The organism is Granulicatella balaenopterae (assembly GCF_900111135.1).
Classification (GTDB): domain Bacteria; phylum Bacillota; class Bacilli; order Lactobacillales; family Aerococcaceae; genus Granulicatella; species Granulicatella balaenopterae.
Map to the genome: position 1 here is coordinate 1 of NZ_FOGF01000009.1, position 57671 is coordinate 57671.

Here is a 57671-nt window from a genome sequence, read left to right on the forward strand (position 1 = left end):
TCATGTGGTGGAAGAAGTTGCCCAAGAAGAGGATGATGAATTGAAGGTTCCACTGATTAATTGGGTGTAGGGAATTGCTTGAATCGTTAGTTTTTGCAGTTTTGGGCAAAGCTTTTGCTTGAATCGCTAGTTTTTACAGTTTTAGGCAAGTTTTTTTCAGAATCGTTAGTTTTTGTAATTTTTGGCAAAGTTTTTGCTTGAATCGTTAATTTTTGCAGTTTTTGGCAAAGTTTTTGCTTGAATTGTTAGTTTTTACAGTTTTGGGCAAGTTTTTTTCAGAATCGTTAGTTTTTTGCAGTTTTGGGCAAGTTTTTGCTAGAATCGCTAGTTTTTACAGTTTTAGGCAAGTTTATGCTTGAATCGTTAGTTTTTGTAATTTTGGGCAAAGTATCTGTACGAATTATTGAGTTTTGCAGACTATTGCACTATTTCCGCACGAATCGATTATTTTTTGCATTTTTAGCCAAATAAAAAGCTCTCCCGACAGTTCATCGAGAAAGCTAGTGAATTTATTTATCAGTTGATATTGATTTTTTTGATGTGAATTTTTTTAGGAATGCGGGTACTTCATCGACTTGCATCACAACGACTGATACAACGACTAAGGCAGCACCTAAGATTTGTATGCCGGTAATGGTTTCTCCTAAAACGAAGAATGCTAAGATAGCTGCAAAGATTGGTTCAAAGGCTACTAAGATACTTGGTAATGTAGTACCGATAAATTCAGTTGATTTAATGTAGTATGAATTAGCGATATAAGTTGATAAGAAACCAATTGCTAATAAGTTTAAGATAACGTATGTTGGATCAGCTGCATGAATGATTGAGTAGTTCAAGTTCGGGATATCACTGAAAAATCCTAAGAAAATAGTCGCTGCCCAAAATCCATATAATAATAATGTATCATTTGAATATTTACCATTTGCAAAACGTGGAATAACTAATTGTGATGCGAAGGTAATCCCACTTAATAAACCTAGAATAACACCGAAAATATTTAAATTAGAATTTCCTGGTGCAAAAATATTAATAATTAGCATACAACCAAAGACACATGTTGAAATGGTAATGATTTTTTTCAAACCGACATAATCATTAAAGAATAATTTACCAAATAAGGTTACCCAAATTGGATTTGAAAACATTAAAACAGTTGCGACTGCGATAGGCAAACGTTCAACTGTTAAGCTAAAGAATGCAAAAGCAAAACCAAATCCGACAATTCCGTAAAAAGCACAGAATAATAATCCTTTCCAGTCTACTTTAAAAGCATTACGGTTTTTGATTCCTAAAGCAATCGTTGTAAAGATGGCTGCTTGTAAGCAACGTGTGAAAGCTACTTGAATCGATGATAAATGAGCACTATTTAAGTTTTGGCTGGTGATTCCCATGGTTGCCCAGAAGAATGTTGCGATTAGCACTAAACCAAGACCTTTCATAGTATTTTTGTTAGTATTTTGCATACTATCCACCTCTTTCTTAAGTTTTATTGTGGAGATTGTCAGTTTTTTTGAATGAATAAAATCTCCAACAGTATTTAGTAACTCTTTGGGGAAGGCGTTTAGCAGCGAGTCTGATAGGGCTCACAACCAAAAGTCTAGTACCGAGTAAAGCTTTATAATTCTAACAGTTTTAGAGGATTCTTTCAAGCATCTATTTGATAAATATAGTGATTTTTAGGGATATTAAATAGGATGTAGCCACAAAAAATACCAGCAAAACGAGTTCGCTGGTAGAAAGGATTATCGATAGTTTTCTAACTTGGGTGCCCATCCTAATCCTAGGGCTCCTTCACCTAAGTGTGTACCAATAACTGGTCCAAATTGCTCGATTTTAATCTCTAAAAGTGGGAATTCTTTTTGTAATGTTTCTTTCCATTTTAGGGCTTTTTCTGGGCAATTGGCATGAATGATTGAGGCTTCAAAGTTTTGGCCTTGGTCTGTTATAGTATCAGAAACAATGGTATCAATTCTTTTCATGGCTTTAGATTGTGTGCGTATTTTTTCATAGACAACGATTTCTTTATCGACAAAGGTTAAGACAGGTTTGATTTTTAGCATGGAACCAATCATAGCTGCCCCGGCTGATAATCGTCCGCCACGCTGTAAATTATTTAAGTCATCAACCACGAAATAATCATGGGTGTCATCTAATAATCGTTGACATAGTGGTAAGATTTCCTCAGGTGTGTAATCAAGGTCAGCTAGTTGTTTGGTTAGGCGTACGACTTGTGCTTGTGGTGCACAGCTGATTCCTGAGTCGATAGGGTAGATTGGGATAATATCTTTTAGTTCATCGGCAATCGTGCAAGCTGTTTGGTAAGAACCGCTAATCTTGCTTGATAAGTGAATGGAAATAATTGCGTCATAATCCTTCGCTAAATTTTCAAAAGTTTCTAAGACATAGCCAAAAGCAGGCTGTGAGCTTGTTGGGAAGATGTCTGAAGTTCTCATTTTATTGTAAAAATCTTGATATCCTAAGTCGATACATTCTAAGTAAGTCTCTTGTCCAAAAATGACAGACAATGGTAAGACATGAATATTTGAAGCTAGTACTTCTTCATTGGATAAGTAAGCTGTACTATCGGTTACAATAGCTATTTTCAACGTATTCAGCTCCTGTTCTATTTAATATAGTTTGACATGTGTTCTTCTTTGAGTGGATCAAATACATATGGAAATATTATAGCATATTATCCAATAAAAAAGTAATAGTCTTTTTTAAGCTAATTTTACTAAGAAATATTTTTTCTTACCACGACGGACAATTACAAAGCGTTCCTCGAATGAATTATCTGGTGTCCATACATATTCTAAGTCAGTAATTTTGTCGCCATTGACTGATATTGCGCCGTTTTTGATGTCTTCACGTGATTGGCGGCGGCTTGGTTCGATGCCTAAGTCGACTAACCATGTTGCTAGGTTTTGTTCTGCTTTAGCAGCTTTAAATGTTGGCATGTTTTTAAATCCTTGTTCAATTTCATCTGCTGATAAGCCTTTTACATCACCTGTGAATAGGGCTTGTGTAATTTTTAGGGCGTCATCTAATGCTTTTTGGCCGTGTACGAAACGTGTTACTTCTTCGGCTAAGCGTTTTTGGGCTGCACGTTTATGTGGTTCTTCGGCAACTTGTTTGGCTAGTTCTTCGATTTCTTCACGCTCTAGGAATGTGAAGTATTTGATGTATTTGATAACATCTTTATCGTCTTGGTTTACCCAGAATTGGTAGAACTCGTAAGGTGTTGTTTTTTCTGGATCTAACCATACCGCACCACCTGCTGATTTACCGAATTTTGTGCCGTCTGATTTTAGCATTAATGGAATGGTTAAGCCATATGCTTTTGCTTCTGTTCCAACTTGTTTACGGATTAATTCTAAACCTGACGTAATATTTCCCCATTGGTCAGCGCCGCCTATTTGTAATTGGACATCTTCGTTACGGAATAGGTGTAAGAAGTCCATTGATTGTAGGATTTGGTATGAGAATTCTGTAAAGCTGATTCCGACTTCTAGACGGCTTGCTACGATGTCTTTTGCTAACATTGTGTTGATGTTGAAGTTTTTACCGTAGTCACGTAAGAAGTCTAATAATGAGATATCTTTTGTCCAGTCGTAGTTGTTTACTAAACGAACGGCTGCAGTTGATTCGTCGTCTGTTAAGAATAAACGTTTCATTTGGGCTGTTAATTTTTCTACATTGTGTTGTACTTGTTCCATTGATTGTAAGACACGCTCAGATTGACGTCCGCTTGGGTCACCGATTGATCCTGTAGCTCCACCGATTAGGATAACTGGTTTGTGGCCAGCTAATTGGAAACGACGCATAATCATAAAGGGAATTAAGTGTCCGATATGCATACTATCACCAGTTGGGTCAACACCGCAGTATAATGAGATAGCTTTTTCTTCTGTTAATTTGCGCAAGCCTTCTTCATCAGTCATTTGGTTTACGGCTTCACGCCATTGTAAGTCATCAATAATATTCATTTGTTTATCTCCTTTGATTGTAGTTTTATTTTAAAATAGAAGGATTCAGTTTGCGTCATCGCAATAAAAAAGCCCTATGACACAATGCCATAGGGACGAAATTTCCGTGTTACCACCCAGTTTGGTATTCATGACAAATACCCACTCTTATTCTTTATCGCAGAAATACGCTGGTTATCCAGTAGCTCCAAAGTGTAATTCATAAGGGGGCGTGTCTATCTTTCAGCAACCGATAGCTCTCTTTATCACGAAAATCCCATTACTACTGCGCTTCTTCAAGGCTTTCTATTTGAATTAATGTACTATTAGTATAGGAAGAAATAGAGGGAAAGTCAACAGTAGAAGAACCCTTATTGAAATTTTTGTTTGGGGTATTGATTTATGGTAAAATGAATATTGTCTGCACAATGGGTAAAGATGAAGTTTTTGTTTTTGACTATAATATAGTGGGAATAAATCATTAAGATGGCGTCCAACGTTATATTGGTAACACTTTCCAACGTTATATTACAGTTCAGTTACAATAACGAGTCAATTTGGAAAAAGTCAACAAACTTTGGGCTAGCTGTGATAGTATAGAACCGTGGCAAAATAGAAATTAAAATAATATTAAATATATATAAACAACTAATTAATGGAGGTATTACAGTGAATAAGAAGTTTTTAACAGCAGTAACAGCAAGTACACTTGTTGCACTAGCAGCATTCACGCCAGCAATTAACGCTGAAGATTATGATCAACAAATTGATTCAGCTAACTCACAAATTGAAAATATTGCAAATAAAAAAGCATCTGTCTCAAGTGAAATTGATGCCTTAACTCAAAAAATTAATACAACAAAAGAACGTGTTATGGCAACATTACAACAACAACAAAATACATTAGAGTCTGTTAATCAATTACAATCAGAAATCTCTAAATTAGAAACAATTATTTCTGAGCGTCAAGAACGTTTAGAAGATCAAGCACGTGCAGTACAAGTGAATGGAGCACGTACGTATGTTGATTTCTTAGTAAATGCTGATTCATTTACTGATGTGATTAACCGTGTAGAAGTTGTTATGGATTTAGTTAATGCGAACCGTGATTTAATGAACCAACAAGCAGCTGATAAAGCAGCAGTTGAATCTAAAGAACAAGAACAACAAGCTAAATTATTAGAACAACAAAAAATGGCTTATGAATTAGAAACATTAAAAGAAGAATTAGATAATACAATGGCACAATATTCAGCAACTTTAGCTACTTTATCTGAAGAAGAACAACAAGCAATTGCTAATCGTGATGGTTTAGTTGCAGAAAAAGAAGCTTACGAAGCTCGCATTGCTGAAGAAAAACGTTTAGCAGAAGAAGCTCGTATTGCTGAAGAAAAACGTTTAGCAGAAGAAGCAGCGGCACAAAAAGCTGCCGAAGAAGAAGCACAAGCAAATCAAGCTGCAGAAGAAGCTCGTCAACAAGCTCAACAACCTGTTGCCAAAGAAACAACTTCTAATCAAGAAACAATTGTATCAACTAATACAAATAATACTCCTTCAGTTGACTTAAATAATACTGCTGATAAAGCATCAAGTGCTAATACATCAGTAAGCGAAGAAGCTCGTCAACAAGCTGAAGCATCTAAAAACTTAGCTCCATCAAATGCTGGTGGCGCAATTGCAATCGCACAACAATACATTGGTGTTCCTTATGTATGGGGCGGAACTACTCCATCAGGTTTTGACTGCTCTGGTTTAGTACAATATGTATACGCTCAAATGGGTATTAACTTACCTCGTGTAACATATAACCAAGAAAATGCAGGAACTCGTATTTCATTAAGTGAAGCACAACCAGGAGACTTATTATTCTGGGGAGCAGCTGGTGCAAGTTATCACGTAGCAATCTACGCTGGTAATGAAACATTTATCCACGCTCCAACATTTGGTCAAACAGTACAATTCAGTACATTCCAATACAACCGACCAAGCTTTGCAGTACGTCTATAATTTAGAACTGATACTCTCTAATCACTTTCGGGTGGTTGGGGAGTTTTTTTGTGGAAAGAGTATCGAGAGCAATCTCTTAATCTTTAGTTTCGTGTAGAAGTTGTATTGAAATAAGTCTACCCTAAGCCATCTGACGGGGTGGTAATTACAGATTCTTGTATTTATTTGATTTATATGATGGGGTATGATAGTATTTTAGGTAAATAAAAGGAGGAATTTCGTATGAAGTTATTACGAGTAACGGCACAAGGTTTACCGTTGTTTGATGATGCATTAGAAGTTGATTTTTTTGCAGAAGGACGTGTTTCTCAAGAAGATAATCATGAGATGGTGCATTTGTTTAAGAATGTGTATTTGAATAAAACAATTACTTTTACGGGTTTGAATGCTTCTGGTAAGACTCAAATTCTAAATGTTTTGTCATTTGTAATGTATTTGCTGCAAGCCAAATCAATCAATGTGTTACCTAAGATTAACTTTGGTGGGGATAACAATGTTTTGACCTTGCCATTAGGAGGAGAGGCTACTATTATTAGTTATTTGTTCAGTGAGGAAACTAATGAGATTCTAAAGTTAGTCACAACAATTGAACGGACTGCAGATAAAACATTGGATAGTAAGTTGAAATATGTCATTGTAGATGAAAAATTATTTACTAAGAGTGTTGGTAGTGTTAAGACTAAAAAGGATTTATTTAATTTTGAAGAAAAAGCACGTTTGAAAGCGGAACGTTGTGATGATATCTTTTTGAGTTTGAGTTGTGATGTTAGTTTGTTGAATACTTTCTATAAGCGTAAGGAATATAAGAATGTATTCTATAATGAAGTGTTAAGTTATACAGATTTTAATGTGTTATCGGGAATTGTAGATTTGCCGGAAGAATTAGTTCAATTTTTAGATCCGAGTATTGAGTATCTACATTTTGAAAAGAGTGGTACATCATTTAGACCGCTACTGAAATTTGTACATGATGATCAGGCTATTCGTTTAGATTCCTTATCAGATTTACAAAATATATTATCTTCTGGAACGATTAAAGGTTGCGGTATTTTTATGAATGCTTTATTAGTCTTGGAGCAAGGTGGCTATGTAATAATTGATGAATTAGAAAATCATTTCAATCGCGAAATTATTGCAACGCTCTTGAAATTCTTCTTGGATCGTCACGTTAATGTAAAAGGAGCGACTTTGATTTATTCAACGCATTATACGGAATTGTTAGATAATTTAGATCGTAATGATAGTATTTATATTGTGAGTAAGCATAAAGGTATTAAGATTGAAAAATTATCAAAGATATTAAAACGTAAAGATATGCGTAGAAGTGTGTATTTTATCAATGGTTTGTTAGATGATACTGCTCCATCTTATCAAATAGTTAACAGTTTGCAAGAGGTGTTTAAAGAACGTATAACTACAGTGGCAAGATGAGAGAGGTGGATTGAATAAAATGTATGCAATTATTTGCGAGGGTGCAGCAGAAGAAGCGATTTTGGATGTATTACTTGATAATAAATTGTTGAAATTGAGTAAAAAAGATTTATTAGAAAATAAAGTGCATAGGACAAGAAGTGCAAAGAATTTTTTTGATAAGCATATGAGATTATCATTTTCAGAAAAAGTATACATTTATAGAATTCTAGATTCAAAAAGGGAAAGTTTTACAATTCCCAAAAAAATAGAACGAGAATACCGAGGGAAATTTGAAGTGAAAAATGTTATCACTGCACCGGAAATCGAGATATTAGTTATAATATCAGAAGGTCAGTATAGTAAATATCAGAAATCGAAGTTGAAACCATCAGAATATTGTAAACAAATTCTGAAAATACAAAAGATAAAAGAATACAAATATGTGTATGAGTATTTTTCTGATATTTCAAGATTGTTAGATGCAATAACTAAATATAGGGAGCTAGTAAAAAAAGATAGCGAATATCAAATGTTATATGATTTATTAGATAATAAGTTTAAAAACTAACTAATCTTGGTTTTACAATAAATGATGTTGTTGAAGAAATTCTTCAATAGCATCATTTATTTTTTCTATACAAAAAAGCGCAAGAGCTGTATAACTCCTGCGCTTTTAGATATATAAATATATGAGAGGTTGATTATGCGTTTGTTAAGTCGATAACCATACGTCCTTTAATTTTTCCTTCTTCCATTTCTGTGAAGATGTCGTTGATGTCTTCCATTGGACGTAATTGGCAACGTGGTACAACTTTTCCGTCAGCACCGAATTGGAATGCTTCTGCTAAGTCTTCACGAGTACCTACTAATGAACCAACAACTTTGATTCCGTCTAATACTAAACGAGGAATGCTTAAGTCCATTGTATCAACTGGTAAACCTACAGCTACTACTGTTCCTCCTGCACGGATTGCGTTAACTGCATCATTGAAAGCTGCTTTACTTACAGCTGTTACTACTGCTGCGTGAGCTCCGCCACAGTTTTCTTGTACGAATTTACCTAAGTCTTCTTTTAATGGGTTAACAACAATGTCAGCACCTAATTCACGAGCGAATTCTAATTGACGTTCATTGATATCTACTGCGATTACTTTAGCGCCAAATGCATTTTTAGCGTATTGTAATGCTAAGTTACCTAATCCACCTAAACCAGAGATTACAATCCATTGTCCTGGACGTACACCTGATTCTTTGATTGCTTTATAAGTTGTCACACCAGCACATGTAATACTACTTGCTGCTTCTGATGATAATCCGTCTGGAACTTTAACAGCATAATCAGCAGTTACGATACATTGTTGTGCCATACCGCCATCTACAGTGTAACCAGCGTTTTTAACTGTACGACATAATGTTTCGCGTCCTGATACGCAATATTCACAGTGTCCACATCCTTCAAAGAACCATGCAACACTTGCGCGGTCTCCAACTTTTAATGAAGTTACGCCTTCAGCTACTTCACGTACAATACCGATACCTTCATGACCTAAAATACGACCTGTTTGATCGCCGTAGTCAGCGTTCTTAACGTGTAAGTCAGTATGACAAACCCCACAGCACACCATGTCTAATAATGCTTCACCAGTTTGTAATGGGCGTAATTCCTTTTCGACTACTTCTGCTTTATGATCTTTTGTTGCAACGATTGCTTTCATTGTTGAAAACCTCCTAAATTTTTTTAATTTATTTGTTTACGTCTTGATTATACATAGTCTTTGTGTAATAGTAAACAATTTTTAAACAAAAAAAGAAAAAAATCGTAATGAAAAGAGAAATTCCTATGAAAAAGTTGGAAAAACGACATAATTACGATTTACAAGGCAAATAACTGCTTGATAAATTGTTCACATCTAACTGGATAGCGTTATCATTGTTTTTAGAATAGAGTTAAGTTTTTTTAAAATTTTGCTGTGAAATAGTATTATTCTTAGAAAACTGTTAGAATCATTTTATAAAGTGAAGGGAATGGGGTGAGTGCGTGAAAATAATGGTGACGGCTTTTGATGCTTTTGGTGGTGAAAGTGTGAATCCAGCCTTAGAAGTTGTGAATTTATTACCAAATGAATTACTAGCGCATCGAATAGTGAAAGTGGTATTGCCAACTGTTTTTCAGAAATCAAGAACGGTATTAATGGAAGCGGTTCGTCGTGAAAATCCGGATGTTCTATTGTCGGTAGGGCAAGCTGGTGGGGTATCGGCGATTCGTGTGGAGCGTGTAGCAATTAATATAGATGATGCCAGAATGCCTGATAACGAGGGGCAAGAACCGATTGATTGTGTGATTGAGGAGAATGGCGCACCAGCTTATTTTAGTAATTTGCCGATTAAGCGAATGGTGAGTGACTTAGAGGCTAGGGGGATTCCAGCTCAAGTATCGAATTCGGCAGGGACTTTTGTGTGTAATCATGTGATGTATCAGGGATTATTTTTAGCGGATCAGGAGTTTCCAGAAATGTTGGCTGGTTTTGTACATCTGCCGTATTTACCAAAGCAAGTGGTGAGTCGTCCAACTCTTCCTTCGATGTCAAAAGAGTTGATGGTTGAGGCTTTAATGCAGCTATTAGTAACCATTATAGAAAATACTGGTCAAAAAGATGTGATATTATCGGGTGGTTCGCTTTTTTGATATAGAAATTTTTGGGATTTTTGGTACAATTTAGATGAGAGAAATTTTAAAGGGGTGGAAAATGTGTCGATTAGTGGAATTGGAATGGATGCGATTGAATTAAGTCGTGTGCGTGAAGTCTGGGAGCGTAATGGTCGTTTTTGTGAGCGGATTTTGACTGCTAATGAGTTAGAGATTTTCCATTCATTAAAAGGTGTTCGTCAGCTTGAATTTTTGGCGGGGCGTTTTGCGGCAAAAGAGGCGTATTCAAAGGCTTTTGGTACGGGGATTGGTGCTCGTTTATCTTTTTTGGATATTGAGGTATTGTGGGATGAACTGGGTAAGCCGATTGTAACAAAGGGACCTTTTAGGGGGCAGGTGCATCTGTCTTTATCGCATACGAAAGAGACGGCTTTTGCTTATATTATTTTTGAGGATGAATAATAGATAAAAATTAGAGAAAGAATGTGAAATTTATGAAACCTGCAGTACATAGAAATACAAAAATTACAGTAAATACAAAAGCGATTGAGCAAAATGTCTTAAATCGTGTGGCGTTATTAGAACCAAATCAAGAATTATTTGCGGTTGTTAAGGCGAATGGTTATGGTCATGGTGCAGTGGAGACGGCTTTAGCAGCTAAGGCTGGCGGGGCAACGGGTTTTTGTGTGGCTGTTTTGGATGAGGCGTTAGAATTGCGTGAGGCTGGTATTAGCGACCCGATTTTAGTATTGGGAATTTCTCGTAGTGAGGATGCGGTTATTTTTGCTGAGCAACAGATTTCGGCGACGATTAGTTCTGTTGATTGGTTATTAGAAGCAAGTAAGGTGATGATGGATTCTGGTAAGACCTTACCACCACTTCATGTGCATCTTGCTTTGGATACTGGTATGGGGCGTATTGGTGTTCGTAATAAGCGTGGCATTAGTTTAGTTGAGAAGTTTATTACTAGTCATCATGAGTATTTTGCGTTAGAGGGTGTCTTTACACATTTTGCGAAGGCAGATGATGAAGATACAGCACATGTAGAAGCTCAATTAGCGAAGTTTGAGGAATTGGTGGATAGTTTTAATGAGTTACCAAAATATGTTCACTGTTCGAATTCAGCTTGGGCTTTATGGCACCGTCCAGAATTATCATCAATTGTACGTTATGGCGTAGCGATGTATGGTATTAATCCATCAAATGGTGAGTTACCTTTACCGGTTGCGTTAGAACCAGCTCTATCTTTAACAACGGAAATGGTCTATGTGAAACAATTACATAAAGGCGATACAATTAGTTATGGGGCAACTTATGTCTGTCAAGAGTCTGAATGGATTGCGACATTACCGATTGGCTATGCGGATGGATGGTTGCGCTCGTACAATACATTAGAAGTCTTAGTGGATGGCAAGCGTTGTCCAGTGGCGGGTCGTATTTGTATGGATCAAATGATGATTCGTTTGCCAGAATATTATCCAGCAGGGACAAAGGTGACCTTAATTGGTAAGAGTGGCGAGGATCTGATTACAGCTGAGGAGGTTTCACATCATGGTGGTACAATTGGCTATGAAGTGGTCTGTTTATTGAGTGATCGTATTCCACGTGAATATGTTGCAGAATTTGCCACAGAAACACTGGATGATTTGGAAGAAGAGATTGAGATTGCGGGATAAAATAGTTATGAATAAGGATATAAGCTAATCGGTTTATTTGTATCAGGCAAAAATAAGGTATAGGTGGTTAAATAGTATGTATGAAAAGACAAAGACATTATTAGAAGAATATATTGAAGAAGAAGTTTTTCCGGGATATAGTGTGGCGTTTTTAAAAGGTGAGACTGTTGAAAAAGTGATTGCTGGTAAGATGACGCCTAATAGTGGGGTTACTTTGCATGATGGTATGTACTATGATTTGGCTTCAGTGACGAAAGCAGTTGTGACGGGAACGTTATTATTACAAATGATTGAATTAGGAGAATTAGATTTGGATACAGCTTTGGTGGAGTATTTTCCAGAAGCCAAAGAAAAAGAGGTTACCCTTCGTCATTTAGTAACACATACTTCTGGTTTGGCTGGGTTTATTCCTAATCGTGACCAATTGAATGCTGATGAATTGGTGCAGGCTTTATTACAATTGCCAAAGACTGATACTTTCTATCAAACAATGAAGTATACGGATACTGGTTTAGTCTTGGCAGGTAAAGTCATTGAAAAAGTAACCGGTCAACAGTTAGCAGATGTCTTTCAAGAGCGGGTCTTAGATATTTTAGGGATTACGGAGATGGAATATGGTCCAATCTTTAAGCATCAAAGTGTGCCAACTGAATATCTGGAAAGTGAGTCTATGTATCTATCTGGACGAGTGCATGATCCTAAAGCTAGTGTCTTAAAACGTAGCTGTGGTAGTGCGGGCTTATTTGCGACAATCGATGGTATGATTCAGTATATGGAGATGTTATTGCATAAAGGACTAGGTATGAATGGGGCACGTCTATTGAAGGAAGAATCAGTTGAAAAGTTAGTGTCTGATTGGACGCCGAGTCGTTGTGCTGGTCGTTCGTTGGTCTGGGATTTACAAGTGGTGGATGGTGAAGCATGGTTGCGTCATACTGGCTTTACTGGTACGGCGGTTGTGTGGAATCTAGCACATCAAGAAGGCTTTATTCTATTAACGAATCGTATTGCTCAAATGACGGATACACCACTATATAATCGTTATCGTGATTGTTTATTATACACGTATATTAAAGAAAGCCAAGCGCAAAGAAAGCTTTCGTAACTAACTGGGAAGATTTTATTGTGAGTACTTTTAGAAGGATACTTGTCGGCTACCTCGGATTGGGGTGGTCGTTTTTTTGTATGTTGGTTTGCGAGTTGGCGACGAATTTTCGTTGGGAAGGCTAAACTTTTTGGACGCTAAAAAATTAAAATGATTTCGCTTGCATTTTTTTGCCTGTGGTGGTAATATACTTTCTAAGCACGGGCTTTTAAAATCATCCAGAGAGGTGAAAAAGGCGCACAAATAGTACAAGTATACCTTAAGCCCTGTTGCCAAAATAACTAGGGCTTATTTTTTATGCCCGGAAAAGAGGGAAAGATGGAGTTACAAGTATCAAAAGTTGATTTACGTTTAGATGTGGAGGACAAACCACCGTTTCTGCAAGGATTATTATTGAGTTTACAGCATGTGTTTGCGATGTTTGGAGCGACCATTTTAGTGCCGTTGATTTTAGGCATGCCGGTGTCAGTTGCTTTATTTGCATCGGGGGTTGGGACGATTTTGTATATGATTTCTACTAAATTTCAAGTTCCGGTCTATTTAGGCTCATCATTCGCGTTTATTTCGGCGATGGCTTTTGCTAAGGAGCAAATGGGTGGTGATGTGAAGGCTGCTCAGACTGGGGTTGTCTTAGTTGGGTTGACGTATGTATTGGTGGCATTGTTAGTTCGTTTCGTGGGAACTGCTTGGATTAAAAAGATTTTGCCACCGATTGTGATTGGGCCGATGATTATGGTGATTGGTCTTGGGTTAGCTGGTTCTGCAGTGACAAATGCGGGCTTTGTGCAAGATGGCGATTGGCGTAATATGTTAGTTGCAACGGTGACGTTTTTAATTGCGGCTTATATTAATACGAAAGGACGTGGATTCTTTAAGTTAATTCCATTCTTATTTGCAATTATTGGGGGGTATATCTTAGCAGCAGTAATTGGCTTAGTTGATTTTACACCAGTTATTGAAGCGAAATGGTTTGCTTTGCCTGATTTTTATTTACCATTTAGTACGGATGGCGTGTTCAATACTTATGATTTATACTTTGGTCCTGAAACATGGGCGATTTTGCCGGTTGCAGTGGTGACGATTGCTGAACATATTGGGGATCACACAGTATTGAGTGAGATTTGTGGACGTGATTTCTTACAAAAACCAGGATTGCATCGTACTTTATTGGGGGATGGTGTAGCAACAGCAGTATCGGCTTTTATCGGTGGGCCAGCCAATACAACTTATGGTGAAAATACTGGGGTTGTTGGTATGACACGTATTGCTTCAGTATCTGTTATTAGAAATGCGGCTGTGATTGCGATCTGCTTGAGTTTCTTTAATAAGTTTACAGCTTTAATCTCAACGATTCCGACGCCGGTTCTTGGTGGTATGGCGATTTTATTATATGGGGTTATCGCAAGTAATGGTTTGAAGGTAATGATTGAGGAACAAGTGGATTTTCGTAAGGTGCGTAATTTAATTATTGCTAGTTCAATGTTAGTCTTAGGATTGGGTGGTGCAATGTTAGAATTAGGACCAGTAACTTTAACGGGGACTGCTTTATGTGCGATTACTGGAATTATCTTGAATGGAATTTTACCGCATGAAGCAAGCGATAATGAAAAAACAATGACTTTATAATAGATTGATGTATGAATAGGGATGACTTTTAGGGGTGGTCCTTATTTTTATGATGCAAAAAACCAGCCTGGCTCAATTAAGAGTGAGGCTGGTTTTTGTTTTGGGATTAGTTATTACGCACAATTTTTAGTTCGCAAATTTTGTTTACAAATTTAGGATTGCAAATTATTTTGCTAAGTGGTGCAATGTTTGTTTTAAGTCTTGTAATAGTTTTTCTAAGATATGAGTTGGACAAGCGATATTAATGCGTTCGAATAGTTCGCCGCCTTTTCCGAAGATATAGCCTTCATCAAAGAAGATATCAGCTTTTTGCAAGGTTTGTTCTAATTCTTTTGAAGTTAAGCCATAACAAGAGAAGTCAATCCATGGTAGGTATGTGCCTTCTAATTCGTACATTTTTAGTTCTGGCATTTCTGTTTTAATGAAGTCTTCTAATACTTTTTTATTAGTCCATAATAAGTTTAAGAAGCCTTCTAGCCATGCCTCGCCTTGTGTATAAGCGATTTCGGTGGCTTTCATGCCGACCATATTGATACCGTGGAAGCCATTTAATTCTTGGGTGTGAACGAACTTTTCACGTAAGTCTTTATTTGGAATAATGATGCCTGATGCTTGTAATCCGGCGATATTAAAGCTTTTACTTGGCGCTGTACAAACAATACAGTTTTGGCTAGTTGCTTCTGAAATAGTTGCGAAGACTGTTTGTTTATAGCTTGGTGCGATAATATCATAGTGAATTTCATCTGATAAGACGATAACATTGTGTTTTAAGGTTAGTTCACTAATTTTTGTTAGTTCTTCTTTTGTCCAGACACGTCCTACTGGGTTGTGTGGGTTACATAAGAACATTAATTTTACGTCATCTTGGGCTAATTTTTCTTCTAGGTCTTTAAAGTCAATCTCAAAGCGTGGGAAGTTATTGATTAAGTGTGATTCATGTAATGTACGTCCGCTAGCAATGATTGAGTCTGAGAATGGATAGTAGACTGGTGATAAGATTAATACCCCGTCTCCTGGTTGGGTGAAGCTATTGATTGCTGTATAGAATGCTGGGACAACACCTGGTGAAGTGACAATCCAATCAGCTTTAATGTCCCATGCATGGCGTTTTTTGTTCCAATTAATAGTAGCTTCTTTATAGGAATCAGTGATACGTGTATATCCTAGAACTGTTTGGCCGATGTATTCTTGTAGGCCTTTAACAATTTCTGGGCATGTTTTGATGTCGGCATCCGCTACTGAAAATGGTACGGTACCTGGTTTGGTATCTTGTTTGCATTCATTCATCAACATGTATTTATTTGATGAATCTTTTGTACGATCAACAAGGGTCGTAAAGTCATAGTTTTTTGTCATAAATAATTTCCTCCTATTTCAATCATGTACTTTTCATTCTAACATAGATTAATGAAGAATTCTGTGACTCTTAGGATAAGAATTTACTAAGAAATGGCTAGTTAGTTCTTAGTTTCAGATTTTTGTATTTTATGATAGGATGGAGTGGAAATGGAATAGAGGGGGATGAATAATGAAGTCAGCTGTAGATCTGTCATTAGTAGAAGAAATGTTGGCAAAGACGCGTGAAGAAGTCGAGAAGATGACACCTGTGAATGTGATGGTTGTTGGGAAGACAGGTGTTGGAAAAAGTACTTTGATTAATAGTATTTTTCGTGAGAATTTAGCGACGACTGGTGTAGGTAAGCCAGTAACAAAGCATCTGCAAAAGATTACTAAGGAAGGCGTTCCGATGTCTTTAGTGGATACTCGTGGTTTGGAATTAAGCCTTATTAGTCAAAAAGAGATAACGAATGAGATTTTAGAAACACTTGCCACTGAGAAGAAAAAAGGAGTACGTGATGAGATTCATGTTATCTATTACTGTATTCAAGCGATGACGGCTCGTATTGAGGATCCAGAAATTGAATTAATTACTAAATTGAGTCAACAAGCGCCGGTAATCATTGTTTTAACGCAATCTTTAGGGACGCAAGCTGAGGAATTTAAGCGTTATTTAAGGGGAATGCATTTGCCGGTGCAAGCGATTTTGAATGTGATGGCGCAACCGTATCCGATTTATGGGAAGGTGTCGGTGCCGGCATTTGGTTTGATGGATTTATTAGAAGTAACGTATGAAGTGGTTCCTCGTGAGGTGGGGGTGGCGTTAACGAATGTCCAACAAATTGATATTGAGCGTAAGGCGAAGAAAGCTCGTTTTTGGGCAACAAAATATATTGCTTCAACATTTGGTGTGGGGTTTGTGCCAGTACCGTTTTCTGATGCGGCGGTCTTAGTTCCGATGCAAGTAACGATGATGGCGCATATTACCTCGATTTTTGGGATGGAGATGGATAAATCAACCATGACAGCTTTAGTGAGTGTGGTTGGTGGTACGAGTGGCGCAACGGTTGCTGGTAAGTTCATTACATCAAACTTATTAAAGCTAGTACCTGGAATCGGGACAGTTGCTGGTGGTGTGATTAGTGGTGTGACAGCTTCCATGATTACGACGGCTTTAGCGATGAGTTATATTGAAGTCTTAGTGGTAATGGCTCGTAAAGAACAAAAAGGTCGTGAGGTGAATCCAAAAGAAATCACAAAATTATTAACAGTAAAATTAAGCCAACGAATCAAACAAGGTGGTAATCAATTAGTGAAGGAATTAATCGCCAATGCTACGGGAGATAATCTAACTATCGAACAAGAGAAGGAGATTAATTCTCAACAAGATTTTGACAATGGTAGCACTAGTACTACTTCATCAACACATATTCTTAAAAATTGGGCCAAGCAGTTATCCTATAAAGTAGGTGAATTAGCATTAGTGGTTAGCAAGAATACTTTAGAAGGGACTAATTATTTAGCACAAAAGACAACTGATACCCTAGAACGCTATCAACAAAAAGCTTTGCACCAAAATGCGGTTGAACAAGAAATTGCACGTCAAGAATCTTTAAACCAGGTAGATACATTATTAGTGCAAGGAAAAGTCATAAAAGATGGGGATAATGTGGATACTTCAGGGGAAATGATGGATAACACACGCTCATCAGATAATCTGAAAGCACAATCAAGTGAAAAAGTGGCGTCAAGCGTGGAACAGTCCCACCAATCAATAGTAGACCTTATAGATAACGAAAAAACGTTGGCGAACACGGAAGCGACGAATCAAGCAATTGGGGATAAAGAACAATCACCAAATGTTCCATCGTCAAAAGCTAAAAAAATCAGAATTGGTCAACGTGAAAAAATGACTAAAGAAACTAAAAAGACGACAGCTTCCTTAACAAGAAAGACAAAAGTAATCGAAAACCTTACTCGCTCTATCATTCAGAAACAACGGCAAAAGCGAAATTCCAAAAACTAAAAATCAATTAAATTATCATTAGACTAGCTGAAAAAAAGAGTTGATTTTGCTATATTTGTGGTAGAATCACCATTCATAAAATTTACTGGTATAAAAAAGAAAGGGTGTTAGATAAATGAAAACGGATATAAATGAAAGTATCTTAAAACTATTAGAAAAAGATAGCCGTTTAACAACAGAAGAAATTGCTACTCTATTAGCTTTGGAAGAGCAAGAAGTAAAAGAGCGCATTAAAGATTTAGAAGAACGCCGCGTGATTTGTGGGTATCATACTTTAGTTGATTGGGAGAAGACCGATGATGTGAATGTTTCAGCAATTATTGAATTACGTGTGAATCCGCAACGTGGTACTGGTTTTGACCGTATTGCTGAGAAAATCTACCAATTTCCTGAAGTTGATGCTTTGTATTTGATGTCTGGAGGGTATGATTTTATGGTGCAATTGAAAAAAGCGCCTATGCGTGAGATTGCAGCCTTTGTGTCTAATCGTTTGTCAGTCATTGATGAAGTACAATCAACCGCAACGCATGTGGTATTAAAACATTATAAAGACCATGGCACAATGTTTACTGGTCCGAAAGAAAATCGTCGAATGGTGGTAACGCCATGATGGAAGAGTTTTTAAGTGATAAGATCAAACGCATTAAACCGTCTGGTATTCGTAAGTTTTTTGAGATTGCTAATGAATTAGATGATGTCATCTCTTTAGGGGTTGGTGAACCGGATTTTGATACGCCATGGCATGTACGTGATGAGGGGATTTATTCTTTACAACAGGGTAAGACTTTCTATACGGCGAATGCTGGTTTGATGGAATTGCGTCAAGAAATTTGTCAGTATATTGAGCGTAAGCAAGAAGTTCACTATGACCCGAAATCAGAAGTTGTAGTAACAATTGGTGGTAGTGAGGCGATTGATATTGCTTTACGTGCGATGCTTAATCCTGGTGATGAAGTGATTTATACCGAGCCTTGTTATGTATCGTATTTACCTTGTATTGTTTTATCGGATGGTGTTCCGGTAGCGATTCCTTTGAAGGCTAGTAATCAGTTCCGTTTAACAGCGCAGGAATTAGAAGAGGCGATTACACCTAAGACGAAGGTTGTTATATTGTCGTTCCCCAATAATCCAACTGGGGCTGTGATGAGTCGCAAGGATTTAGAGGCGATTAGTGAAGTGATTAAGCGTCATAATTTAGTGGTGATTTCTGATGAGATTTATAGTGAATTGACGTACAGTGAAGAGCGCCATGTGAGTATTGTGGAAATTGATGGCATGCGTGAGCGTACAGTCTTGATTAATGGCTTTTCGAAGGCTTTTGCGATGACTGGTTGGCGTATGGGGTATGCATTAGCGCCTCACATTTTGATGCAACAAATGATTAAGATTCACCAATTTACGATTATGGCGGCACCAACAACGAGTCAATATGCGGGTATTGATGCTTTGCGTAATTGTGATGAGGATGTTAGCGAGATGCGTGAGAGTTACAATCAGCGTCGCCGTTATTTATTGAAAGAGATGGAGCGTTTAGGATTGCCATGTTTTGAACCATTTGGCGCTTTTTATATCTTCCCGAATATTTCTGAATTTGGGATGACGTCAGAAGAGTTTGCCTCACGTTTGATTCAAGAGGAGCGTGTGGCAGTTGTGCCAGGGAATGCTTTTGGTGATTGCGGGGAAGGTTTTGTGCGTATTTCTTATGCGTATTCATTAAGTAGTTTGAAGAAAGCTTTAGAGCGTTTAGAACGTTTTATTGTAAGGTTACGCCAGGAACAAGAAGATACCAAATAGCATCAATTAATGGAACTGTTTTTGGGGATATTGTATACTATAGGTAGTTATGACAGTAGCAATCATTGTTTTTTAGTAGTATCTTTGCAAGCTAATAAATGTTGAAAGTCATATTTTAGTGAGTGGTAGACTGTCTATCTTTTTTGAGGTGGATGGTCTATTTTTTATAGAAAGAGCGTGTTAGAAGAAAGAGCGTATTAAAAGTAAGCTCATGTATCAGAAATAGAATGTTAACAATAGAATAGTAGGAATGGAGGGGATTTTTAATGAAGATGATTTTTAAGGAGTTAAGTTTCTTCTTTAAAAGGCATAAGTGGCGTTATTTGATTGCGGTTATTAGTATGATTATTAGTAGCTTAGCAATGATGTTACCGGCTAGATTAATTGGCCGGATGATTGATACGATTGTGAGTGGCAGCCTGACGTATGAGAGATTAGGGCAATTAGTTATTTTATTTGTGGTGGCAATTGTGGCGACTTATCTTTTTGAAGTGACTTGGACGTATTTAATCTTTGTTGGCTCGTATCAGATTCAAGGAATTTATCAAAAGAAAATGATGCATAATTTTTTAACGAAACGTTCGGGATTTTATCATAAGTTTCGTACGGGGGATTTAGTGACGCGAGCTAGTGAGGATATTCGCACTTTAGGGATGACGACGGGATTTGGTTTTTATGCGATGGTCAATTCTTTTATGATGTTGGCGGTTATTCTATTGACTATGGCGGTGACGATTTCTTGGAGGTTGACCATTGTTGCGATGTTGCCGGCACCGATCTTAGGTTTTATTGTTGCGAAATTAGGTAGTAAAATAGATGTGGAATTTTCTAAATCACAAAAGGCGGTTTCTGATTTGAATAATGATGTCTTGGAAGTGATCGATGGAACATATGTGGTACGTGCTTATGGTCAAGAAGAGGCAGCGATTGCGCACTTTAAAGAAGATTCGCAAAAAGCAGCCATTCAAAATGTGCGTGTTGCTAAGTTAAATACGGCTTTTATGCCTATTTGTGGCTTAGCAATGATTATGAGTTTTGCTTTAGGCTTTATGTATGGTGGGATTTTAATTGAGCGTGGCGTGATTGCGGTTGGTGATATGGTGTCATTTCAAGTCTATATTGGAATGACAATTTGGCCGGTTGTCTTAACTGGGCAAGTGGTGACGGTGGTTCAACAAGGGAAAGCTTCGCTAAAACGAATTAAAGAAGTCTTAAAAGCTAGTGATGATTTAGAAGTAAGTGGTTCAAAAGTATTAGATACTGTACAAAATATGACTTTTAAAGATTTTAACTTTTCCTATCCTGGCTCTAATGATATAGCGTTAAAAGATATTAACTTAACGATTGTAGCAGGGCAAACAATAGGGGTTGTTGGTAAGACGGGTAGTGGTAAGACAACTTTTATTCGTCAATTTATCCATCAATATCCATATAATGGTGAAAAGTTCTTAATCAATGGAGAACTAGTAACGGAATATACAATGGATTCTTATTTACAACGAATGGCTTATGTACCGCAAGAGCATACATTATTCTCGCGTTCCATTCGAGAAAATTTATATTTAGGGAAAGATAAAGCAAGTGATAGTGAGTTATACCAAGCTTTGAACTTAGCAGCTTTTTCTGAAGGTGTCAAAGAGATGCCTAAACAATTAGACACTTTAGTTGGTGAAAAAGGTGTCAGCTTAAGTGGTGGGCAAAAGCAACGTCTTTCAATTGCTAGAGCGTTTTTACGTGATAGTGAGATTTTATTATTAGATGATGCTTTGTCGGCGGTTGATGCCAAGACCGAGCGTGAAATTATTGAACATATTGAGCGTGAGCGTCGTGGTCGCACGAATATTATTACGTCTCATCGTTTATCGTCAATTTGTTCGGCGGATATGATTATTGTATTGGATGGCGGTCAAATTGTTGATCGTGGTACACATGAAGAGTTGCTAAGTCATAAGGGTTGGTATTATGAACAATATCTTCGTCAAGAAATGGAGGGGAAATAAGATGCTACAAACTATTAAACGCTTATTATCTTATATTCGCTTCGATTTAAAACGATTTATGATTGGGATTCTCTTATTATTAGTAACAACAGCAACGGCTCTTTATTCGCCATTAGTTGCTAAACAGATGATTGATGAAGTGATTACACCAGCTAGTCAGACTGGTCAATTGAATCATGGTTTATTATTTTATTTTGTGGGTCTTTATATTTTAATGAATGCTGTGTCATTTTTATGTGGTTATTTAGGGCAATATACCTTAAATAAGATGGCTAATTATTTGGTGAAGATTATTCGTGATGAAGTCTTTAGTCATGTACAAAAATTACCAGTTAAGTATTTTGATAATTTACCTGCTGGGAAGATTGTCTCTAGGATTACCAATGATACGGAAGTGGTGAGGGCACAATTTTATAATAATACTTTGGCTGTAATTTTGAATAGTACGGTTTTAGTCATTGGGGCTTATATTGCAATTTATTTATTGAATCCGTATTTGGCATTAGGCTTATTATTTTTAATTCCTGTGATGATTGTTTGGCAATGGTTATATGCGAAGTTATCTAGCAAGTATTTAAAGGAATTACGTGAATTAGTCAGTGTAATGAATGGGAAATTAAATGAAACGATTCAAGGAATGGAAATTATTCAAACCTTCCAACAAGAGCGTCGTATGGATCAAGAATTTGCTGATACTTCCGATCAATGGGTTCGTGAAGGTGATAAGTTTGTTCGTTTGGATTCATTAGCAGCTTGGAGTTTCCTAGCTTTATTGCGTAATACGACGATGTTGGGTGTGGTTGTCTTTATTAGTTTGAAATTTTTAAATGGAAGTTCTATTTTAACGGCTGGGATGATTTATGCTTTTATGGATTATTTAGTGCGTTTATTTGAACCATTAAATGCTTTGGTGCAGATTTTATCTAGTTTCCAACAGTCAGTAGCAGCTGGTTCTAGGGTTTTTGAATTAATGGATGAACCTGCTTTGGAAGAAGTGGATCGTGAGTTTATGATGCAAGAGGCAAAAGTAGTGTTTAACAATGTGAATTTTGCTTATAAGGATGATATTTATGTCTTACATGATATTAATTTTGTGGCTAATCCTGGTGAGACGGTAGCTTTTGTGGGACATACTGGTTCTGGAAAGTCCTCTATTTTAAATTTATTATTTAGATTTTATGATCCAAATAGTGGTCAAATTATAATTGATGGGCAAGATACTAAAGATTATTCACGCATATCAGTCCGTCGCGATATGGCGATTGTCTTGCAAGATCCGTTCTTATTTACAGGGACATTAGCAAGTAATATCCGCTTAAACAACGACTCGATTACGGATGAAGAGATGATAAAGGCCTTAGAAAAAGTTGGAGCTACTCATTTACTAAAAAAACATGAATTAGGACTGCATATGCCAGTGACTGAGAAGGGAAAAGAATTTTCTTCTGGTGAGCGTCAATTAATTTCATTTGCGCGCGCTTTAGTGTATAATCCTAAATTGTTAATACTAGATGAAGCGACATCGCATGTTGACTCAGAAACAGAAGCCATTATTCAAAAAGCAATGGCAATTGTATCAGAAGGTCGTACAACCTTTATTATTGCACACCGTCTTTCAACGATTATGCATGCTGATCAAATTATTGTTCTAGATAAGGGACGAATTATGGAGCAAGGTACGCATCAAGAGTTGTTACAAAAAGATGGGACTTATGCAGTAATGTACAAAATGCAAGCAAACGCTAAATCAGAGGATTAATCTCAGATAAGAAAGTAGGAATGAGGATGAAGACTTTAGTAGTGATTAGTCATCCCACCCTTGCGGAATCATCACTGCAACAATTTTTAGTATCGGCTGTTGAGGCTAAGGATTCGGTGTGTGTACGTCATTTGGAAAGTGTCTTAAAAGATTCGCCGACTGGTCATTTTGATCGAACAAGTGAACGACAAGCAGTGAAACGAGCGGATCGCATTATTTTACAATTTCCAATGTATTGGTATAGTTCGCCAGCAGTGATGAAGCAGTGGATGGATGAAGTTTTAGATATAAAATGGGCTAAACAGATTGGCTCAAAAGAAGTCGGGATTGTGACGAATATGGGGATTAAGGAGCGCTCATACCAAGCTGGTGGACGAGAACAATTTACTTTGTCTGAATTATTGCGACCTTTCCAAGCGACGGTTAATGCTTTAGGGTGGCAGTATTTACATGCTTTTCCAATTTATCAATTTATTTATCTAACTGAAAAAGAAAAGCAATTATTATTAGTGGACTATCAACGTTACTTAACACAAGAGCATTTTGATTCTTTTAAGGAAACGGAAGACTGGTTTAAACAGGAATTACAATTTGTGAAAAAGAACCAAAATCAAGCCATCGATTACCAACAATTAGAAGAGTGGTTAGTCGCTTGTCAGGATGAACGTTTAGAGTTAGAGATGCATCTGGAAGGGTTTGGTGATTAAATGTTAGATAATGATTGGCAAGAAAGAATCGACTTAATGATTTCTGAAAGCCAGGATTATTGTGAAAAAGCTTACATAATATCGCTTAAAGAATTATTATTAGAAGAAATTAAGCGAATCGAACAAATGAAGGGTGAATTAGACGGTAGAATGTGGAGTCCTAAAACTTGGTAGTTAAAAGTTTAAAGGGAGTGGGATTTTTTGAAGAGAAAAAATCAGCTGAAATCCTTAAAAAAAACCAAAAAAATCTTAACTTTGTGAAACAAGATACTAGTATTTTTAGTGAATAGTGTATATAATGAGTAGGTGAACTCACAAGAAATTTCTAAATAATTATAAAGGTTAAAAGAAATAAACTAGTCGGAAGGAGAGATAGTATGAAAGAAGTTGAAATTCCAAAGGCAACAGCTAGAAGATTACCAATCTATCATCGTTACTTACGATTCTTACATGAAGCTGGTAAGCGTCGCATTTCATCAACAGAATTAAGTGAAGCTGTGAAAGTTGACAGCGCTACTATTCGTCGTGATTTTTCATATTTCGGTGCATTAGGTAAAAGAGGTTACGGTTATGATGTAGAATATTTATTAGAATTTTTCGGTAGAACTTTAAATCAAGACCGTTTAAAAAATGTTGCTTTAGTAGGTGTTGGGAATTTAGGGCAAGCATTATTGAATTATAATTTTTCACAAAGCAATAATGTGCGTATTAGTGCTGGTTTTGATGTATCAGAAGGAGTGGTTGGGCGCATTGTGAGTGGTGTGCCAGTATATGCTTTAGATGATATGGTCGAACAATTAAAAGTCCAACAAATCGAATTAGTTATTTTAACAGTACCGCAAGATAAAGCGCAAGATATTGCTGATATGTTAGTAGAAGCAAATGTAAAAGGGATTTTAAACTTTACCCCAATTCGCTTGTCAGTACCTAAAGAAGTTCGTGTACAAAATGTTGACTTAACGAATGAACTACAAACCTTAATTTATTTTTTAGATAATAATCGTTAAAAAAACTTCTGCTTTAGGGCTTATCCTAGGGCAGAAGCTTTTTTGTTTACTTAGTCGAATCGTGTTGTTTATCAGACTCTTGGTTTGTATCAGTGGTTTCTTGGGTTAAGTTTTGATAATGATCTTTAAATTTTTGGTAAGTTGTATACATGCGAATGCTTGTTGATAGACTATTTGTCGCAAACACACAACAAAAGAATGTTGAAAATCCCCAACCATAGAGTGGCAATAATTGAATTGCTAGAAAAATGAAGAAACATCCTAAACAGATTTGAAAGAGTAAATGTTTGAAAAATTGTTTTTTTGTCATTTGTACACCTCTTTTATATTTCATCTATTAATGATACTAGTTTCAATAGAATCTGGCAACTATTTTCGATGGAAGTTAATGATTTAAGTTTTTGGGGTAGGTTTAGTACTTGCAATTTTGACTAATTTTGATTATTATTATTTTGTGGTTAGCACTTATGATATTTGAGTGCTAAATAAAAAACAGCGGAGGGAAAAAGAATGTTAAAACCGTTAAAAGATCGTGTAGTAATTAAAATGGTAGAACAAGAAGAAAAAACAGCTGGAGGATTAATCTTACCAACAGTTGCGCAAGAAAAATTGCAATTCGCTGAAGTATTAGCAGTTAGCGAATTCACTGATAAAGATGATCGTCAAGTTGCAGTTGGTGATAAAGTCGTCTTTGAGAAATATTCTGGTACAGAAGTCAAATTAGATGGCCAAGAATATATCATTATTAAAGAAAAACATATTGTTGCAATTGTCGAATAATGAGTGATGAAAATCAGGAAGATTTATTCAAGATATAAAAAGAGTTTTAAAGGAAAATAAAAAAGAAAATTTTGAGGTGATTACATGGTAAAAGATATTAAATTTGCAGAAGATGCACGTGCAGCCATGCTTCGTGGTGTAGATGTATTAGCAGATACAGTTAAAGTAACAATTGGTCCAAAAGGTCGTAATGTGGTATTAGAAAAAGCTTTTGGTTCACCACTAATTACAAATGATGGGGTAACAATCGCAAAAGAAATCGAATTAGAAGACCGTTTTGAAAATATGGGTGCAAAATTAGTTGCTGAAGTAGCTTCAAAAACAAATGATATTGCAGGGGACGGTACAACTACAGCAACTGTCTTAACTCAAGCAATTGTTCGTGAAGGTCTAAAAAACGTGACTGCTGGTGCTAATCCTGTTGGCATTCGTCGTGGGATTGAATTAGCAACAAAAGCAGCAGTTGAAGAATTACACAATATCTCTCGTACAGTAGACTCTAAAGAAGCGATTGCTCAAGTAGCAGCGATTTCTTCAGGATCTATGGAAGTTGGTAATTTGATTGCTGAAGCGATGGAAAAAGTTGGTAATGATGGCGTTATTACAATTGAAGAATCAAAAGGTATCGAAACAGAATTAGATGTTGTTGAAGGAATGCAATTTGATCGTGGTTATTTATCACAATATATGGTAACGGATAATGATAAAATGATTGCTGAGATGGATAATCCATTTATCTTAATTACGGATAAAAAAGTATCTAATATTCAAGATATCTTACCTTTATTAGAACAAATCGTCCAACAAGGTCGCGCATTATTAATTATTGCTGATGATGTGGATGGTGAAGCTTTACCAACCTTAGTATTAAATAAATTACGTGGCACATTCAATGTGGTAGCTGTTAAAGCGCCTGGATTTGGTGACCGCCGTAAAGCGATGTTAGAAGATATTGCCGTATTAACAGGAGGTCAAGTAATTACTGAAGACTTAGGTTTAGAATTAAAAGATGCGACAATGGCACAATTAGGTACTGCAGGAAAAGTAGTAGTTACAAAAGATAGCACAACTATGGTAGAAGGTGCTGGAAATACGGAAGCTATTCAACAACGTGTAGCCTTTATTCGTTCACAAGTAGCTGATACAACAAGTGATTTTGATCGTGAAAAATTACAAGAACGCCTAGCAAAATTATCAGGTGGTGTAGCAGTTGTTAAAGTCGGTGCAGCTACTGAAACGGAATTAAAAGAGAAAAAATTACGTATTGAAGATGCTTTAAATGCAACTCGTGCGGCTGTTGAGGAAGGAATTGTGCCTGGTGGTGGTACAGCTTTAGTGAATGTTCAAGCAGTTGTTGAAGCTTTAGAATTAACAGGAGATGAAGCGACAGGAGCTCGTATTGTTGCTCGCTCATTAGAAGAACCATTACGTCAAATTGCTACAAATGCAGGTAAAGAAGGTTCTGTTGTAGTTGCACAATTAAAAGCCCAAGAACAAGGGATTGGTTATAATGCCGCAACTGATGAATGGGTAGATATGATTGAAGCAGGGATTGTTGATCCAACGAAAGTAAGTCGTTCAGCTTTACAAAACGCTTCATCTGTTTCAGCTTTAATCTTAACAACAGAAGCAGTCGTGGCTGATCACCCAGTTCCACAAGCACCAATTATGCCAAATATGGATCCAGGAATGGGTATGATGTAATTCGCTCACTATAAAAGAGAATCACATATCTTAACATTAAAATAAAGATAAAAATAAACCCTAAGGAAATTTCCTTAGGGTTTTTTGTGTATTATGAGTTAACTTGTGTTGTGTGGGCATTATTTTTCTTATAGAAATAATAACCTACATAACAAAAGAATAAACAACAAAGCATCGCAATACTTACATAGACGGGAGCTGCTAAAAGGCTACCGATAAATAAAGTTGCGGTTGCAGTAATAGCTAAAATTGGTGAAATGAATCCAGTAAAGACGTTTTTAATTTCACCTTTTTTATATAACTTAAGAACGACAACATATAAAATAACTAAGCATAAATTATTAAAGACAACTGGCACTTCGCTAATATCACTATTGGCTAAGACCTGATATTTTGTAAATAAATAATGAATGCCAATCCAAAAGATAACAGCTGCTAAAAAGCTATAGGCAGAAGCCGTTGATAATTGGTATTTTGGGTTTAATTTAGCAATTTTAGGAGAATGAATCCATTTTTTTGAGGCTAAAGCTTGAGGCATACGAATTCCCGCAATAAACATTCCATTTGCCACTCCTAATACTGAAATAATCACAATCACTAATAATAATTTACCAATTTTTTCACCGAAAATCATATTAATTGCATATTGTACAGCGCCATCACCAGTCGACATAATAAAGGATGGTCCTAAAATTTGGTTCATGCCATAAAAGAATAATAGATAGGTTAATAGAATAATAATTGGCCCTAAGATTAAAGCACGTACTAAATTCTTTTCAGGATTCTTAATTTCAGGTGCTAAGTTAACCACGATAACCCAACCTTCATAAGAAAAGGCAAGCGGTACTAAAGCCGATAACCATGACCAACCAACATCATGAACTGGTACAACAGTCACTTCTGGTGGAATAGCCGGAAAATCCTTTGTCCAAAAAATACCAATCACCGCAACTAATAATAATGGAATTAATTTAATAATGGATGAAAGATTTTGTAAATGACCGCCAATATTACGTGTATAAATATTAATCATAACCAATAGAATAGTATAGGCAATGGTTGTGAATAGTTGTTGTTCTAAACTAGCTTCCTTACCGATTAACATCCAAGTATAAATATTTGCCACCCAACTAACAATGGCAATAATTGCTGGTAAGTAGATAAAGGCCTGGAAAAATCCAATAGCAGCTGCTAGTGCGGGGTGAATATGTTCTGCATAATATCCCGAAACTCCCCCTGCTGAAGTCTGTCTAAGAGCTAGTTCTGAAAGACTAATACTACCAAAGACGATACAACTTGAGCCGATTAGTAAAATTAAAATACCCAGTGCTAAGCTCCCGCCGGTATACGTTAAGATATCATCAGCTTTAAAATAAATCCCAGATCCAATGACAACCCCGACAATCATCGTAATGGTTGTAAATAAATTATAGGTCTGTTTGTGTTCTGACATAAATAACCTCCCAATATAAAATAGGGTCAAAAAACCCTTGTACTGATTGATATATTATACATCAATATAAGGGAATAAAATAGTTATTTGATTTTATTTTTTAGGTTTATTTTTTTACTAAAATTGGATTTAGTCGTTTATACAGGATAAGTGCTAAGAAAATTTTGGCGATATCTGGTAAAACGAATGGTACTAAACCAATTTCTAAGACTTCCAAAAAGCTTAAAGCAGAGCCTTTTAATTGTAGGATGGTGTACCACAAATAACTTAAACCGATTAAATAGAGTAAGATTTCTGCTAAAATTATTTGTAATGGTAAAAATTTCTCTTTCATCAAAGCTAAAAACCAGGCTACTACAATAAATCCTAGTAAAAATCCACAAGTTGGGGTGACAAAGACGCTGGCACCATAAACAAATAAAGTCATCAGTAAAAAATTTAATACTTGGGATAAAGCGGCATAGACTGGTGGTAATAAAAGGCCAGCCAAAATCACAAAGACCGTCTGCAAAGTAAAGGGAACAGGGCCAATTGGGATACGAATAAAACTACTAATAAAAGTTAAACTGGCTAGTAAACTTGTTAAGACTAGCCAAAAAGTTGTTTTCTTTTCCATAAAGTCCTCCTAAATTTTAAGTATTAATGTTGGGGTAATTGTCTAATGGATACTTCGCCATATGATAGATGATGCAATCGACCAGTTGAAGCTTTAACTAATAGTCTTCCACGATTATCTATATCATAGGCAAAAGCATTGAACGCTTCTTTTCCTTGAATCACGCGGACAGGCTTATTTAGGATATTAGAGCGTTTGCGATATTCTTGGATAAAGCCAGTGTCTGGTAATTCATTAAAGGCCAATAACCATTGATTTAAAACAGCAACTGCCAGATCATTACGGGTACAGTGATTCATCTCATTAGGTGCAAAGACGGTTGTGGCAATCTCTGTTAATTCTTCTGGAAATCCTTCATCTGGTACAGATAAATTAATGCCAATCCCAATAATTAAGGCCTGTACTTGATTGGATTCGATATCAGTAATAGCTTCTGATAAGATGCCACAAACTTTTTTGTCACGCATATATAGATCATTGACCCATTTTATTTTAACAGATTCATTACTAATGGTTTCAATAGCTCGACTAGTTGAGACAGCGGTTTGAGCGGTAATTAAAGAGATACTTTCATAGGATAAATCTTTAGGACTTAGACAAATACTAATATAAAGTCCCGTCTTATTAGGGGAGTAGAATTTTCTGCCCAAACGACCACGCCCAGCTGTTTGTTCATCGGCAATAATAATCGCTGATTGACCAGGGTTTTGTTCGGCAAATTCTTTGGCACGACGATTAGTGGAGTCTATTGTTTGATAGGTTTCAATCTGCCAATCTTTAAACCCACGAATTAAGCGTTGTTTAATTTCTTTTTTATCTAGCATATCAGTTTTGCTGGATAGGCGATAACCTTGATTCGTTTGCGAGGAAATTAAATAGCCTTGTTCACGTAATTTTTGGATAGCTTTCCAAATGGCGGTGCGGCTAACACCTAATTGCCTAGCTAGTGTCTCGCCGGAAATCGGCTGATTAATTTGTTGTTGTAAGAGTAATAATACTTTATCGGTCGTATTCATAGTCATGTCCTTTCTAATTTGAACTTACTTATAACATAAGAATAAAGGCTTATTTATACATTGTCAACCAAAATAGGAGTTGAAAGATAACAATTACGCAAGTTTTTTTGCTTTGTTAACCATTAGTGTGATAAAATGTGAACAATCATAAAACAAGATGATGAAAGGAGATAAAAAATGAATATTAAGAGAAAAATAACGTTATTAGTCACGATGTTGCTATCGATTGTTTTTGTAACAATTGGTCAAGTCAATGCCGAAACGGCTGATGATCAATTTATAGTTGGGATGGAAGCGGGGTATCCGCCATTTAATTGGACGCAGAAAACGAATGCAAATGGTGCTGTTCCAATTGAAGGGACGGGAGATTATGCAGGAGGTTATGATGTAGAGATAGCCAAACGAATTGCTGAGGATTTGGATAAGGAGTTAGTAATTGTTAAAACGGAATGGGATGGTCTAACACCTGCTTTAGTATCAGGTAAGATTGATGCGATTATTGCTGGGATGAGTCCCACTGAAGAACGAAAACAGTCGATAGATTTTTCCACACCTTATTATCAATCGAATTATGTGATGATTGTTAAACGTGGTGGAGCTTTTGAAAATGCGACAACTCTAGCTGATTTTTCTAATGCTAAAGTGACAGCACAATTGAATACTTTTCATTATAGTTTAATTGATCAAATTCCTAATGTTAAAAAACAAGAAGCAATGGAGAGTTTCCCGTCAATGCGTGTGGCTTTACAATCAGGAACGATTGATGCTTATGTCTCAGAAATGCCGGAAGGTCTTAGTGTTGAGGCAGTTAATGATGATTTTAAAATGGTTGAATTAACTGATGGCTTCCAAGCAGAGGATTCAGATAGGAATATTGCTGTTGGTTTAAAAAAAGGTAATCCTTTAACGCCGGAAATTAATGCGGCTATTGATCGTATTACACCAGAAGAACGTTTAGCATTTATGGAAGCAGCTGTTAAAAATCAACCAGCGATTTCAGGTGTTGATGAAAGTAATACGCCTTGGGTTGTGAAAATCTTTAAAGAGAATTGGCGCATGTTTTTAAAAGGCGCTTGGGTAACATTATATATTTCGATTACAGGTACGGTAATTGGTACGGTAATTGGTTTGGGTGTGGGATTAGTTAAGACTATTCCAACTCCTAAAAAAGCCGCTAAACGAGTAGGCTTAAAAATTGCGAATATCTTAGTAACTTGTTATACAGAGTTCTTTCGTGGTACACCGATGATTGTACAAGCAATGGTTATTTATTATGGTTCGGCTTTAGCCTTTGGAATTGATATGAACCGTATTTTTGCTGCTATTTTTATTGTTTCGATTAATACCGGTGCTTATATGTCAGAAGTTGTGCGTGGGGGGATTATCTCGATTGATAAGGGACAATTTGAAGCTTGTCAAGCAATTGGGATGACGCATTTCCAAACAATGATGAATGTTGTCTTTCCGCAAGTGATTCGTAATATCTTGCCAGCCACTGGTAATGAATTTGTCATTAATATTAAAGATACCTCTGTTTTAAATGTTATTTCTGTTTCAGAATTATATTTTGCTACAAAAACTGTCGCAGGAAGCAACTTCCGTTATTTTGAAACATTCTTTATTACCTTAATTATTTACTTTATTATGACTACTACGGTAACGCAAATTTTACGTTATATTGAGCGTCGTTTAGAAGGTCCGAATGATTATGAAATGATTCACTCAGATCCATTGAATTCGAACTCGATGGCTGAGGTTAAAAAGAAAATTGATAGTAAGGAAGGTGCTACTCATGAGTAAATCAATTATTGACATTAAACATTTGAAAAAAAGTTTTGGCAATCATGAAGTGTTAAAAGACATTAATTTTACTGTAGCAGAAGGGGAAGTGGTGACAATTATTGGTTCATCAGGATCTGGTAAATCAACCATGTTACGTTGCATTAATTTATTAGAAGAACCAACTTCAGGTGATATTTTTTATCGTGGGGAAAATATTTTAGATGGTAGACATCAGATCAATCAGTATCGTACTCATGTAGGGATGGTATTCCAATCCTTTAACCTCTTTAATAATTTAAATGTTTTAGATAATTGTACAGTTGGGCCAATTAAAATTCTTAAAAAATCACGTCAAGAAGCTGAACAAACTGCTAAAGAATATTTAGAAATCGTGGGCATGGGGCAATACATTAATGCGATGCCAAAACAATTATCTGGGGGACAAAAGCAACGTGTGGCCATTGCACGTGCTTTATCAATGAAGCCGGATGTCTTATTATTTGATGAACCAACTTCAGCTTTAGATCCAGAAATGGTCAATGAAGTATTAGAAACTATGAAACATCTAGCCAAAACAGGTTTAACGATGATTGTTGTTACTCATGAAATGGAATTTGCTCGTGATGTTAGTGATCGTGTCATATTCATGGATCAAGGCTATATCAAAGAAATGGGTACTCCGGAAGAGCTTTTCCAGCATCCAAAAGAAGAACGTACCAAAGAATTCTTAACCCGTTTCTTAAATTCATAATAATTTATAGAAGTCTCACAACCAAATTTGTGGAAGTGAGGCTTTTTTATTTTTAAGGCAGGGATAGTGAAACGAATGGATATTTTGGCTACTAAAACTAATGGACATTTTGTGGTACAATAAAGTGGCAAAAGAAGGAAATGGAGAACAATTATGAACTATACAACACAAGTAACGAATGAAGAACAAACAAAAAATATTGCAGCGCATTTGGCAAAGTTTGCTAAGGCGGGGTATTTAGTGATTTTAGAAGGACAATTAGGTGCAGGTAAGACAACTTTTACGAAGGGATTTGCGCAAGGTTTAGGCATTCAAAAAGTAATTAAAAGTCCAACCTATACTTTGATTCGTGAATACAAACAAGGACGCTTACCGCTCTATCATATGGATATGTACCGCTTAGAAGAAGTTGGTGGTGGTGATTTAGGTTTAGAAGAATATGTCACAGGTGATGGTGTTGTGATGATGGAATGGGCAACTTTTGTGGAAGATGAATTGCCAGAAGAACGTTTAGTCGTGAAGTTAGATCGTGATGAAGAGAATATTTCAAACCGTACAATTACGTTAATACCGCATGGAAAAGAGTATATTAGTTGGCTAGCAGATTTCCAAAAAGATTTGGCGGGTGAAAAAAATGAGTGAATCATTTGAATTAGCATTAGCCGTTGCCGAAACAAAACACGCTAAGGACTTATTAGACTATGCTAAACAAATCGGGTTTGAGACGGAATTTTTGTCATTTGGACCAGAAGGAATTCCGTTAAGTGTTGAGCAAGAAGCGATTTATTTGGAGGCTGTTTTAGAAAGCGATAATCAATTAATGTTAGTAGCGCTAAATGGTGACCAGATTATTGGCCTAGCAAGTGTTGGCGCAAGTCAGAACCCTAAGTTAGCGCATGTCGGTGAGATTGGCGTTAGTGTCTTAAAAGAGTATTGGGGCTATGGGATTGGCTCGATTTTACTTGATGAGATGATTACTTGGGCATGGCAAACCAATTGTCTAACACGTCTAGAATTAGATGTCGTGGCTACTAATGAAAAAGCGATCCATTTATATAAAAAGTTCGGCTTTACAACTGAAGGAACGTTAAAACAAGGCATCAAATTACAGGCCGGTTATCAAGATTTGTATCGCATGGCTTTATTAAAAGAAGAAAAATAAATTAAAAGGGGAATAAATGATGAGAATTGGAATTATCGCCGCAATGGCAGAAGAGAAAAAATTATTAGAAGAACGCATGGAATTAACAAAAATCCATAAAATCGCTGGATGGGAATTCTTTGAAGGGAAATTAGCCAATCAAGAAGTTATCGTTGTTCAATCAGGAATTGGTAAAGTTATGTCAGCAATCGCTACTACTTTATTAATCGAAAAATTTGGTGCGGGGTTAATCATTAATACCGGTTCTGCAGGTGGCTTGGATAAATCATTACAAATCGGTGATGTGGTTGTCGCAAGCGAATTAGCGTATAGTGATGTCGATGTTACAGCATTTGGTTATGATTATGGTCAATTACCACAAATGCCAACTCGCTACAAAACACAAGACGATTTTATTGAACAAACGATTAAAGCTGCCGAAGAAACAGGCTTACGTGCCACAAAAGGTTTAATCGTAACAGCCGATTCATTTATTCATCGTAAAGACCAATTCGATGATATTATGAAACATTTCCCTGATGTATATGCAACAGAGATGGAAGGTGCAGCGATTGCTCAAGTTTGTCATACATTCGATGTACCATGCTTAGTTATTCGTGCAATGTCAGATATTCCAGAAAGCGGCACTTCAGCAGTAAGTTTTGACGAATTTATTATTGAAGCAGGAAAAAAGTCTGCGGAAATGGTTTGCCTATTACTAAAAAATATTAAATAATTAGATAAGTAGTTTTTGGGAGTAAGTCAAGCTTACTCAGACAAACTGTTTACTCAAATTAAAAAACCTTATCCAGAAAAATGGGTAAGGTTTTTTGCATCTATTTAGCTAAATCTCTGCCGAATCAACTTCATAGGGTTCAACGTGAATATCAATAAATAAGACGGAAGATTGTTGGTAAAATTCTTCTTCAATTTCTTCGGTTACAGCATGACTATCATAAACGGTTAAATTTGGATCCATTAAGACGGTTAGATCAATATAGACATTCGAGCCATAACGACGAGCTTTTAATTCGCCAATCGCTTTGACTTCAGGATGACTTAGGGCGATGGTTTCATATTCATGGATTTTATCTTCTTCAAAGCCATCTGTTAATTCAAAGGTACTTTCTTTAAAGATTTCAATAGCTGTTTTAATAATGATGATACCAACAACTAGAGCCATAAAATCATCGATCCATAAGATACCGCTACTAGCTGCTACAATCGCAATAGCTGTTGTGAAACTGGTTAAAGCATCACTTAAATTATCTTTCGAAGCTGCTTTTAAACCTAGTGAATTTAGGCGTTTGGCTAAGTTTTTATTATAGCGATAGACTAGTAACATCACAATTCCTGCACCGGCTGCCACAACCGCATTTAATAGAGAAGGTGTCGGAGTAGGAGCGCCAAGCCACATTCGTTGAATCACATTCTTCAGGACTTCAATACCCACATAGAACATAATGAAGCTAGTCATTAAGCTAGCAATCGTTTCAAATTTCCAGTGGCCATAGGGATGATCTTTGTCGACGGGTTTTTGGGCGATTTTTAGTCCGAATAATACTAAAATAGAAGAAATCACATCGGTAAAGTTATTTAATCCATCAGCGAATAGGGCGGTTGAATAGAATAGATAGCCGACTAATAATTTGGCAAAAGAAAGTAAAATATAGACGGCAATACTTGTCTTAGCGCCACGTTCGGCTTGTTTTAGTTGGTTACGTGCTTCCATTTGATCAGTCCTTTTTAAGTATGTTAATTTCTATTGTACACCTTGCTAGCTAGAAAAGAAAATATTATTTAAGCGCCAGAGTGAGTATAGGGGAAATGAATTGTAGCTAGTAAGCTCTCTACTCTATGTTAGATTATCTAACATAAAAAGTTAGCCAAAGATTGACACCACTCCTAAAACTGTCTAAAATAACAACAAAAGAACTAGAGAGGTGAGAGAGGTGAGTGAGAAAGAGTTACGTCGCAGTAGAGCAATTTTGCCAATTGGTGTTGTAATGGAATTGACGGATTTGACTGCTCGCCAGATTCGCTATTATGAAGAAAAAGATTTGGTGATGCCATTGCGCTCGACGACCAATCGCCGTTTATTTTCCTTAAATGATATTGATCGTTTATTAGAGATTAAAGATTTTTTGGAAGATGGTTTATCGATTGAGGCGATTAAAAGGCATTATCATCAGGAAAAAATTTCCAAACAATCATTTATGACTAGTTCTAAACAGGTAAGTGATGGCTCCTCTAAAGCTTTAACCGATGAGGATGTCCGTCGTATTTTTTATAATGAGATTATGCAGATTAGTCGCTTATCAGGCAATGAAAGACCATTTTAATGAAAGAAAGGAAGTAAGATAAATGAATAAAGAAATCACTCGAGAAGATATAATGAACGATGCCAAGGAACGTGATGTCCGTTACTTAAGATTAATGTTTACGGATATTGCCGGACGAATTAAGAATGTGGAAGTACCGATTAGTCAATTAAAAAAAGTGTTAGATAATAAAATGATGTTTGATGGTTCGTCAATTGAAGGTTTTGTGCGTATTGAAGAGAGTGATATGTATTTATATCCCGATTTATCAACTTGGTTAGTCTTCCCATGGAGTAGTGAAAATGGTTCGATTGCCCGCTTAATTTGTGATGTGTATACAACGAAGGGGGAACCTTTTGCAGGAGATCCTCGTTCGAACTTAAAACGTATTTTAGCAGAAATGAAAGACTTAGGTTTCTCGCATTTTAATTTAGGACCAGAACCTGAATTTTTCTTATTCAAATTAGATGAGAATGGTGAACCAACAATGGACTTAAATGATAATGGTGGATATTTTGATTTGGCACCAACGGATTTAGGTGAAAATTGTCGTCGTGATATTGTCTTAGAATTAGAAAAAGCTGGTTTTGAGATTGAAGCTAGTCACCATGAAGTAGCACCTGGCCAACATGAGATCGATTGGAAATATGCAAATGCGGTGGAAGCTTGTGATAATATTCAAACATTCAAATTAATTGTGAAAACAATTGCCCGTAAACATGGCTTACATGCAACCTTTATGCCAAAACCAGTCATTGGAATTGCCGGTTCCGGAATGCACTTTAATTTATCATTATTTAATGAAGAAGGTAAGAATGCTTTTTATGATCCTGCTGGTGAATTGGAATTGAGTGATTCGTGTCGTCATTTTATTGCTGGTTTAATGGAACATGCGAAAGCTTTAACGGCCGTATGCAATCCAACTGTTAATTCATATAAACGTTTAGTACCGGGTTATGAAGCGCCAGTCTATATTGCTTGGTCAGGTCAAAATCGTTCGCCATTAATTCGTATTCCGTCATCACGTGGTATATCAACTCGTGTGGAATTGCGTAGTGTTGATCCAACGGCGAATCCATATCTAGCAATGGCAGCTATTCTACAAGCTGGTCTAGAAGGAATTAAGAACGAAACTCCGGTGCCAACTGCAGTGGATCGTAATATTTATGCGATGACGAATAAGGAGCGTATGGATGCAGGAATTAGTGATTTGCCAAGTAGCTTATCTCGCGCCGTATCAGCTTTAGAACAAGATGAAGTCGTCAAATCAGCTTTAGGGGAACATATTTATGCCAACTTTATTGAGGCCAAACGTTTTGAATGGGCGGCTTATCGTAGTCAAGTAACTACATGGGAATTAGACCAATACTTAAAATTATATTAAATAGATTTATTTAGAAAATGGTGTGCTGATGTTGATTGGTGCATCATTTTTTTTGGATTTTTTTGTGTTGTTTAGATGTAGGTGAATCATTTTTTATAGGCACATGGTTGATTAATGCATCACTTTTTTACTGTATTGATGAACTGTCTTTTTCTATTTGAATAGAAATTTGGTATACTAGTTAAGAAACGATTAGCGTAGAGGAGGGATTAGATGTCAGAGAATTATTTTGTTATCGGTGATATTCACGGTGAATTGAGCTTAATGAAGGAAATGCTGTCATTTTGGCACAAGGATAGTGAACAATTAGTCTTGATTGGTGACTTAGCGGATCGTGGACATGATAATAAAGGTACTTTTTTATTAGCGAAGAAGTTAGTGGAAGAAGAGGGTGCTATCTGGGTAAAAGGTAATCATGAAGATATTATCTTAAAATGGTTAGCCGACCCAGTTGAAAAGTTCGATTGGTATTGTCGTAATGGTGGGGTTAAGACAATTAATCAGTTATTAGAGCGTCCTAGTGATGTGGAGATTATTGATCCAGAAGCTGATGCTTTAGAGATTAAAGAGAAATATCCGGGATTATTATCACTTTTAGCTGATTTACCTCTATATTATGAGACAGAAAAGTATATCTTTGTGCATGCGGGGGTTGATTTAACCATTGATGATTGGCATAATACTTTAGAGAAAGAATTTTATTGGATTCGTGATGACTTTCATAAAGCTCCTAATACGACTGGTAAAGTAATTGTCTTTGGTCATACGCCTACACCTTATTTATCAGGATTCCCGCATACGAAGGAAGTCTGGTATGAAGATGGTAAAGTGGGTCTTGATGGTGGGGCAGTCTATGGTGGCGTCTTATTCGGTGTGCGTTTTACTGATGAGGGGTTAAAAGAAGTTGTAATGCTAGAATCTAAAAAAGAAGCTTGTTGGGAGGAGTAAGATTTAAGATGAAAAATTTTAGTGAAAAACACCGTGGTTTAACAGCTTGGTTTGTGTATTTATTGAATATGTTATTGGTTAGTCAATTGATTGCTTTGCCGATTTTGTCGATGGGGGCTAGTATTGAGACGGCGAATGCATATGGGATGGCCCTGTCAAGTGTGTTAACCTTGGTATATGTAATTCATAAGTTTAAAGATACATATCAATCAGCACTGCAAAAGATAAAGTTCCCGGATGTGGTGTTAGCTTGTAGTAGTGGTTTAGCGATTCGTATTGTATTAACATTATTATTATTTAGTGTGATGACTATTCCAGAACCAGAAAATCAAGAAGTTATCCAAATGATGTTTGAAAATTCAACGCCTTTAGTGATGTTTTTTACGGTATGTATTTTTGCGCCGATTGTAGAAGAGACTTTATTCCGTCAAGTCTTGATTGGGGATTTAGAAGGTAGGGTTCCAGTGTGGATTATGACGATTGTATCATCAGTATTTTTTATTATGATGCATTCAGGTACGGACTTAAAAGCAGGACTATTATATGCAACGGTGACAATTCCTTTAGTAGGAGTATATCGTTATTATCATAATAATGTAGCTATGTCTATTTCAATGCATTTTGTGATGAATAGTTTAGCCTTTATTAGTATGGTAGCTCAATCAAGTATGTAATAATAAATCAAAATAAAAATCAGTATCCTCTTCGTGATGAATGGGGTACTGATTTTTTTGTATTATTCTACGTCATCTAAGTTTACATTGTGGTATACTTTTTGAACGTCTTCATTGTCTTCTAAAGTTTCTAACATACGTTCAAATAAACGTAAGTCATCGCCTGCTAATGTTACTTCTGATTGAGGGACCATTTCGATTTCTGCTACTGAGAATTCTGTAATGCCCATATTTTCTAATGCTGCACGAACTTCTTGGAAATCATTTGGTTCAGCATAAACGATTGCTTGGTCATCTTCTTGAACAACATCGCGAACGTCAATATCTGCTTCCATTAATTCTTCTAATAATTCATCAGCATCTTTATTAGCAATACCAAAAATAGCAGTATTATCAAATAAGTAAGTTACTGATCCTGATACACCCATGTTTCCGCCGTTTTTGCTATAAGCAGCACGAACATCACCAGCTGTACGGTTTACATTATTTGTTAAAGCGTCAACGATAATCATTGAGCCATTTGGACCAAATCCTTCATAACGTAATTCTTGGAAGTCTCCGCCTCCAGCACCTTTAGCTTTTTCAATTGCACGGTCAATAATGTGTTTTGGTACATTATATGTTTTCGCACGATCGATAACAAATTTTAATTTTTGGTTTGAATGAGGGTCTGGTTCACCTTGTTTTGCAGCAACATAAATTTCAATACCAAATTTAGCATAGATTTTACTGTTGTTTGCATCAAGTTTTGTTTTCTTAGCAACAATATTTGCCCATTTACGTCCCATGATTTCACTTCACTTTCTTTTGTATTAGTTGTTTAGTCTTTACTTTTTCTCTGACTGTTCCCACGGGCAAGCCCATGGAGTTTTGATTATCAAGTGTAACTTGTAATCGTACATCATTTTCAGACTTTGGAGTTACAAGTATAAAACTCTTTAAATCAGAACTTGCATTACCAAGCGGTTCGATGACCACATTAGCGGTAACTTTCTGCTTTTCAGCAAGGAAGTACAATCAACCTCCCTTATTATTATATACATAGATTATATATTTATTCCATGCCATTATCAAGCCGAAGAAAAGAGGCTTTCATTTTTCCATAACAGTTCTATTATACAGAGATAACAGAGATTTGTTAAGTATTTTTATTGGAATAATTGTAGGATTAGAAAAAGACGAGCCGAAACTCGCCTAAATTGCTAAAGAGCTAGGATTATTTTTCTGTACATTCAATAAAACTTTTACGTAATTCTTCTTCTGGTAAGTTTTTACCGATGAATACTAGAGTTGATTTGTGTTCTTCATCTTCTGACCAGTTACGTCCACGTGAAATATCAAAACTCATTTGGACACCTTGGAAGATAATTTGGTAATCTAAGCCTTCTACGTATAATAAGCCTTTATAACGGTATAATTCTTGACCATACATATAAACTAATTCATTTAACCATTCATTAATATTGGCTAAGACTAATGGTTTATCAGCTTCAATGACGAATGAGTTGATGCCGCTGTGGTGTTTTTTGTGGTGATGGTGGTGGCATTCGTGATCATGATGGTGATCGTGGTCGCAGTCGCATTCATCGTGATCGTGACAGTGACATTCTTCGCCATCTTCATGGTGATGGCAACAAGCGTGTTCATCGTGGTCATGGTGATGTTCTTCTTCCTCTTCTTTGGCAACTTGTTCCATGGCACGGATTTTTTTCTCTGAGGCATAGAATAATTGTAAGTCGAACATATCAGCCAAAGTAACTGGTTTTTCATCTAAGTCTTGAATTTCAGCGAAGGCGTTAATAGAGCGGACTTCTTCAATAACTTTACGGTAGATATTATCTGTTACTAAGCTATGTTTTGACATAAAGATTTTATCAGCAAAACCAACTTGTTTAGCAGGCTCATCTTGATGTGCTGTTTGGAATAAGAAGTTTTTAGAATCAACTACTGTTAGAACAGCATCAATAATAAAGTGTTCGTTTAAGAATGGTACATTGATAAAGGTTTGAGCGATTGGAGATGGATCTGCAATCCCTGTTGTTTCAAATAAAATACGGTCAACCTTCACACCATTTTTTTCTTTAACAGTAAGAATAGAGCGTAACATATCGGCAATGTCCGTACGCAATGTACAACATAAACAACCATTATCCATTTGGTAGATTTCTTCTTCAACATCTAATACAAATTGGTGATCCACACCGACTTCACCGAATTCATTAATAATTACGGCAATATGTTGGTCGTGTTTTTCTTTTAATACTTTATTAATTAAGGTAGTTTTACCGGCACCTAAAAAGCCGCTGACAATTGTTACTGGAATTTTTTCAGCCATCTTGATTCACTCCTAATATAGAATAAGGTAAGAGAATTTCTCTTCTTTCTACACTATTTTAGGTTGCTAGAGTGGAAAAGTCAACGAACAGGCACTAAAATGACTAGCTATCTAAGTAAAAAATAGGTACACTAGTAAGGTAGATTGAAAAGAGGAGTTTAAATATGTTAAAAAAAATAGATATTTCCCGTAATTTTTTACAAGAACATGTTCATTTATTAGCTTGCCCTTATTGCCAAAGTAGCTATAAAGAAGATGTGGTGCGTGGTTTAGTATGCCAAAATAATCATCAATTTGACCTATCAAAAAAAGGGACAATGCATTTAATGAAGCAACCAGCCAATACTGATTATGACCGTGATTTATTTCAACATCGCTTTCAATTGGCAGAGAGTGGATTTTTTCAACCCTTATTAGATAAAATTGCTGAGTATATAAGAGTAGATACCGATAAATTAACTGTTGATATTGGTTGTGGTGAAGGCTCGCATTTAGCTTATTTACAAGAGACATATCACTTACAACATACAATTGGTTTAGATATCGCTAAAGAAGGGATTATATTGGCTAGTAATCATTTTGGTACTACTAATTTTTGGTGTTTGGCTGATTTAACCACTTTGCCATTCGCTAAAGAGTCATGCCAACAATTAATCAATATTTTAACGCCGTCGCATTATGAAGAATTTAATCGTGTATTAGCAAAGGGAGGTCGCTTAATCAAAGCTGTTCCAAATGCTAATTATTTAATTGAATTGCGTCAACAATTATATCGCTCAAATAAAGAACGCCAAACTTATTCCAACGAACAAACAGTGAGCCGTTTCCTAGAACAATATCCTGAAGCAACCGTTGATCAAATCTCATATAAAGTAGCCATTTCTCCAGAGCGCTACCATGATTTATTAATGATGACACCATTATACTGGGGAGCTAGTGAAGAAGACCGCATCTATAGCGTAGAACATCCATTAACAGAAATAACAGTAGATTTTACCATTTTAGTTCATCAAAAAGACTAATTATAGTGGCAAAAGCCAAACAAATCATAATTTTAAAAAAAATTAAGAAAATTTAACAATTCACTTGCATTTTTCTTAAGAAAATCATATTATATATTTAACACTTTTTTTACGGGAACAAGTTTTTTCGTAGATAATTATTGACTAACGTTAACTTTCGCAGTGCTAGACACCGAAGGATAGCGTTCTTTTTTTACTCTTTTTTACAAATATCAATCTTTAGCCCTATGAAAAAAGTTTGAATATAGTCCATAATAAAGATGTAGAGAGAAAAGAATGGTGTTAAGAAAGGGGAACTTAGCCATGAAAGAAAAAGATAGAATTTTAGAACTCGTTAAAAAAGGAGTGATTAGTTCTAGTGAGGCGATTGAATTATTAGAACAAATCGGTCAAAAGAAAGCAGATAATGAAACTATAGAAGAATATATTGAAGAAATTCCTGAAAAAAATGCTGATTACTATGAAAAAGTGGACAAAAAGCGCTTGAATACAATTTTAGGAGATATTGCTAGTGCTGTGGGTTCGATTACAGGTGACGCTAATAAAGAGGACCAACGTATTATCAATTTAGAAAAATCAATCGCTGAAAAGAAAGAGCGTCTAACTGAATTAGAAACATTGGCATCTATTGGCCAGTTAACAGTTGATGATGAGATGGAATTACAACGCATTACCGAAATTTTAGATAGTTTGATAGAACAATTAGAATCTTTAGAAATTGAAAAACAACGAGCTACTGAAGAAAAAATTCGTAAAACAAAAGCCGAATTAAATCATAAATATAAACAAGTTAAGGAAAAAGTACAGGAAACCAATTGGGAAGAAAAAGTGAATCAATCAGCTAATCTATTTACTAGCGCAATGGGGAATATTACTAATAAAGTCGCAAAAGTTGTAAAAGATGCTGGAGAATCAGTTGAGTGGCAAGAAAAAACTGTATCAATCCCTAAAATTGCCACAACAGAATTCGAACAAACGATTACCTCAGAACCAACAACTGCAACGATTATTGATATAAAAGTCGCAAATGGTGATATCATCTTAGAAACATGGGATAAAGATTATGTAAAAATTGATGCTAACTACAAACTTTATGGTGTTCGTGCCAATAATAAGACACCACTGGAACTATTAGCAGAACGTAGCACCATTGAAATAACTGATGAAAAAATTATGTATCACATTCCTAATAAACGTGTTAATTGTGAAGTAACCTTACACGTCCCAAATATTAATTATGACTATACAAAAATAGAAACCTTAAATGCGAATCTGACTCTTCAACAAGTAAAGGGAAAAGATTATTATATTAAAGTTAAAAATGGGGATGTCAATTTATATGGGGTTAGTGGCACTATGGCAGAATTAGATATGATGAATGGTGATATTGAAATAGCTGCTGGTAAATACCGTGATATTTGTATTAAAAATATTAATGGTGATTTAGAAATAGAAACAGAAGCCGTAAGTTATGATGTTACAACCGTCAATGGAGATATTGATTTAGAAGTAGCATCTAAGGATTCAAAAAAAGTAATGGCTAATACAACGAATGGTGATATTCATATGGAACTAACAGAAGGATTAAGTATGGAAGCGATGATGAAGACCTCATTTGGTGAAGTAATCTATAATCAAGAAGCGTTTGAAACAGAATTACTACAAAAAGAAGTTGTTGCCAAAATTGTTAAAATTAAAAAAATAAATGAAGCATTACCTATTAATATGACCTTAGTAACTATTGCGGGTGATATTGTCATAAATTAATCAAAAAGGATGAGTGATATGAATAAGAAAAAATTAACAAAATCAAGAACCGATAAAGTATTCCTAGGAGTTATCGGAGGGATTGCTGAATATTTAGGCATTAGTTCAACACTATTAAGAATTATCTTTTTATTAGTCTTTTGGTCTGGTGGTCCAGTTATTGTCTATTTCTTACTAGCTTTAATCATTCCAGATGCACCAAAGCCATCGCCACGCATTAATCCATTTGATGCATATGATAGTATTTTTAGTCAACGCCAACGCAACTATACCAATCAAACCAATCAATATCGTCCAAGAAAAGAAGCACGAAAAGTAGAGGATGATGAATGGAGTGACTTTTAATAATTCGTAAAAATACCGGAAAACTTCTAAGGAAAACTACTGGGCTGTGGTTGGAAATAGAAGTTTTTTGGTTTATAATTAAAGTATTATTAAAATATTATTAGTAATAGGAGGGAATGAGATGGGTATGTTCAAACGAATTGCGATTAATACACTTGGCTTTATGTTGATTGCTTATTTATTACCTGGCGTAGTTGTTGAAAGCTGGGGGGTTGCTTTTACCGCAAGTATTATTTTAGCACTACTAAACTTAACGGTAAAACCGGTATTATATTTATTTACTTTACCAATTAACTTTTTTACATTCGGCTTATTTAGCTTTGTGATTAATGGCTTAATTATTATGATGACCGCAAATTTTGTGGGCTCAGGAATTTATATTAGTTCATTTGGTACAGGCTTATTAGTCAGTGTCCTATTAACATTATTCCAACGCTTTATTGAAGAAGTAACGGAAGATTAGATGAACAAGCAAGCTTCTAATATAGGAGCTTGTTTTTTTGTGAAAAAATCTTTCAATTAAAGTAAAATAAACCAATTTATTAATTGAGGTACCGAAAGGAGTGTGCTATGATTAGGCTGAAATAATCATTAAGGAGGGGAACTTATGAAAAAATATATGAATTATCTTTTTATCGCAATTGTTGCCTTATTACTAACCGCTTGTAGCAATACCCAAAAGCCATTAAGTACTAAAACTTTTGGTGAATTGATGGAAGCAGAAGGTTATGAAATTATTTTACAAGAAGATGCTTCAACATCAATCTCCGTCGCCTTAAATGATGATACTAATGTACTGTTTTTTACTGGGAAAGATAATGTAGCTGCAAAAGCATTCTATCAAACACTAGCAAAAACATTAAAAGAACAAAATGCGGAAAATTCTGAAGCAACCATCACAGAAAATGAAGCCGTCAATAGTTTAGAATTAATCATTACAACGACGGATGATACTAGTTATCACCATTTAATTTGGCATGATGCACGTGTGCTATTTATCACGACAATCGGAGAAAATACCAGAGCTAAAAGTGAAGCTATCTTAGAAGAATTGCATTTTGAAGCAATATCCGCAACAAAAGAAGAATCAACAGAAAAAACAGAATCAGAATAAGAATAAGGACTAGGAAGCGAATCATATAAGGGTTCGCTTTTTTTGTGGCGCTAAAGAACGTTTGTTCGGAAGTTTCACTAAAGTTATGCTATAATAATAGAGAATTGATAGGAAGGGAAGTAAAGTTAATGGCCAAAGATAAGATTATTGTGCGTGGTGCAAGAGCCCATAATTTAAAAAATATTGATGTTTCTATTCCACGTGATAAATTAGTAGTTGTGACCGGTTTATCAGGTTCAGGGAAGAGTTCTTTAGCATTTGATACTTTATATGCAGAAGGGCAACGTCGCTATGTGGAGAGTTTATCTGCTTATGCAAGACAATTCTTGGGGCAAATGGATAAACCAGATGTTGATGGAATTGATGGATTGAGTCCAGCAATTGCGATTGAACAACGCACTACTTCACGTAATCCTCGCTCAACTGTAGGGACGGTTACAGAGATTAATGATTATTTACGTTTATTATATGCACGTATTGGTACGCCAGTCTGCCCACATGATGATACGATTATTGAAAGTCAATCGATTGAACAGATGGTGAATCGGGTAATGGATCTACCAGAGCGTACGAAGATTCAAATTATGGCACCAATTGTTAAAGCTAAGCGTGGTGAACACAAAAAAGTATTAGAGCAGATTAAAAAAGAAGGTTATGTGCGTTTACGTGTTGATGGTGAAAAACGTGATATTTCTGAGGAGATTGTATTAGAAAAGCAAAAGAAACATACGATTGATGTAATAGTTGATAGAATTATTGTTAGTGAAAAAAGCCGCTCACGTTTATTTGACTCTTTAGAATCAGCTTTACAATTAGCGGATGGTTATGCGATTGTCGATGTGATTGGTCAAGAGGAATTATTATTTAGTGAGCATTATGCTTGCCCGCATTGTGGCTTTACGATTGGTGAATTAGAGCCTCGTTTGTTTTCATTTAATGCCCCATTTGGCGCTTGTAGTGAGTGTGATGGTTTGGGGATGAAGTTGGAAGTGGATGTGGAGTTAGTAGTACCGGATGATCGTCTGACTTTACAAGAGGGTGCATTAGTTCCTTGGAATCCAATTAGTTCGAATTATTATCCTAGTATGTTAGAGCAGTTTTGTCAGCAGTTTAAGATACCAATGGATGTGCCATTTAAATCATTAACGAAAGAACAGCGTAAGTTAATTTTGTATGGTTCAGGTGAAAAGGAATTTCATTTTTATCATGAGAATGAATTTGGTGGGAAGCGTGATTTGAATTTACCTTTTGAAGGGGTAGTGAAAAATGTCAATCGTCGTTATCATGAGACGAATAGTGATTATGTACGTGAACAGATGCGCCAATATATGACGGAATTAGTCTGTCAATCTTGTCAGGGACAGCGGTTGAATGAGAAAGCTTTATCGGTGAAGGTGGGCGGTTTGAATATTTCTGAATTACAAACAATGTCTGTGACTGAGGAATTAGAATTTTTAGAGCAATTGACATTATCTAAAACGAATCAGGAGATTGCGACACCGATTTTAAAAGAGGTGCTGTCACGTTTGAGTTTCTTGAAGAATGTTGGTTTGGATTATTTAACCTTAAGCCGTACTGCTGGAACTTTATCGGGTGGTGAGGCGCAGCGTATTCGTTTGGCGACGCAGATTGGTTCGAATTTGTCGGGGGTATTGTATATTTTAGATGAGCCGTCGATTGGGTTGCATCAGCGTGATAATGATCGTTTGTTAGATTCATTGAAGCAGATGCGTGACTTAGGGAATACGTTAATTGTGGTGGAACATGATAGTGATACGATGTTAGCGGCGGATTATTTGATTGATATGGGTCCGGGTGCTGGTGAGTTAGGTGGCGAAGTGATTGCGGCTGGGACTCCTAAGCAAGTCATGAAGAATAAAAAGTCATTAACGGGTCAGTATTTAACGGGTAAAAAGAAAATTGAGATTCCAACAACACGTCGCACTGAAGATATGGGATGTTTAGAAGTGATTGGTGCTAGTGAGAATAATTTACAAGATGTCGATGTGACGATTCCTCTAGGTAGATTAGTGGCGGTAACCGGGGTGTCTGGTTCAGGTAAGAGTTCTTTAGTGAATGGTGTCTTGAAGAAGGCCTTGGCGCGTGAATTAACAAAAGCAAAGGAGAAGCCTGGTAAGTTTAAGGCATTACATGGGGTGGAATTAGTTGATAAGATGATTGATATTGATCAAAGTCCGATTGGGCGTACACCTCGTAGTAATCCGGCAACATATACGAGTGTCTTTGATGATATTCGTGATTTGTTTGCGGCAACCAATGAAGCTAAGATGCGTGGCTATAAAAAAGGACGCTTTAGCTTTAATGTTAAGGGTGGACGCTGTGAAGCGTGTAAGGGTGATGGTATCTTAAAAATTGAGATGCATTTCTTACCGGATGTCTATGTGCCTTGTGAAGTCTGTCATGGGACACGTTATAATTCTGAAACCTTAGAAGTTCGCTATAAAGGTAAGAGTATTGCCGATGTATTGGAGATGACGGTTGAGGAAGCTTTAGAATTTTTCAGTGCAATTCCAAAAATTAAGCGCAAATTACAAACGATTGAGGATGTTGGTTTAGGCTATGTACGTTTAGGTCAATCGGCAACGACTTTATCAGGTGGTGAAGCGCAACGTATGAAGCTAGCTAGTGAATTACGCCGCACAGCTACCGGTAAGACGGTCTATATTTTAGATGAGCCAACAACAGGATTACATACGGATGATATTAAGCGTTTATTGGCAGTTTTAAATCGTTTAGTTGAAGCGGGTAATACAGTGGTTGTAATTGAACATAATTTAGATGTGATTAAAACGGCTGACTATATTATTGATATGGGCCCTGAAGGTGGTGCTGGTGGCGGTACGGTGATTGCGACTGGTACACCTGAAGAAGTGGCGGAAGTTGAAGAAAGTTATACGGGACATTATTTGAAACGTATTTTTGCAGCAGCCAAAGAAGATAAAGCAGATAACTAAATGAGCTAACCGTTTTAGCGAGTAGTTAGCCGTTTAAAACGAAAATTAGTTCTGAACTATAAATAAATAAGCACTCAGCTGACGATTGGTATCGTTGGTTGAGTGCTTTTTATGATGCAGATTTTTGTGAGGTAGATTTTTTATGAGTTTGCGCCATTTAACTGGTGAAACGCTCCTCAGATAGTGTTATGATGCAAGGTGAATCTGCGAGATAGAAGAGTTTAGTGTACACGTTCTTCTAATTCACTTAGAGAGAAACCGAGTGCTTGAGCCATTTGTGGGTTAATCTCAATCATTGGTGTGGCGGGATCTTCAACCGCGATATCTGAAATAGCTGTACCATTTAATAGTTGTAGGGCTTGTTTGGCCGATTGTTGGCCTAATTTGTAATAGTCAACACCAACAACTAATAAAGTGGCATCCAAGACAGCTTGGTCACCACCGATTGCTGGGACTTTAGCTTTTATAAGAATATCATGAATCATTGCCACGGTTGAAGCAACAGTTGTATCGGTTGGAAAGTAGATAGCGTCGACTTCTTTTGCTAAGCTAGTGACGACTTGTTGGACATCATTGGTGGTCGTAACGGTCTTTTCGATGACGGTTAATCCTAAATCATTCAGTATATTTGTCGCAAGTCTGGCTTGGGCTTCTGAATTGACTTCATTGGAATTATAGAAAATCCCGATAGTTTGGGCATTTGGGATGGCGGCTAATAATTTTTCGATTTGCATTTGAACGGGAATATAATCAATTGTGCCCGTACTATTATCGCTTGGTTGTTCTAGTGAATCGGTTAAGCCAGCACTGATTGGATCGCTAATAGCTGTGAAAATAGTCGGAGTTTCTTGGTCGGCATTCATCATTGCTTGGGCAGCCGGTGTAGCAATCGCAAAGTTCAAATTATTTTCATCAGCTAATTTTTCGGCCATTAAAGGGAGATTACTTTGGTCACCGGATGCATTTTCGATAGTTAAGATTAAGTTTTCGCCTTCGATATAGTGATTGGCAGCCAGTTCATCAACAAAACCAAGGCGTGCTAAAGTTAGAGCGTCATGTTCAGCGAATTGTAAGATTCCAATATGGGTACAGTTATCATCTTTTTTAGCGCAATGACTGACAAAGATGGCAATAAGCGATAGACTACAAAAGATGGTGAGTAATTTTAATAGATTTTTTTTCATAATAAAGACTCCTTATAATATATTTTTTTGAAAAAAGGGTAAAAGAAAAGACCATCTATTTCTAAATGGTCTAACTAGTCTACTTAATCCTAAAATAGTGTTTAAGAAGTCTAAAGGGAAGTTAAGATCCACTTAGAAATAATCTATGTGGATTCACCTCAAAAAAGTTACAGCCTCATAGATACAAAACGGTCAGTCCGACTTGTATCTACAAAAGCGATACAAGTACATCTAATAATAGCTGTAATAGTAAGTGCGTGTAACTGGTAACGTCATTTGAGACATACTTAACTCCTCCTTTTTTGTGTGAGATAGTGATTACTTATAGGATAACCAAACGAGTCTGAACTGTCAACAAGGACTGTGGAAAAAGCATTATCCACAAGCAAAAATCCAAAAAAATATTTATCCACATGTGGAAACACTAAACGCTCAGATATTATCCATAAACTGCATTAATTTTTTATTAGGATTAGCGATAAATACTTGCATTTACTAGAAGTTTCTTATAATATTAACGATGGACATTGGAATAGTAAAATTTTCTATGGGTACAGAAAGTTCGACAAGCTGAGAACGAACCCCCGCTAGTGATTTGAACCTACCATGCTATAGATGGTTATGAAAATAATCCGGTTTATCACCGTTATCAATAGTAAGTGGCATATAGGGATTTTTATATGCAAATAAGGTGGTACCACGGTCATTCGTCCTTTTTATCGGGATGAGATGGCTTATTTTTTTGTCTAAAAAAACTAATAGATTAAAGAAAGAAGGAAATATAATGACAAATTTACAAAGAGAAGATTTTTCAAAATGGTATATTCAAACCATTCAAAAAGCTGATTTAATGGATTATTCACCAGTACGTGGATGCATGATTTTTAAACCAGATGGATTCGAGATTTGGGAACACATTCAAGAAGAATTCGGTGTTCGTTTTAAAGAAGAAGGTATCCGTAACGCTTATTTCCCAATGTTAATCCCAGAAAGTTTCTTCACAAAAGAAGCTGACCACATTGAAGGTTTTGCACCGGAATTACCATGGGTGACAGAAGCTGCTGGTGAAAAATTAGAAGAACGTTTAGCATTACGTCCAACTTCAGAAACCATGATCGGTACAGCATTTAGTAACTGGATTAATTCATACCGTGATTTACCATATGAAATTAACCAATGGGCAAATGTATTCCGTTGGGAGAAAAAAACATTACCATTCTTACGTACTTCTGAATTCTTATGGCAAGAAGGACATACAGCACACGAAAATGAAGAAGATGCGCGTAATCGTACAATGCGTATGCTAGATATTTATAAAGAAGTTATTGAAGGAGTATTAGCAGTTCCTGTATATCAAGGACGTAAAACACCATCAGAACGTTTTGCTGGAGCAGTAGATACGTATTCAGTAGAAGCGATGATGAAAGATGGTAAAGCTGTACAAGCAGGTACTTCTCACTTTATGGGTACAAAATTTGCCGAAGCATTCGACATTAAATACTTAAACCGTGATAATAAACACGTTTTCTGTAACACCACTTCATGGGGAGTATCAACTCGTTTAATCGGTTCATTAATCATGACTCATGGTGATGAACAAGGATTAGTATTACCTCCAAAAGTTGCGCCAACACAAGTCGTATTATTACCAGTAGGACCATGGAAGAAAAAACCAGAAATTGTTGAACGCTTAGAAGAATTACAAAAACAATTAAAAGCAAAAGGCATCCGTGTTACATTAGATGATTCTGATAATTCACCAGGCTTTAAATTTAATGAATGGGAATTAAAAGGTGTACCAATGCGTATTGAATTTGGCCCACGTGATATGGAGAATAACCAAGTAATGACTAAAATGCGTGACTTAGATGATAAAGTTGCCGTTTCATTAGATGACATCGAAGAATATGTTGAAAAATCATTAGAAGAAATGCAAGTTCGTTTATTAGAAACAGCTCGCCAAATGCGTTCATCACACGAATATACAAATATTGATACTTTAGATGAATTAAAAGCTCACATCGAAGAAAAACGTGCTGCCGGAGAACCAGCTGGCTGGGTACTTGCAGGATGGGATGGCACTGAAGAGTCTGAAGCCAAAATTAAAGAAGAAACAGGATTTACAACACGTAATATTCCATTCGTACCAGCAGTTGAAAAAACAACTTGTATTGTAACTGGAAAACCAGCTAAACATACTGTATGGCTAGCAAGAGCTTATTAAAGTAAGTTGTAAAAATGAAAATAAGTTTTAAAGGCGATAATAAGTTTCTAGCTGCTAAACGCATTTAGGAGCTTGTTTGAGCAATAATGTTGATTAGGGAGGTTGCATTGTGCAACAAGAGAAGAATGGTGAAAAACTAACACCAATGCAAATGGCTTTTTATATTGTAATTTCAATTTTTATTAATGCTTTAGGAAATGGATTAACGGTCGCTTTAAATATGGGAAGTGCCATGTGGACGGCCGCCTCGGTAAATCTGAGTTATTTTTTACAGATACCTTTTGCCATAACTATGAGTATGTTGGGATTATTCGCATTAAGTTGGAGTATAGTAATCACCAAAAGTTTCGATCTAAGAAGAGCGATTGCCAATATTTGTTTTATGATTCCGTTTAGCTGTTTAATTGGTTTTTTTGCTAATTTTTTCAGATTATTAGGCGTAGAAAATTTACCATTAGCAGTAAAAATTATTTTAGATATTTCTGGTATTTTTGTTTTAGCTTGTGGAGTATCAATTTATCAACGTGTTAATTTATTTATGCATCCAATTGATGAAGTAATTAAAAATGTTCGTTTTTATATTTGTCACGGGAAATCACGTAGAGGGTTAATTGTGAGTTTTATTCCTCCAATGATGTTGATTGCTTTATTATATTGGATTACAGGAGACATTCATGCTGTTAATATTGGTACTCTTGTGTCATTACTATTCCAAGGGGATTTTGTGGCTATTGGCGACAAATATGTATTTCCAAGCTTAAAACATCATTTTACTAGTCCAATTCAAAATGTAAAATCTTAGACTAGGAGGAAAAACAATGGAAGTAGTGGGAGTCTATCAAGGTCAAAAAGTTGTCCGTTATGTATTGCAGACAGCGACTGGTTATCAATTAGTGGTATTGAATTATGGTGCAACAATTGTTAAGTTTCTAACTCCTGATAAGGATGGGAAGTTTAAAAATATTATTGTTGCTTCAGAAGATGTTGCAGAATATTTTGATAATGCGCCTAAATGGGGAGCTGCAATTGGCCCGGTGGCTGGTAGGATTGCTGGCGGTAAAGTGACAATTGATGGAAAAGATTATCAATTAGAGCAAAATTTGTTAGGTCATCATTTGCATAGTGGCAGTATTGGATTTAGTGAGACGGTCTTTAAGGTGAGTGATTTACAAGAGAATTCTATTACATTTTATAGCGAAAAAGCCGACAGAATAGGGAATTATCCTGGTAATCTAAAGACGTGGATTAGCTATACTTTAAGTGATACTGGGGCGTTAACGATTGATTATAAGATAACAACCGACAAGGCAACCATTGTGAACCCAACGAATCATAGTTATTTTAATTTAACTGGTGATTTTAGAACAACGATTTTAGATCATAAATTACAATTAGCGACGAAAGCCTTAGCAGCAATTGACCAGACAGGAGTACCGACTGGTGAGTTAGTGAAGGATAGTGCTGCATTAGAATTGATACGTCGTGGAATAAAAATAAGCGAGCTTTTCCAAGAAGAACCCTTTAAAACAGCAGGTGGAATTGATCACCCATTTGTTTTAAATGATACAGCAACCATAAAAGTTGTTTTATCAGAAGCGACAACTGGCCGAACACTATCTGTAACAACAACCTCTCCAGCGATGGTTATCTATACCTCTAATGGCTATGATAATAAGACAAGTTTAAATGCTGAAAAGCCAATTGTACATAATGGGATTGCCTTAGAAACACAAATCTTACCAGATGCAATTCATCATGAAGGTTTTGGTGATATTATTTTGGCTGCTGGAAAAACATTTAGATCACAAACCATTTACCAAGCAGGTTTATTACAAGAATAAGAGAAAGGAGGAGCCTATGTTATTAGCAATCGATACATCAAATAAAACATTAGCAGTCGCTTTAGTCGATCAGTCTACTATCGTTGGTGAAACAATTATTGAAAATACTTTACAACATAGCACACAACTAATGCCAACTATTGAAGAATTATTAAAAGCTAGTCAGACAAACATTAAAGCTATCGACAAAATTGTAGTCGCACAAGGACCAGGATCATATACAGGCTTACGTATTGGTATTACTGTCGCTAAAACATTAGCAGTCGCATTAAAGAAACCATTAGTAGCGGTCTCAAGTTTAGCAGTCATTGCTGGGAATTGTCCTAAAGAAGAAGTAGGCGATCGATTGATTATTCCATTCTTTGATGCTCGTCGTAAAAATATCTTTACTGGCGCTTATCAATATGATGCAAAGGGGCATTTAGTAGAAGCACTTCCAGAACGCCATATTAGTTTAGCGACTTGGTTAGAGTATTTAGCAGCGAATGATGAAGCATATTATTTTGTAGGGAAATTACCACAAGAATGCTACGAGGAAATTAAGGACGCATTAGGTGAAAAAGTAAGTTTTGCAACCGCACCTCAAGCTATTCCAAGTGCTCAAACATTAGCTTTATTAGGGCAAAACCAAGCCCCAGTTGATGCGCACACTTTTGTACCCGTCTATTTAAAATTAGCAGAAGCAGAAGAAGTTTGGTTAGCCAAAAATCCTGATTCTGAGGTGACTACTTATGTGGAGCGCATTTAAAATAGTGATGCAAAAACTTATGCATCAAATGATTGATGGAATGTATATGGATGAGGAGGATTATCAACTACTTAGAAGGCGATTAGCTTTTACTGGTAGGTTGGTTCCTCTTTATTCGGGAGAAGAAGCATTCATGCGTTTGGCTAAAAGAGAAGAGTATGGGGATATTTTTCGACTGGAGCAATTAGCTTATGACGGCAAATCTCCATGGCATAAAGAGATGTTTTATAAGGATTTGAACCGTAATCCACGTACAATTTATATTATTATGGAGTATAATGGTGAGAAAATTGCTTTTTTGGGTGCTAGAACAACTGATGGGTATGATCTTCATATTAGTAATATTTGTGTATTGCCCCAGTATCGCTGTTTAGGATGTGCTAGTGCATTAATTGTCCAGTTAGTGCAGTTTGCTGAAATTTTAGCAAAAAAAGAAATCACATTAGAAGTTCGTCAATCAAATAGTAAAGCCATTCGACTCTATCAAAGAATGGGCTTTATCAAAACCGGTATTAAACCAGAGTACTATCAGCCAGAAAAGGAGGATGCAATTGAAATGACATTTGAATTACAAAGAGCTCTATGATTGAAACAACACAAAAATCGTATTCATTTCAACGCTTATTACCTACTAATCGGCAAAAATTAGCGAAAAATATTTATCACTTAGTACAGGATAATTATCAAGTAGCTTCAAATTGGACAGTTGCTGGATTTGAATCAGATTTACAAGAAGAATCAAATAAGTATTATGGCGTTTATTATGCGGAAGAATTGGTCGGCTTTGTAGCTTATCAAGTGGTCTTGGATGAAGCGACGATTACCAATATTGTGGTGGAAAAAGAGCATCAACAAAATGGTTTGGCGACTTCATTATGGCAAAAGTCCCAAAAAGATTTAGAAGAAAAGGGGATTGAGACCGTCTTTTTAGAAGTACGTGAATCAAATCTTGCTGCTAGGCAGTTCTATCAATCAACTGGCTTTGAATCTTATTATCGTCGTAAAGACTATTATCATGAGCCAAAAGAGGATGCTATTTTATACCGATATGATATCTAATATAGAAATGAAGAAGGTGAAAAAATATGAATAAAGAAGAAAGCAAAAAGACATTGATTTTAGCGATTGAATCAAGTTGCGATGAGACAAGTGCGGCGGTTATTGAGAATGGGCGTGTGATTAAATCAAATATTGTTGCTTCACAAATTAAGTCACATATGCGTTTTGGGGGTGTTGTGCCAGAGATTGCTAGTCGTCATCACGTTGAACAAATCACGCAAATTATCGAAGAATCATTAGCGGAAGCTGAAGTTACTCTAGATGACCTGGATGCGATTGCGACAACTTATGGTCCTGGCTTAGTAGGGGCTTTGTTGATTGGGATTTCTTCAGCCAAAGCTTTAGCATTAGCTAGTGGTAAGCCATTAATTGCGGTGAATCATATGGCTGGACATATTTATGCTAATCAATTAGTAGAAGAATTAAGCTTTCCATTAATGGCTTTAGTGGTTAGTGGTGGACATACGGAATTAGTCTATATGCCAGAAGATGGTGTCTTTGAGATTATTGGTGAGACTCGTGATGATGCGGCTGGTGAAGCTTATGATAAGATTGGTCGTATTTTAAACTTACCATATCCAGGTGGTAAGAAGATGGATGAATTAGCACATATGGGGCAAGACGTTTATCATTTCCCACGTGCGATGATTCGTGAAGACAATCTTGATTTTAGCTTTAGTGGATTAAAATCAGCGGTGATTAATCATGTGCATAATGCCAAGCAAAAAGGTACAGAGATTGTACCAGAAGACTTAGCTGCTAGTTTTCAAGCAAGTGTTGTCGAAGTTTTAACGACTAAAACAGCTAAAGCTCTAGAACAGTATCCTGTGAAGCAATTAGTATTAGCAGGAGGCGTTGCAGCTAATAAAGGATTGCGTACAGCTCTAGGTGAATTAATGGCAGAAAAGTATCCAAGTGTTCGCTTTTCAATTCCACCATTATCACTTTGCGGGGATAATGCAGCTATGATTGGAGCAGCAGCTTATACTGAATATTGTAAGGGGCATTTTGCTTCCAATGATTTGAATGCAGTTCCAGGATTAGAATTAGGAGAATAATAACGAGCCTTTAACCTTAGTGTTAAGGGCTTTTTTTGGTGTGAAAATATGAAAACAGTTTGCTAAGCGCTATGATTTGTTACGAGCTATTTATAAGGTTATTACTTAAATGTGAAGTAGGAATGTCTGATAAAAAGTATATATTAAAAAATAATTAAGACGTATTAAAATGGGTTGATTTTAAATAAGACATACTATATCATATAATTAATAAATAAAACGTATTATTTAAATCGATTTTTCCAATAAAACGTATTAATAAGGAGTGTTAAAGGTGAAAAGAGTATATGATTTCCGTGAAGGTCAAGCGTCAATGAACCAATTATTAGGTGGTAAGGGTGCTAATTTAGCAGAGATGA

The 57671-nt window shown here is 36.1% G+C and carries 54 protein-coding genes and 2 other annotated features (1 of these 56 running past the window's edge); of the genes, 41 read left to right on the plus strand and 13 right to left on the minus strand.

Features of this window, described 5'->3' with window-relative positions:
• Window positions 1-509 precede the first annotated feature (509 nt).
• The 3 genes from BMX09_RS03185 to tyrS form a co-directional block, all read right to left on the minus strand.
• Entirely contained in the window at window positions 510-1463 is a 954-nt protein-coding gene (locus BMX09_RS03185; protein ID WP_218138912.1) for a DMT family transporter, read from the minus strand.
• 279 nt (window positions 1464-1742) lie between these two features.
• The gene (locus BMX09_RS03190; protein WP_089746262.1) at window positions 1743-2606 is read right to left on the minus strand and encodes a DegV family protein; all 864 of its coding nucleotides are present in this window, start codon (window positions 2604-2606) and stop codon (window positions 1743-1745) included.
• A gap of 114 nt (window positions 2607-2720) precedes the next feature.
• Window positions 2721-3986, minus strand: coding sequence for a tyrosine--tRNA ligase (tyrS, locus tag BMX09_RS03195; protein ID WP_089746263.1), 1266 nt, complete (start codon window positions 3984-3986; stop codon window positions 2721-2723).
• 88 nt (window positions 3987-4074) lie between these two features.
• Window positions 4075-4274: a binding site (T-box leader), on the minus strand.
• Between the two features lie 360 nt (window positions 4275-4634).
• On the opposite strand from tyrS, the gene BMX09_RS03200 reads away from it, so the two are divergent.
• From BMX09_RS03200 to BMX09_RS03210, 3 genes are all read left to right on the plus strand, one after another.
• Window positions 4635-5972: a C40 family peptidase gene (locus BMX09_RS03200; protein WP_089746264.1), complete on the plus strand. Its 1338-nt coding sequence runs from the start codon at window positions 4635-4637 to the stop codon at window positions 5970-5972.
• A gap of 222 nt (window positions 5973-6194) precedes the next feature.
• Window positions 6195-7403, plus strand: a complete 1209-nt coding sequence (locus BMX09_RS03205; protein ID WP_089746265.1) for an AAA family ATPase — start codon at window positions 6195-6197, stop codon at window positions 7401-7403.
• Window positions 7404-7422: 19 nt separating this feature from the next.
• Entirely contained in the window at window positions 7423-7953 is a 531-nt protein-coding gene (locus tag BMX09_RS03210; protein WP_177159513.1) for a hypothetical protein, read from the plus strand.
• Window positions 7954-8086: 133 nt separating this feature from the next.
• Here BMX09_RS03210 and adhP read toward each other — a convergent pair whose 3' ends face one another.
• Window positions 8087-9100 carry an alcohol dehydrogenase AdhP gene (gene adhP, locus BMX09_RS03215; RefSeq protein WP_089746266.1) on the minus strand — a complete coding sequence of 338 codons (1014 nt, stop codon included), beginning with the start codon at window positions 9098-9100 and terminating at the stop codon, window positions 8087-8089.
• 323 nt (window positions 9101-9423) lie between these two features.
• On the opposite strand from adhP, the gene pcp reads away from it, so the two are divergent.
• The 5 genes from pcp to BMX09_RS03240 all read left to right on the plus strand — a co-directional run bounded on the left by pcp (window position 9424) and on the right by BMX09_RS03240 (window position 14439).
• Complete coding sequence (gene pcp, locus BMX09_RS03220) at window positions 9424-10071, plus strand: pyroglutamyl-peptidase I (RefSeq protein WP_089746267.1); 648 nt, start codon at window positions 9424-9426, stop codon at window positions 10069-10071.
• 63 nt (window positions 10072-10134) lie between these two features.
• Window positions 10135-10494: a holo-ACP synthase gene (gene acpS, locus BMX09_RS03225; protein WP_281242663.1), complete on the plus strand. Its 360-nt coding sequence runs from the start codon at window positions 10135-10137 to the stop codon at window positions 10492-10494.
• Window positions 10495-10526: 32 nt separating this feature from the next.
• Complete coding sequence (gene alr / locus BMX09_RS03230; RefSeq protein ID WP_089746312.1) at window positions 10527-11708, plus strand: alanine racemase; 1182 nt, start codon at window positions 10527-10529, stop codon at window positions 11706-11708.
• A gap of 76 nt (window positions 11709-11784) precedes the next feature.
• Entirely contained in the window at window positions 11785-12813 is a 1029-nt protein-coding gene (locus tag BMX09_RS03235; RefSeq protein ID WP_089746268.1) for a serine hydrolase domain-containing protein, read from the plus strand.
• A gap of 318 nt (window positions 12814-13131) precedes the next feature.
• A complete protein-coding gene (locus BMX09_RS03240) occupies window positions 13132-14439 on the plus strand; it encodes a uracil-xanthine permease family protein (protein WP_177159514.1) in 1308 nt (435 codons plus the stop codon).
• 165 nt (window positions 14440-14604) lie between these two features.
• On the opposite strand, the gene BMX09_RS03245 is transcribed toward BMX09_RS03240, so the two are convergent.
• On the minus strand, window positions 14605-15795 hold the full coding sequence (locus BMX09_RS03245) for a MalY/PatB family protein (RefSeq protein ID WP_089746270.1): 1191 nt from the start codon (window positions 15793-15795) through the stop codon (window positions 14605-14607).
• Window positions 15796-15967: 172 nt separating this feature from the next.
• Here BMX09_RS03245 and BMX09_RS03250 point away from each other — a divergent pair, with 172 nt between their 5' ends.
• The 8 genes from BMX09_RS03250 to BMX09_RS03280 all read left to right on the plus strand — a co-directional run bounded on the left by BMX09_RS03250 (window position 15968) and on the right by BMX09_RS03280 (window position 25070).
• Window positions 15968-17803 (plus strand): YcjF family protein, encoded by a 1836-nt coding sequence (locus BMX09_RS03250; protein WP_089746271.1) that lies wholly within the window; start codon window positions 15968-15970, stop codon window positions 17801-17803.
• A 115-nt stretch (window positions 17804-17918) separates the two neighbouring features.
• Window positions 17919-18413: an Lrp/AsnC family transcriptional regulator gene (locus tag BMX09_RS03255; RefSeq protein ID WP_089746272.1), complete on the plus strand. Its 495-nt coding sequence runs from the start codon at window positions 17919-17921 to the stop codon at window positions 18411-18413.
• On the plus strand, window positions 18413-19597 hold the full coding sequence (locus BMX09_RS03260) for a pyridoxal phosphate-dependent aminotransferase (RefSeq protein WP_089746313.1): 1185 nt from the start codon (window positions 18413-18415) through the stop codon (window positions 19595-19597). Before BMX09_RS03255 ends, BMX09_RS03260 begins: the two co-directional genes overlap by 1 nt.
• Window positions 19598-19863: 266 nt before the next feature.
• On the plus strand, window positions 19864-21597 hold the full coding sequence (locus BMX09_RS03265; protein WP_089746273.1) for an ABC transporter ATP-binding protein: 1734 nt from the start codon (window positions 19864-19866) through the stop codon (window positions 21595-21597).
• Between the two features lies 1 nt (window position 21598).
• Window positions 21599-23356 (plus strand): ABC transporter ATP-binding protein, encoded by a 1758-nt coding sequence (locus tag BMX09_RS03270; RefSeq protein ID WP_089746274.1) that lies wholly within the window; start codon window positions 21599-21601, stop codon window positions 23354-23356.
• Between the two features lie 26 nt (window positions 23357-23382).
• Complete coding sequence (locus BMX09_RS03275; protein ID WP_177159515.1) at window positions 23383-24063, plus strand: NAD(P)H-dependent oxidoreductase; 681 nt, start codon at window positions 23383-23385, stop codon at window positions 24061-24063.
• Complete coding sequence (locus BMX09_RS10055; protein WP_177159516.1) at window positions 24064-24237, plus strand: hypothetical protein; 174 nt, start codon at window positions 24064-24066, stop codon at window positions 24235-24237.
• Window positions 24238-24440: 203 nt separating this feature from the next.
• Complete coding sequence (locus BMX09_RS03280; RefSeq protein ID WP_089746276.1) at window positions 24441-25070, plus strand: redox-sensing transcriptional repressor Rex; 630 nt, start codon at window positions 24441-24443, stop codon at window positions 25068-25070.
• Between the two features lie 46 nt (window positions 25071-25116).
• Here the strand turns inward: BMX09_RS03280 and BMX09_RS03285 are convergent, their stop codons facing one another.
• Entirely contained in the window at window positions 25117-25380 is a 264-nt protein-coding gene (locus BMX09_RS03285) for a YdiK family protein (RefSeq protein ID WP_089746277.1), read from the minus strand.
• 200 nt (window positions 25381-25580) lie between these two features.
• Here BMX09_RS03285 and BMX09_RS03290 point away from each other — a divergent pair, with 200 nt between their 5' ends.
• The gene (locus BMX09_RS03290; protein ID WP_089746278.1) at window positions 25581-25850 is read left to right on the plus strand and encodes a co-chaperone GroES; all 270 of its coding nucleotides are present in this window, start codon (window positions 25581-25583) and stop codon (window positions 25848-25850) included.
• 84 nt (window positions 25851-25934) lie between these two features.
• On the plus strand, window positions 25935-27554 hold the full coding sequence (gene groL / locus BMX09_RS03295) for a chaperonin GroEL (protein ID WP_089746279.1): 1620 nt from the start codon (window positions 25935-25937) through the stop codon (window positions 27552-27554).
• A gap of 91 nt (window positions 27555-27645) precedes the next feature.
• Here groL and BMX09_RS03300 read toward each other — a convergent pair whose 3' ends face one another.
• From BMX09_RS03300 to BMX09_RS03310, 3 genes are all read right to left on the minus strand, one after another.
• A complete protein-coding gene (locus BMX09_RS03300) occupies window positions 27646-29007 on the minus strand; it encodes an APC family permease (protein WP_089746280.1) in 1362 nt (453 codons plus the stop codon).
• Between the two features lie 106 nt (window positions 29008-29113).
• The gene (locus tag BMX09_RS03305; RefSeq protein ID WP_089746281.1) at window positions 29114-29623 is read right to left on the minus strand and encodes a biotin transporter BioY; all 510 of its coding nucleotides are present in this window, start codon (window positions 29621-29623) and stop codon (window positions 29114-29116) included.
• 23 nt (window positions 29624-29646) lie between these two features.
• Window positions 29647-30645 (minus strand): biotin--[acetyl-CoA-carboxylase] ligase, encoded by a 999-nt coding sequence (locus tag BMX09_RS03310; RefSeq protein ID WP_089746282.1) that lies wholly within the window; start codon window positions 30643-30645, stop codon window positions 29647-29649.
• A gap of 171 nt (window positions 30646-30816) precedes the next feature.
• Between BMX09_RS03310 and BMX09_RS03315 the strand changes: the two genes are divergently transcribed.
• From BMX09_RS03315 to BMX09_RS03335, 5 genes are all read left to right on the plus strand, one after another.
• Window positions 30817-32439: an ABC transporter permease subunit gene (locus BMX09_RS03315; RefSeq protein WP_089746283.1), complete on the plus strand. Its 1623-nt coding sequence runs from the start codon at window positions 30817-30819 to the stop codon at window positions 32437-32439.
• The gene (locus BMX09_RS03320; protein WP_089746284.1) at window positions 32432-33172 is read left to right on the plus strand and encodes an amino acid ABC transporter ATP-binding protein; all 741 of its coding nucleotides are present in this window, start codon (window positions 32432-32434) and stop codon (window positions 33170-33172) included. The genes BMX09_RS03315 and BMX09_RS03320 overlap by 8 nt, the downstream gene beginning before the upstream one ends.
• A gap of 153 nt (window positions 33173-33325) precedes the next feature.
• Window positions 33326-33814: a tRNA (adenosine(37)-N6)-threonylcarbamoyltransferase complex ATPase subunit type 1 TsaE gene (tsaE, locus tag BMX09_RS03325; protein ID WP_089746285.1), complete on the plus strand. Its 489-nt coding sequence runs from the start codon at window positions 33326-33328 to the stop codon at window positions 33812-33814.
• A complete protein-coding gene (locus BMX09_RS03330) occupies window positions 33807-34334 on the plus strand; it encodes a GNAT family N-acetyltransferase (RefSeq protein ID WP_089746286.1) in 528 nt (175 codons plus the stop codon). The genes tsaE and BMX09_RS03330 overlap by 8 nt, the downstream gene beginning before the upstream one ends.
• Before the next feature lie 19 nt (window positions 34335-34353).
• Entirely contained in the window at window positions 34354-35049 is a 696-nt protein-coding gene (locus BMX09_RS03335; RefSeq protein WP_089746287.1) for a 5'-methylthioadenosine/adenosylhomocysteine nucleosidase, read from the plus strand.
• 108 nt (window positions 35050-35157) lie between these two features.
• Here the strand turns inward: BMX09_RS03335 and BMX09_RS03340 are convergent, their stop codons facing one another.
• Window positions 35158-36045 carry a cation diffusion facilitator family transporter gene (locus tag BMX09_RS03340; RefSeq protein WP_089746288.1) on the minus strand — a complete coding sequence of 296 codons (888 nt, stop codon included), beginning with the start codon at window positions 36043-36045 and terminating at the stop codon, window positions 35158-35160.
• A gap of 220 nt (window positions 36046-36265) precedes the next feature.
• On the opposite strand from BMX09_RS03340, the gene BMX09_RS03345 reads away from it, so the two are divergent.
• The 4 genes from BMX09_RS03345 to BMX09_RS03360 all read left to right on the plus strand — a co-directional run bounded on the left by BMX09_RS03345 (window position 36266) and on the right by BMX09_RS03360 (window position 39640).
• Complete coding sequence (locus BMX09_RS03345) at window positions 36266-36655, plus strand: MerR family transcriptional regulator (protein ID WP_089746289.1); 390 nt, start codon at window positions 36266-36268, stop codon at window positions 36653-36655.
• Window positions 36656-36677: 22 nt separating this feature from the next.
• Window positions 36678-38018, plus strand: a complete 1341-nt coding sequence (gene glnA, locus BMX09_RS03350; protein ID WP_089746290.1) for a type I glutamate--ammonia ligase — start codon at window positions 36678-36680, stop codon at window positions 38016-38018.
• Between the two features lie 213 nt (window positions 38019-38231).
• The gene (locus BMX09_RS03355) at window positions 38232-38966 is read left to right on the plus strand and encodes a metallophosphoesterase (RefSeq protein ID WP_089746291.1); all 735 of its coding nucleotides are present in this window, start codon (window positions 38232-38234) and stop codon (window positions 38964-38966) included.
• Between the two features lie 8 nt (window positions 38967-38974).
• Window positions 38975-39640, plus strand: a complete 666-nt coding sequence (locus BMX09_RS03360; protein ID WP_089746292.1) for a CPBP family intramembrane glutamic endopeptidase — start codon at window positions 38975-38977, stop codon at window positions 39638-39640.
• A gap of 62 nt (window positions 39641-39702) precedes the next feature.
• Here the strand turns inward: BMX09_RS03360 and BMX09_RS03365 are convergent, their stop codons facing one another.
• A complete protein-coding gene (locus tag BMX09_RS03365) occupies window positions 39703-40428 on the minus strand; it encodes a YebC/PmpR family DNA-binding transcriptional regulator (RefSeq protein ID WP_089746293.1) in 726 nt (241 codons plus the stop codon).
• Between the two features lie 428 nt (window positions 40429-40856).
• Window positions 40857-41975: a CobW family GTP-binding protein gene (locus tag BMX09_RS03375; RefSeq protein ID WP_089746294.1), complete on the minus strand. Its 1119-nt coding sequence runs from the start codon at window positions 41973-41975 to the stop codon at window positions 40857-40859.
• A 164-nt stretch (window positions 41976-42139) separates the two neighbouring features.
• Here BMX09_RS03375 and BMX09_RS03380 point away from each other — a divergent pair, with 164 nt between their 5' ends.
• The 6 genes from BMX09_RS03380 to uvrA all read left to right on the plus strand — a co-directional run bounded on the left by BMX09_RS03380 (window position 42140) and on the right by uvrA (window position 49198).
• Window positions 42140-42997, plus strand: a complete 858-nt coding sequence (locus BMX09_RS03380) for a methyltransferase domain-containing protein (RefSeq protein ID WP_089746295.1) — start codon at window positions 42140-42142, stop codon at window positions 42995-42997.
• Between the two features lie 303 nt (window positions 42998-43300).
• Complete coding sequence (locus BMX09_RS03385; protein WP_177159517.1) at window positions 43301-44764, plus strand: DUF4097 family beta strand repeat-containing protein; 1464 nt, start codon at window positions 43301-43303, stop codon at window positions 44762-44764.
• A gap of 18 nt (window positions 44765-44782) precedes the next feature.
• Window positions 44783-45109 carry a PspC domain-containing protein gene (locus BMX09_RS03390; protein ID WP_089746297.1) on the plus strand — a complete coding sequence of 109 codons (327 nt, stop codon included), beginning with the start codon at window positions 44783-44785 and terminating at the stop codon, window positions 45107-45109.
• 121 nt (window positions 45110-45230) lie between these two features.
• Window positions 45231-45572, plus strand: coding sequence for a phage holin family protein (locus BMX09_RS03395; RefSeq protein WP_089746298.1), 342 nt, complete (start codon window positions 45231-45233; stop codon window positions 45570-45572).
• A 144-nt stretch (window positions 45573-45716) separates the two neighbouring features.
• On the plus strand, window positions 45717-46223 hold the full coding sequence (locus BMX09_RS03400; protein WP_089746299.1) for a hypothetical protein: 507 nt from the start codon (window positions 45717-45719) through the stop codon (window positions 46221-46223).
• A gap of 128 nt (window positions 46224-46351) precedes the next feature.
• Window positions 46352-49198, plus strand: coding sequence for an excinuclease ABC subunit UvrA (gene uvrA / locus BMX09_RS03405; RefSeq protein ID WP_089746300.1), 2847 nt, complete (start codon window positions 46352-46354; stop codon window positions 49196-49198).
• Window positions 49199-49419: 221 nt separating this feature from the next.
• Here uvrA and BMX09_RS03410 read toward each other — a convergent pair whose 3' ends face one another.
• Window positions 49420-50382 (minus strand): ABC transporter substrate-binding protein, encoded by a 963-nt coding sequence (locus BMX09_RS03410; protein ID WP_089746301.1) that lies wholly within the window; start codon window positions 50380-50382, stop codon window positions 49420-49422.
• Window positions 50383-50896: 514 nt separating this feature from the next.
• Window positions 50897-51100: a binding site (T-box leader), on the plus strand.
• Between the two features lie 66 nt (window positions 51101-51166).
• Here BMX09_RS03410 and proS point away from each other — a divergent pair.
• From proS to ppdK, 8 genes are all read left to right on the plus strand, one after another.
• A complete protein-coding gene (proS, locus tag BMX09_RS03415) occupies window positions 51167-52606 on the plus strand; it encodes a proline--tRNA ligase (protein ID WP_089746302.1) in 1440 nt (479 codons plus the stop codon).
• Window positions 52607-52715: 109 nt separating this feature from the next.
• The gene (locus BMX09_RS03420; protein ID WP_089746303.1) at window positions 52716-53408 is read left to right on the plus strand and encodes a hypothetical protein; all 693 of its coding nucleotides are present in this window, start codon (window positions 52716-52718) and stop codon (window positions 53406-53408) included.
• A 16-nt stretch (window positions 53409-53424) separates the two neighbouring features.
• Window positions 53425-54447 (plus strand): aldose epimerase family protein, encoded by a 1023-nt coding sequence (locus tag BMX09_RS03425; protein ID WP_089746304.1) that lies wholly within the window; start codon window positions 53425-53427, stop codon window positions 54445-54447.
• Between the two features lie 16 nt (window positions 54448-54463).
• The gene (gene tsaB / locus BMX09_RS03430) at window positions 54464-55195 is read left to right on the plus strand and encodes a tRNA (adenosine(37)-N6)-threonylcarbamoyltransferase complex dimerization subunit type 1 TsaB (RefSeq protein ID WP_089746305.1); all 732 of its coding nucleotides are present in this window, start codon (window positions 54464-54466) and stop codon (window positions 55193-55195) included.
• 19 nt (window positions 55196-55214) lie between these two features.
• A complete protein-coding gene (gene rimI, locus BMX09_RS03435) occupies window positions 55215-55781 on the plus strand; it encodes a ribosomal protein S18-alanine N-acetyltransferase (RefSeq protein WP_177159518.1) in 567 nt (188 codons plus the stop codon).
• Window positions 55778-56254 carry a ribosomal protein S18-alanine N-acetyltransferase gene (gene rimI, locus BMX09_RS03440; RefSeq protein ID WP_089746307.1) on the plus strand — a complete coding sequence of 159 codons (477 nt, stop codon included), beginning with the start codon at window positions 55778-55780 and terminating at the stop codon, window positions 56252-56254. Before rimI (BMX09_RS03435) ends, rimI (BMX09_RS03440) begins: the two co-directional genes overlap by 4 nt.
• A 26-nt stretch (window positions 56255-56280) precedes the next feature.
• On the plus strand, window positions 56281-57312 hold the full coding sequence (gene tsaD, locus BMX09_RS03445) for a tRNA (adenosine(37)-N6)-threonylcarbamoyltransferase complex transferase subunit TsaD (protein ID WP_089746308.1): 1032 nt from the start codon (window positions 56281-56283) through the stop codon (window positions 57310-57312).
• 274 nt (window positions 57313-57586) lie between these two features.
• Window positions 57587-57671, plus strand: partial view of a pyruvate, phosphate dikinase gene (gene ppdK, locus BMX09_RS03450; RefSeq protein ID WP_281242665.1) — the beginning only. 2528 nt of this gene lie beyond the right edge of the window; only the first 85 of its 2613 coding nucleotides appear in the window; its start codon is at window positions 57587-57589; the stop codon falls past the right edge of the window.

Excerpts from the sequence above, each read along its gene's own strand:
- BMX09_RS03185 (WP_218138912.1), bottom strand. The coding sequence starts at position 1,463 with ATGCAAAATACTAACAAAAATACTATGAAAGGTCTTGGTTTAGTGCTA.
- tyrS (WP_089746263.1), bottom strand. The coding sequence starts at position 3,986 with ATGAATATTATTGATGACTTACAATGGCGTGAAGCCGTAAACCAAATG.
- BMX09_RS03205 (WP_089746265.1), top strand. The coding sequence starts at position 6,195 with ATGAAGTTATTACGAGTAACGGCACAAGGTTTACCGTTGTTTGATGAT.
- BMX09_RS03210 (WP_177159513.1), top strand. The coding sequence starts at position 7,423 with ATGTATGCAATTATTTGCGAGGGTGCAGCAGAAGAAGCGATTTTGGAT.
- adhP (WP_089746266.1), bottom strand. The coding sequence starts at position 9,100 with ATGAAAGCAATCGTTGCAACAAAAGATCATAAAGCAGAAGTAGTCGAA.
- alr (WP_089746312.1), top strand. The coding sequence starts at position 10,527 with ATGAAACCTGCAGTACATAGAAATACAAAAATTACAGTAAATACAAAA.
- BMX09_RS03235 (WP_089746268.1), top strand. The coding sequence starts at position 11,785 with ATGTATGAAAAGACAAAGACATTATTAGAAGAATATATTGAAGAAGAA.
- BMX09_RS03240 (WP_177159514.1), top strand. The coding sequence starts at position 13,132 with ATGGAGTTACAAGTATCAAAAGTTGATTTACGTTTAGATGTGGAGGAC.
- BMX09_RS03245 (WP_089746270.1), bottom strand. The coding sequence starts at position 15,795 with ATGACAAAAAACTATGACTTTACGACCCTTGTTGATCGTACAAAAGAT.
- BMX09_RS03250 (WP_089746271.1), top strand. The coding sequence starts at position 15,968 with ATGAAGTCAGCTGTAGATCTGTCATTAGTAGAAGAAATGTTGGCAAAG.
- BMX09_RS03255 (WP_089746272.1), top strand. The coding sequence starts at position 17,919 with ATGAAAACGGATATAAATGAAAGTATCTTAAAACTATTAGAAAAAGAT.
- BMX09_RS03260 (WP_089746313.1), top strand. The coding sequence starts at position 18,413 with ATGGAAGAGTTTTTAAGTGATAAGATCAAACGCATTAAACCGTCTGGT.
- BMX09_RS03265 (WP_089746273.1), top strand. The coding sequence starts at position 19,864 with ATGAAGATGATTTTTAAGGAGTTAAGTTTCTTCTTTAAAAGGCATAAG.
- BMX09_RS03270 (WP_089746274.1), top strand. The coding sequence starts at position 21,599 with ATGCTACAAACTATTAAACGCTTATTATCTTATATTCGCTTCGATTTA.
- BMX09_RS03275 (WP_177159515.1), top strand. The coding sequence starts at position 23,383 with ATGAAGACTTTAGTAGTGATTAGTCATCCCACCCTTGCGGAATCATCA.
- BMX09_RS10055 (WP_177159516.1), top strand. The coding sequence starts at position 24,064 with ATGTTAGATAATGATTGGCAAGAAAGAATCGACTTAATGATTTCTGAA.
- BMX09_RS03280 (WP_089746276.1), top strand. The coding sequence starts at position 24,441 with ATGAAAGAAGTTGAAATTCCAAAGGCAACAGCTAGAAGATTACCAATC.
- BMX09_RS03285 (WP_089746277.1), bottom strand. The coding sequence starts at position 25,380 with ATGACAAAAAAACAATTTTTCAAACATTTACTCTTTCAAATCTGTTTA.
- BMX09_RS03290 (WP_089746278.1), top strand. The coding sequence starts at position 25,581 with ATGTTAAAACCGTTAAAAGATCGTGTAGTAATTAAAATGGTAGAACAA.
- groL (WP_089746279.1), top strand. The coding sequence starts at position 25,935 with ATGGTAAAAGATATTAAATTTGCAGAAGATGCACGTGCAGCCATGCTT.
- BMX09_RS03300 (WP_089746280.1), bottom strand. The coding sequence starts at position 29,007 with ATGTCAGAACACAAACAGACCTATAATTTATTTACAACCATTACGATG.
- BMX09_RS03305 (WP_089746281.1), bottom strand. The coding sequence starts at position 29,623 with ATGGAAAAGAAAACAACTTTTTGGCTAGTCTTAACAAGTTTACTAGCC.
- BMX09_RS03310 (WP_089746282.1), bottom strand. The coding sequence starts at position 30,645 with ATGACTATGAATACGACCGATAAAGTATTATTACTCTTACAACAACAA.
- BMX09_RS03315 (WP_089746283.1), top strand. The coding sequence starts at position 30,817 with ATGAATATTAAGAGAAAAATAACGTTATTAGTCACGATGTTGCTATCG.
- BMX09_RS03320 (WP_089746284.1), top strand. The coding sequence starts at position 32,432 with ATGAGTAAATCAATTATTGACATTAAACATTTGAAAAAAAGTTTTGGC.
- tsaE (WP_089746285.1), top strand. The coding sequence starts at position 33,326 with ATGAACTATACAACACAAGTAACGAATGAAGAACAAACAAAAAATATT.
- BMX09_RS03330 (WP_089746286.1), top strand. The coding sequence starts at position 33,807 with ATGAGTGAATCATTTGAATTAGCATTAGCCGTTGCCGAAACAAAACAC.
- BMX09_RS03335 (WP_089746287.1), top strand. The coding sequence starts at position 34,354 with ATGAGAATTGGAATTATCGCCGCAATGGCAGAAGAGAAAAAATTATTA.
- BMX09_RS03340 (WP_089746288.1), bottom strand. The coding sequence starts at position 36,045 with ATGGAAGCACGTAACCAACTAAAACAAGCCGAACGTGGCGCTAAGACA.
- glnA (WP_089746290.1), top strand. The coding sequence starts at position 36,678 with ATGAATAAAGAAATCACTCGAGAAGATATAATGAACGATGCCAAGGAA.
- BMX09_RS03355 (WP_089746291.1), top strand. The coding sequence starts at position 38,232 with ATGTCAGAGAATTATTTTGTTATCGGTGATATTCACGGTGAATTGAGC.
- BMX09_RS03360 (WP_089746292.1), top strand. The coding sequence starts at position 38,975 with ATGAAAAATTTTAGTGAAAAACACCGTGGTTTAACAGCTTGGTTTGTG.
- BMX09_RS03365 (WP_089746293.1), bottom strand. The coding sequence starts at position 40,428 with ATGGGACGTAAATGGGCAAATATTGTTGCTAAGAAAACAAAACTTGAT.
- BMX09_RS03375 (WP_089746294.1), bottom strand. The coding sequence starts at position 41,975 with ATGGCTGAAAAAATTCCAGTAACAATTGTCAGCGGCTTTTTAGGTGCC.
- BMX09_RS03380 (WP_089746295.1), top strand. The coding sequence starts at position 42,140 with ATGTTAAAAAAAATAGATATTTCCCGTAATTTTTTACAAGAACATGTT.
- BMX09_RS03385 (WP_177159517.1), top strand. The coding sequence starts at position 43,301 with ATGAAAGAAAAAGATAGAATTTTAGAACTCGTTAAAAAAGGAGTGATT.
- BMX09_RS03390 (WP_089746297.1), top strand. The coding sequence starts at position 44,783 with ATGAATAAGAAAAAATTAACAAAATCAAGAACCGATAAAGTATTCCTA.
- BMX09_RS03395 (WP_089746298.1), top strand. The coding sequence starts at position 45,231 with ATGGGTATGTTCAAACGAATTGCGATTAATACACTTGGCTTTATGTTG.
- BMX09_RS03400 (WP_089746299.1), top strand. The coding sequence starts at position 45,717 with ATGAAAAAATATATGAATTATCTTTTTATCGCAATTGTTGCCTTATTA.
- uvrA (WP_089746300.1), top strand. The coding sequence starts at position 46,352 with ATGGCCAAAGATAAGATTATTGTGCGTGGTGCAAGAGCCCATAATTTA.
- BMX09_RS03410 (WP_089746301.1), bottom strand. The coding sequence starts at position 50,382 with ATGAAAAAAAATCTATTAAAATTACTCACCATCTTTTGTAGTCTATCG.
- proS (WP_089746302.1), top strand. The coding sequence starts at position 51,167 with ATGACAAATTTACAAAGAGAAGATTTTTCAAAATGGTATATTCAAACC.
- BMX09_RS03425 (WP_089746304.1), top strand. The coding sequence starts at position 53,425 with ATGGAAGTAGTGGGAGTCTATCAAGGTCAAAAAGTTGTCCGTTATGTA.
- tsaB (WP_089746305.1), top strand. The coding sequence starts at position 54,464 with ATGTTATTAGCAATCGATACATCAAATAAAACATTAGCAGTCGCTTTA.
- rimI (WP_177159518.1), top strand. The coding sequence starts at position 55,215 with ATGCATCAAATGATTGATGGAATGTATATGGATGAGGAGGATTATCAA.
- rimI (WP_089746307.1), top strand. The coding sequence starts at position 55,778 with ATGATTGAAACAACACAAAAATCGTATTCATTTCAACGCTTATTACCT.
- tsaD (WP_089746308.1), top strand. The coding sequence starts at position 56,281 with ATGAATAAAGAAGAAAGCAAAAAGACATTGATTTTAGCGATTGAATCA.